55 protein-coding genes and 1 riboswitch (1 of these 56 cut by a window edge) are annotated in these 54,775 nt (G+C 74.5%); of the genes, 27 read left to right on the forward strand and 28 right to left on the reverse strand.

Annotated features, from left to right (window positions below; all coding sequences use genetic code 11):
- Window positions 1-116: 116 nt before the first annotated feature.
- Window positions 117-515, forward strand: coding sequence for a hypothetical protein (locus tag ABD324_RS14175; protein WP_344416519.1), 399 nt, complete (start codon window positions 117-119; stop codon window positions 513-515).
- 108 nt (window positions 516-623) lie between these two features.
- Window positions 624-1,139 carry a DoxX family protein gene (locus tag ABD324_RS14180; protein WP_344416521.1) on the forward strand — a complete coding sequence of 172 codons (516 nt, stop codon included), beginning with the start codon at window positions 624-626 and terminating at the stop codon, window positions 1,137-1,139.
- Here ABD324_RS14180 and ABD324_RS14185 read toward each other — a convergent pair.
- The gene (locus ABD324_RS14185) at window positions 1,136-1,873 is read right to left on the reverse strand and encodes an SDR family oxidoreductase (protein ID WP_344416523.1); all 738 of its coding nucleotides are present in this window, start codon (window positions 1,871-1,873) and stop codon (window positions 1,136-1,138) included. The genes ABD324_RS14180 and ABD324_RS14185 overlap by 4 nt on opposite strands.
- Window positions 1,874-2,005: 132 nt before the next feature.
- On the opposite strand from ABD324_RS14185, the gene ABD324_RS14190 reads away from it, so the two are divergent.
- Window positions 2,006-2,404, forward strand: coding sequence for a DUF6194 family protein (locus ABD324_RS14190; RefSeq protein WP_344416525.1), 399 nt, complete (start codon window positions 2,006-2,008; stop codon window positions 2,402-2,404).
- A 56-nt stretch (window positions 2,405-2,460) separates the two neighbouring features.
- On the opposite strand, the gene pntB is transcribed toward ABD324_RS14190, so the two are convergent.
- The 3 genes from pntB to ABD324_RS14205 form a co-directional block, all read right to left on the reverse strand.
- Window positions 2,461-3,873 (reverse strand): Re/Si-specific NAD(P)(+) transhydrogenase subunit beta, encoded by a 1,413-nt coding sequence (pntB, locus tag ABD324_RS14195; protein ID WP_344416526.1) that lies wholly within the window; start codon window positions 3,871-3,873, stop codon window positions 2,461-2,463.
- 3 nt (window positions 3,874-3,876) lie between these two features.
- Window positions 3,877-5,460: a Re/Si-specific NAD(P)(+) transhydrogenase subunit alpha gene (locus ABD324_RS14200; RefSeq protein ID WP_344416528.1), complete on the reverse strand. Its 1,584-nt coding sequence runs from the start codon at window positions 5,458-5,460 to the stop codon at window positions 3,877-3,879.
- 268 nt (window positions 5,461-5,728) lie between these two features.
- Window positions 5,729-6,307: a DUF4232 domain-containing protein gene (locus ABD324_RS14205; protein WP_344416530.1), complete on the reverse strand. Its 579-nt coding sequence runs from the start codon at window positions 6,305-6,307 to the stop codon at window positions 5,729-5,731.
- A 94-nt stretch (window positions 6,308-6,401) separates the two neighbouring features.
- On the opposite strand from ABD324_RS14205, the gene ABD324_RS14210 reads away from it, so the two are divergent.
- Window positions 6,402-7,442, forward strand: a complete 1,041-nt coding sequence (locus ABD324_RS14210; RefSeq protein ID WP_344416532.1) for an NAD(P)H-dependent flavin oxidoreductase — start codon at window positions 6,402-6,404, stop codon at window positions 7,440-7,442.
- Window position 7,443: 1 nt separating this feature from the next.
- Here the strand turns inward: ABD324_RS14210 and ABD324_RS14215 are convergent, their stop codons facing one another.
- The gene (locus tag ABD324_RS14215) at window positions 7,444-8,901 is read right to left on the reverse strand and encodes an MFS transporter (protein ID WP_344416534.1); all 1,458 of its coding nucleotides are present in this window, start codon (window positions 8,899-8,901) and stop codon (window positions 7,444-7,446) included.
- A 193-nt stretch (window positions 8,902-9,094) separates the two neighbouring features.
- Entirely contained in the window at window positions 9,095-10,528 is a 1,434-nt protein-coding gene (locus tag ABD324_RS14220) for an FAD-dependent monooxygenase (RefSeq protein ID WP_344416536.1), read from the reverse strand.
- A gap of 34 nt (window positions 10,529-10,562) precedes the next feature.
- Here ABD324_RS14220 and ABD324_RS14225 point away from each other — a divergent pair, with 34 nt between their 5' ends.
- On the forward strand, window positions 10,563-11,144 hold the full coding sequence (locus ABD324_RS14225) for a TetR/AcrR family transcriptional regulator (protein WP_344416539.1): 582 nt from the start codon (window positions 10,563-10,565) through the stop codon (window positions 11,142-11,144).
- A 123-nt stretch (window positions 11,145-11,267) separates the two neighbouring features.
- Here ABD324_RS14225 and ABD324_RS14230 read toward each other — a convergent pair whose 3' ends face one another.
- From ABD324_RS14230 to ABD324_RS14270, 9 genes are all read right to left on the reverse strand, one after another.
- Complete coding sequence (locus ABD324_RS14230; RefSeq protein ID WP_344416541.1) at window positions 11,268-12,368, reverse strand: LLM class flavin-dependent oxidoreductase; 1,101 nt, start codon at window positions 12,366-12,368, stop codon at window positions 11,268-11,270.
- Entirely contained in the window at window positions 12,365-13,453 is a 1,089-nt protein-coding gene (locus ABD324_RS14235; protein ID WP_344416543.1) for an LLM class flavin-dependent oxidoreductase, read from the reverse strand. The genes ABD324_RS14230 and ABD324_RS14235 overlap by 4 nt, the downstream gene beginning before the upstream one ends.
- 1 nt (window position 13,454) lies before the next feature.
- A complete protein-coding gene (locus ABD324_RS14240) occupies window positions 13,455-13,985 on the reverse strand; it encodes an OsmC family protein (RefSeq protein WP_344416546.1) in 531 nt (176 codons plus the stop codon).
- Window positions 13,982-15,640 carry a dipeptide ABC transporter ATP-binding protein gene (locus ABD324_RS14245; protein WP_344416549.1) on the reverse strand — a complete coding sequence of 553 codons (1,659 nt, stop codon included), beginning with the start codon at window positions 15,638-15,640 and terminating at the stop codon, window positions 13,982-13,984. The genes ABD324_RS14240 and ABD324_RS14245 overlap by 4 nt, the downstream gene beginning before the upstream one ends.
- The gene (locus ABD324_RS14250; RefSeq protein ID WP_344416552.1) at window positions 15,637-16,548 is read right to left on the reverse strand and encodes an ABC transporter permease; all 912 of its coding nucleotides are present in this window, start codon (window positions 16,546-16,548) and stop codon (window positions 15,637-15,639) included. The genes ABD324_RS14245 and ABD324_RS14250 overlap by 4 nt, the downstream gene beginning before the upstream one ends.
- Complete coding sequence (locus tag ABD324_RS14255) at window positions 16,545-17,495, reverse strand: ABC transporter permease (protein ID WP_344416555.1); 951 nt, start codon at window positions 17,493-17,495, stop codon at window positions 16,545-16,547. The genes ABD324_RS14250 and ABD324_RS14255 overlap by 4 nt, the downstream gene beginning before the upstream one ends.
- Window positions 17,492-18,859 carry an NtaA/DmoA family FMN-dependent monooxygenase gene (locus ABD324_RS14260; protein WP_344416557.1) on the reverse strand — a complete coding sequence of 456 codons (1,368 nt, stop codon included), beginning with the start codon at window positions 18,857-18,859 and terminating at the stop codon, window positions 17,492-17,494. The genes ABD324_RS14255 and ABD324_RS14260 overlap by 4 nt, the downstream gene beginning before the upstream one ends.
- Window positions 18,856-20,052: an LLM class flavin-dependent oxidoreductase gene (locus ABD324_RS14265; protein ID WP_344416559.1), complete on the reverse strand. Its 1,197-nt coding sequence runs from the start codon at window positions 20,050-20,052 to the stop codon at window positions 18,856-18,858. The genes ABD324_RS14260 and ABD324_RS14265 overlap by 4 nt, the downstream gene beginning before the upstream one ends.
- A 118-nt stretch (window positions 20,053-20,170) precedes the next feature.
- Window positions 20,171-20,263: riboswitch (SAM riboswitch) on the reverse strand.
- A gap of 161 nt (window positions 20,264-20,424) precedes the next feature.
- Window positions 20,425-21,075 (reverse strand): GntR family transcriptional regulator, encoded by a 651-nt coding sequence (locus ABD324_RS14270; protein ID WP_344416560.1) that lies wholly within the window; start codon window positions 21,073-21,075, stop codon window positions 20,425-20,427.
- A 410-nt stretch (window positions 21,076-21,485) separates the two neighbouring features.
- Between ABD324_RS14270 and ABD324_RS14275 the strand changes: the two genes are divergently transcribed.
- From ABD324_RS14275 to ABD324_RS14305, 7 genes are all read left to right on the forward strand, one after another.
- The gene (locus ABD324_RS14275; RefSeq protein ID WP_344416561.1) at window positions 21,486-22,406 is read left to right on the forward strand and encodes a dihydrodipicolinate synthase family protein; all 921 of its coding nucleotides are present in this window, start codon (window positions 21,486-21,488) and stop codon (window positions 22,404-22,406) included.
- A complete protein-coding gene (locus tag ABD324_RS14280; protein WP_344416562.1) occupies window positions 22,403-23,053 on the forward strand; it encodes a cyclase family protein in 651 nt (216 codons plus the stop codon). The genes ABD324_RS14275 and ABD324_RS14280 overlap by 4 nt, the downstream gene beginning before the upstream one ends.
- A 2-nt stretch (window positions 23,054-23,055) precedes the next feature.
- On the forward strand, window positions 23,056-24,210 hold the full coding sequence (locus ABD324_RS14285) for an LLM class flavin-dependent oxidoreductase (protein ID WP_344416564.1): 1,155 nt from the start codon (window positions 23,056-23,058) through the stop codon (window positions 24,208-24,210).
- Window positions 24,207-25,490, forward strand: coding sequence for an LLM class flavin-dependent oxidoreductase (locus ABD324_RS14290; RefSeq protein WP_344416566.1), 1,284 nt, complete (start codon window positions 24,207-24,209; stop codon window positions 25,488-25,490). Before ABD324_RS14285 ends, ABD324_RS14290 begins: the two co-directional genes overlap by 4 nt.
- Window positions 25,487-26,221, forward strand: a complete 735-nt coding sequence (locus tag ABD324_RS14295) for an enoyl-CoA hydratase/isomerase family protein (RefSeq protein WP_344416568.1) — start codon at window positions 25,487-25,489, stop codon at window positions 26,219-26,221. The genes ABD324_RS14290 and ABD324_RS14295 overlap by 4 nt, the downstream gene beginning before the upstream one ends.
- The gene (locus ABD324_RS14300; RefSeq protein ID WP_344416570.1) at window positions 26,218-27,534 is read left to right on the forward strand and encodes an MFS transporter; all 1,317 of its coding nucleotides are present in this window, start codon (window positions 26,218-26,220) and stop codon (window positions 27,532-27,534) included. Before ABD324_RS14295 ends, ABD324_RS14300 begins: the two co-directional genes overlap by 4 nt.
- Window positions 27,535-27,745: 211 nt before the next feature.
- Entirely contained in the window at window positions 27,746-28,234 is a 489-nt protein-coding gene (locus ABD324_RS14305; RefSeq protein WP_344416572.1) for a beta-class carbonic anhydrase, read from the forward strand.
- Window positions 28,235-28,396: 162 nt separating this feature from the next.
- Here the strand turns inward: ABD324_RS14305 and ABD324_RS14310 are convergent, their stop codons facing one another.
- Both ABD324_RS14310 and ABD324_RS14315 read right to left on the reverse strand, forming a co-directional pair.
- Window positions 28,397-29,623, reverse strand: coding sequence for a glycosyltransferase family 4 protein (locus ABD324_RS14310; RefSeq protein WP_344416574.1), 1,227 nt, complete (start codon window positions 29,621-29,623; stop codon window positions 28,397-28,399).
- Between the two features lie 221 nt (window positions 29,624-29,844).
- On the reverse strand, window positions 29,845-31,350 hold the full coding sequence (locus ABD324_RS14315; RefSeq protein WP_344416576.1) for a class I adenylate-forming enzyme family protein: 1,506 nt from the start codon (window positions 31,348-31,350) through the stop codon (window positions 29,845-29,847).
- Window positions 31,351-31,468: 118 nt separating this feature from the next.
- Here ABD324_RS14315 and ABD324_RS14320 point away from each other — a divergent pair, with 118 nt between their 5' ends.
- The 4 genes from ABD324_RS14320 to ABD324_RS14335 all read left to right on the forward strand — a co-directional run bounded on the left by ABD324_RS14320 (window position 31,469) and on the right by ABD324_RS14335 (window position 34,639).
- Entirely contained in the window at window positions 31,469-31,999 is a 531-nt protein-coding gene (locus tag ABD324_RS14320; RefSeq protein ID WP_344416579.1) for a pyridoxamine 5'-phosphate oxidase family protein, read from the forward strand.
- 17 nt (window positions 32,000-32,016) lie between these two features.
- Window positions 32,017-33,180 carry a PucR family transcriptional regulator gene (locus ABD324_RS14325; RefSeq protein WP_344416581.1) on the forward strand — a complete coding sequence of 388 codons (1,164 nt, stop codon included), beginning with the start codon at window positions 32,017-32,019 and terminating at the stop codon, window positions 33,178-33,180.
- Between the two features lie 80 nt (window positions 33,181-33,260).
- The gene (locus ABD324_RS14330) at window positions 33,261-34,352 is read left to right on the forward strand and encodes an LLM class flavin-dependent oxidoreductase (RefSeq protein ID WP_344416583.1); all 1,092 of its coding nucleotides are present in this window, start codon (window positions 33,261-33,263) and stop codon (window positions 34,350-34,352) included.
- Window positions 34,349-34,639, forward strand: coding sequence for a DUF1330 domain-containing protein (locus ABD324_RS14335; RefSeq protein ID WP_344416584.1), 291 nt, complete (start codon window positions 34,349-34,351; stop codon window positions 34,637-34,639). Before ABD324_RS14330 ends, ABD324_RS14335 begins: the two co-directional genes overlap by 4 nt.
- Here the strand turns inward: ABD324_RS14335 and ABD324_RS14340 are convergent.
- The 4 genes from ABD324_RS14340 to iolG are packed head-to-tail and all read right to left on the reverse strand — an operon-like array spanning window position 34,636 to window position 38,895.
- Window positions 34,636-35,574, reverse strand: a complete 939-nt coding sequence (locus tag ABD324_RS14340; protein WP_344416586.1) for a sugar phosphate isomerase/epimerase family protein — start codon at window positions 35,572-35,574, stop codon at window positions 34,636-34,638. The genes ABD324_RS14335 and ABD324_RS14340 overlap by 4 nt on opposite strands.
- Window positions 35,574-36,887 carry a Gfo/Idh/MocA family protein gene (locus ABD324_RS14345; protein WP_344416589.1) on the reverse strand — a complete coding sequence of 438 codons (1,314 nt, stop codon included), beginning with the start codon at window positions 36,885-36,887 and terminating at the stop codon, window positions 35,574-35,576. The genes ABD324_RS14340 and ABD324_RS14345 overlap by 1 nt, the downstream gene beginning before the upstream one ends.
- Entirely contained in the window at window positions 36,884-37,903 is a 1,020-nt protein-coding gene (locus ABD324_RS14350; RefSeq protein WP_344416591.1) for a Gfo/Idh/MocA family protein, read from the reverse strand. The genes ABD324_RS14345 and ABD324_RS14350 overlap by 4 nt, the downstream gene beginning before the upstream one ends.
- A complete protein-coding gene (iolG, locus tag ABD324_RS14355; RefSeq protein WP_344416593.1) occupies window positions 37,900-38,895 on the reverse strand; it encodes an inositol 2-dehydrogenase in 996 nt (331 codons plus the stop codon). The genes ABD324_RS14350 and iolG overlap by 4 nt, the downstream gene beginning before the upstream one ends.
- 124 nt (window positions 38,896-39,019) lie before the next feature.
- On the opposite strand from iolG, the gene ABD324_RS14360 reads away from it, so the two are divergent.
- The 3 genes from ABD324_RS14360 (at window position 39,020) to ABD324_RS14370 (ending at window position 42,308) form a co-directional block, all read left to right on the forward strand.
- A complete protein-coding gene (locus ABD324_RS14360; RefSeq protein ID WP_344416595.1) occupies window positions 39,020-40,045 on the forward strand; it encodes a LacI family DNA-binding transcriptional regulator in 1,026 nt (341 codons plus the stop codon).
- Between the two features lie 175 nt (window positions 40,046-40,220).
- Window positions 40,221-41,690, forward strand: coding sequence for a CYTH and CHAD domain-containing protein (locus ABD324_RS14365; RefSeq protein WP_344416597.1), 1,470 nt, complete (start codon window positions 40,221-40,223; stop codon window positions 41,688-41,690).
- 114 nt (window positions 41,691-41,804) lie between these two features.
- Complete coding sequence (locus ABD324_RS14370; RefSeq protein WP_344416599.1) at window positions 41,805-42,308, forward strand: CcdC protein domain-containing protein; 504 nt, start codon at window positions 41,805-41,807, stop codon at window positions 42,306-42,308.
- Between the two features lie 31 nt (window positions 42,309-42,339).
- Here the strand turns inward: ABD324_RS14370 and ABD324_RS14375 are convergent, their stop codons facing one another.
- Window positions 42,340-42,852, reverse strand: a complete 513-nt coding sequence (locus ABD324_RS14375) for a pyridoxamine 5'-phosphate oxidase family protein (protein WP_344416601.1) — start codon at window positions 42,850-42,852, stop codon at window positions 42,340-42,342.
- A gap of 49 nt (window positions 42,853-42,901) precedes the next feature.
- Between ABD324_RS14375 and ABD324_RS14380 the strand changes: the two genes are divergently transcribed.
- The gene (locus ABD324_RS14380) at window positions 42,902-43,363 is read left to right on the forward strand and encodes a MarR family winged helix-turn-helix transcriptional regulator (RefSeq protein ID WP_344416603.1); all 462 of its coding nucleotides are present in this window, start codon (window positions 42,902-42,904) and stop codon (window positions 43,361-43,363) included.
- Window positions 43,364-43,507: 144 nt separating this feature from the next.
- Here the strand turns inward: ABD324_RS14380 and ABD324_RS14385 are convergent, their stop codons facing one another.
- Window positions 43,508-43,906: a hypothetical protein gene (locus ABD324_RS14385; RefSeq protein WP_344416605.1), complete on the reverse strand. Its 399-nt coding sequence runs from the start codon at window positions 43,904-43,906 to the stop codon at window positions 43,508-43,510.
- A 455-nt stretch (window positions 43,907-44,361) separates the two neighbouring features.
- Here ABD324_RS14385 and ABD324_RS14390 point away from each other — a divergent pair, with 455 nt between their 5' ends.
- Window positions 44,362-44,565, forward strand: a complete 204-nt coding sequence (locus ABD324_RS14390) for a cold-shock protein (RefSeq protein ID WP_344416607.1) — start codon at window positions 44,362-44,364, stop codon at window positions 44,563-44,565.
- 96 nt (window positions 44,566-44,661) lie between these two features.
- On the opposite strand, the gene ABD324_RS14395 is transcribed toward ABD324_RS14390, so the two are convergent.
- Window positions 44,662-45,087 carry a MaoC family dehydratase gene (locus ABD324_RS14395; RefSeq protein ID WP_344416609.1) on the reverse strand — a complete coding sequence of 142 codons (426 nt, stop codon included), beginning with the start codon at window positions 45,085-45,087 and terminating at the stop codon, window positions 44,662-44,664.
- Window positions 45,088-45,237: 150 nt separating this feature from the next.
- Between ABD324_RS14395 and ABD324_RS14400 the strand changes: the two genes are divergently transcribed.
- A complete protein-coding gene (locus ABD324_RS14400; RefSeq protein WP_344416611.1) occupies window positions 45,238-46,437 on the forward strand; it encodes an NAD(P)-binding domain-containing protein in 1,200 nt (399 codons plus the stop codon).
- Between the two features lie 109 nt (window positions 46,438-46,546).
- Here the strand turns inward: ABD324_RS14400 and ABD324_RS14405 are convergent, their stop codons facing one another.
- The 3 genes from ABD324_RS14405 to ABD324_RS14415 form a co-directional block, all read right to left on the reverse strand.
- Window positions 46,547-46,894, reverse strand: coding sequence for a hypothetical protein (locus tag ABD324_RS14405; RefSeq protein WP_344416612.1), 348 nt, complete (start codon window positions 46,892-46,894; stop codon window positions 46,547-46,549).
- The gene (locus ABD324_RS14410; protein ID WP_344416615.1) at window positions 46,891-47,994 is read right to left on the reverse strand and encodes an NAD(P)/FAD-dependent oxidoreductase; all 1,104 of its coding nucleotides are present in this window, start codon (window positions 47,992-47,994) and stop codon (window positions 46,891-46,893) included. Before ABD324_RS14410 ends, ABD324_RS14405 begins: the two co-directional genes overlap by 4 nt.
- A 79-nt stretch (window positions 47,995-48,073) precedes the next feature.
- A complete protein-coding gene (locus tag ABD324_RS14415; RefSeq protein ID WP_344416618.1) occupies window positions 48,074-48,643 on the reverse strand; it encodes an OsmC family protein in 570 nt (189 codons plus the stop codon).
- 245 nt (window positions 48,644-48,888) lie between these two features.
- On the opposite strand from ABD324_RS14415, the gene ABD324_RS14420 reads away from it, so the two are divergent.
- Genes ABD324_RS14420 through ABD324_RS14430 form a run of 3 tightly spaced genes read left to right on the forward strand, consistent with a single transcriptional unit; the run spans window position 48,889 to window position 50,731 of the window.
- Window positions 48,889-49,743, forward strand: coding sequence for a GNAT family N-acetyltransferase (locus ABD324_RS14420; RefSeq protein WP_344416620.1), 855 nt, complete (start codon window positions 48,889-48,891; stop codon window positions 49,741-49,743).
- Window positions 49,740-50,435, forward strand: a complete 696-nt coding sequence (locus tag ABD324_RS14425; protein WP_344416622.1) for an AzlC family ABC transporter permease — start codon at window positions 49,740-49,742, stop codon at window positions 50,433-50,435. The genes ABD324_RS14420 and ABD324_RS14425 overlap by 4 nt, the downstream gene beginning before the upstream one ends.
- On the forward strand, window positions 50,432-50,731 hold the full coding sequence (locus ABD324_RS14430; protein ID WP_344416625.1) for an AzlD domain-containing protein: 300 nt from the start codon (window positions 50,432-50,434) through the stop codon (window positions 50,729-50,731). Before ABD324_RS14425 ends, ABD324_RS14430 begins: the two co-directional genes overlap by 4 nt.
- Before the next feature lie 8 nt (window positions 50,732-50,739).
- Here the strand turns inward: ABD324_RS14430 and ABD324_RS14435 are convergent, their stop codons facing one another.
- A complete protein-coding gene (locus ABD324_RS14435; RefSeq protein ID WP_344416627.1) occupies window positions 50,740-53,280 on the reverse strand; it encodes an ATP-binding protein in 2,541 nt (846 codons plus the stop codon).
- A 96-nt stretch (window positions 53,281-53,376) separates the two neighbouring features.
- On the opposite strand from ABD324_RS14435, the gene ABD324_RS14440 reads away from it, so the two are divergent.
- The gene (locus ABD324_RS14440; RefSeq protein ID WP_344416629.1) at window positions 53,377-53,790 is read left to right on the forward strand and encodes an ester cyclase; all 414 of its coding nucleotides are present in this window, start codon (window positions 53,377-53,379) and stop codon (window positions 53,788-53,790) included.
- A 98-nt stretch (window positions 53,791-53,888) separates the two neighbouring features.
- Window positions 53,889-54,775, forward strand: partial view of an ATP-binding protein gene (locus ABD324_RS14445; RefSeq protein WP_344416631.1) — the start only. Its footprint extends 1,666 nt past the window's final position; only the first 887 of its 2,553 coding nucleotides appear in the window; it begins with the start codon at window positions 53,889-53,891; its stop codon lies off the right edge, out of view.

The raw sequence follows: 54,775 nt of genomic DNA on the forward strand, positions 1-54,775 counted from the left end.
CGTCACACATCGTGCGCGCTCCGTGAGCGCGCATCGGGCTCCCGCCCGCGGTACTCTCCGTCGAACGGGTGAAGAAGCCGCCCGCCCTGATCGTTCGCATAGGGAGGCGGCCACCGATGACGCTCGCCCGGCCCGGCACGCTGGCCATCGAGGTCCCGGATCCACGGTTCTACGTGGTCCGGATCTCCGGGGAGGTGGACCGGCTGCTCGTCGCCCGGCTCCTCCGCCTGATCGAGACGCGGCTGTGGGTCGCCGCCGGTGGGCACGTCGCCACCGCGCACGTCCTGCTCGACCTGTCGGACGTCCACGAGGTCCGCGGCGGCGCGCTGGGTGGGCTGCGGCACGCCGCCCACGTCGCCCGGATCCGCGGGGCGACCCTGCACCTCACGGGGTGCGGCGCGCTCGTCACCCACCTCGACCTGCGGGAACGGCAGGCCTTGCGCGCCTTCACGATCCTGCCGTCGGTCGAGGCGGCGCTCACCGAGCTCGGCGGGGCCGCGGTCCAGCCGTCGTAGCCGGGCCCCGCGCACACCCGGAGATCGTCACCTCGTCCGCGGCGCCGTTGCCGGAACTATGCTCCGAATCGACGCGCGGCAGGACTGCCGCCGGGAAGAGGGTGGTCGATGGGACGCGGACGCGGGCGCACGAGCGGGCGGGCCGGACGGGACGTGGCGGCGCTGCTGCTGCGCACGGCGATCGGTGGAACGATGATCGCCCACGGTGTCAAGCACGGCCGGAGCCTCAAGGGCACAGCCGGCTGGTTCGGCTCCATCGGGTTCCGGCAGCCCGAGCTGCAGGCCAAGGCGAGCGCCGTGGTCGAGATCGGGTCCGGGGCGGCCCTGATCGCCGGCGTGGGCACGCCGCTCGCGGCGGCCTCCGTGGTCGGCACGATGGCCGTCGCCGCGCGCTCGGTGCACGTCCCGAACGGCTTCTTCATCACCGCCGAGGGCTGGGAGTACGTCACGAACCTGGCCGCCGCGTCCGTCGCGCTGGCCGCGATCGGACCGGGCCGCTTCAGCGTGGACCGGGCCCTCGGGGTCGACCGGAAGCTGAAGGGCCCGGCCGCCGCGGCCGTCGCCGCCGGCGTGGGCCTCGCCGGCGCCGCCGCGCAGCTGGGCATGTTCTGGCGGAAGCCCTAACCCCTGCCGACGAACGGCATCGCGGTCGCGGTGATCGTCAGGGAGCCGACGTTCGCGCCGAGGGGCAGGTTCGCCATGTGGCGCACCGCCTCGCCCACGTGGCGGGCGTCGAACGTCGGCTCCGGGCGCACCGACCCGTCTGCTTGCCGGGCCCCGGCTGCGATGCCGGCCGTCATGTCAGTGGCGGCGTTGCCGATGTCGATCTGCCCGCAGGCGATGCCGAAGGCCCGCCCGTCCAGGGAGATCGACTTCGTCAGGCCCGTGATCGCGTGCTTGGTGGTCGTGTAGGCGATGCTGCCGGGCCGCGGGGCGTGCGCGGAGATCGACCCGTTGTTGATGATCCGCCCGCCCTGCGGTTCCTGCGCGCGCATCGCGGCGAACGCGGCACGGGCGCAGAGGAACGAGCCCGTGAGGTTGACGTCCACGGTGGCCCGCCAGGCGTCGACGTCGATCTCGTCGGGGGTGCCGGCGGGGCCGAAGCCGCCGGCGTTGTTGAAGAGCAGGTCCACCCGGCCCCAGCGCTCCCGGACCGCTGCGAACAGCGCGTCCACCGCGGCCGGATCGGCGACGTCCGTGGGCACGGCGAGCGCCTCCGGGTGCCCGTCCGCGGTGTCCCGCAGGGGCTCCGGCCGCCGCCCCGCGAGCGCGACGGACCACCCGTCGTCGAGCAGGGTCCGGGCGACCACCCGCCCGATCCCACTGCCTGCCCCCGTCACCACAGCCACTCTCGTCACGGCCCGCACGCTAGCGGTCCGCCCGTTCCGCCCCCACCGGTGCGGTCTGCACCGATCCCCAGCCCGCCATCCAGTGTGATCTGAGTCACTTGGCCTGGGCGCCGACCGGCCGAATCATGGCGAACTGCAGGCATGGATACCGACGACCTGCGCCCCCTCGTCCGCCCCGGCACCCGCGTGGTCGACGCCGGCGGGGACGTCTTCGCCCTCCACGATCCCCGCGGCGACCTCCCGCCGGAGCGGCAGATCCCGTGGGCCACGATCGTCACCTCGGCCGCCTGGGACACGGCGTCCGACCTGGGCCGCCCGGGCGTGATCCGGCTGAACCTGGGCCTCACCCGGGCCCGCTACCGCGAGCTGGACCTGGGCACCGACCTCACCGCCCTCGACGTGCTCCTGCCCCACCCCGAGTACGCGGGCCGGAACTGGGTCTGCGTCCTCAACCCGGACACCACCCTGCCCCTGGTCCGGGAGCTCGCCGACGTCGCCCACGCCTTCGCCGTCCGCAAACACGGAGACGCCGCACCGTGACGGACGACCGGGACCCGTCGGGCCGTGTCCGGCGCCGACGGGTCCCGGGAGTCGGGCTAGGCGTTGGCCGGGACCTTCATGGCCGCGACGATGTCCTGCACGCGGTCCTTGGCGTCGCCGAACAGCATCTGGGTGTTCTCCCGGAAGAAGAGCGGGTTCTGCACCCCCGCGTAGCCGGTGGCCATGGACCGCTTGAACACGATCACGTTCTTGGCCTCCCACACCGTCAGCACCGGCATGCCGGCGATCGGGCTGCCGGGGTCGTCCGTGGCGGCCGGGTTGACCGTGTCGTTGGCCCCGATCACCAGCACGACGTCCGTCTCCGGGAAGTCGTCGTTGATCTCGTCCATCTCCAGCACGATGTCGTAGGGCACCTGGGCCTCGGCCAGCAGCACGTTCATGTGCCCCGGCAGCCGGCCCGCCACCGGGTGCACCCCGAACCGCACCTCCACGCCCCGCTCACGCAGCGTGCGGGTCAGGTCCGCCACCGGGTACTGCGCCTGCGCCACCGCCATCCCGTAGCCCGGGGTGATGATCACCGAGCCGGCGTCCGCCAGCAGCTCCGCCACCCCCGCGGCGTCGATCTCGCGGTGCTCGCCCTCCACGGCCGCCGCCGAGCCGGTCGGCGCCCCGAACCCGCCCGCGATGACGGAGATGAAGGAGCGGTTCATCGCCTTGCACATCACGTACGACAGGTACGCACCCGAGGAGCCGACGAGCGCCCCGGTGATGATCAGCAGGTCGTTGCCCAGCAGGAAGCCCGACGCCGCCGCGGCCCAGCCCGAGTACGAGTTGAGCATCGACACCACGACCGGCATGTCCCCGCCGCCGATCGACGCCACCAGGTGCAGACCCAGCAGCAGCGCCAGCACCGTGACCGCCACGAGCAGCCACAGGTTCGGCGTGATCACGAAGACCACCGTGAGCACCACGAACGCCACCAGGGCGCCCAGGTTCAGCACGTTCTTGCCCGGCAGCTGCAGCGGGTTCGACTTCACCCGCCCCGACAGCTTCCCGAAGGCGATGATCGACCCGGTGAACGTCACCGCGCCGATGAAGACGCCGATGACCACCTCGGCGTGATGGATGCCCAGCAGGGCCCCGGCGAGCGCGGTGTTCCCGGACTCCACCTCCAGGAACCCGTTCCAGCCCACGAGCACCGCGGCGAGGCCCACGAAGCTGTGCATCAGCGCGATGAGCTCGGGCATGCCGGTCATCTCGACCACCCGCGCCCGCCACAGCCCGATGACGGCGCCGATGACCAGGGCGACCACCAGCAGGATGACGCCGAGCGCGCCCGGCCCGCCGCCGGTGAACAGGGCCACCACGGTCGCCACCACGGCGACGGCCATCCCGGAGACGCCGAACACGACACCGGATCGGGAGGTCTCGTGCTTCGACAGCCCCGCGAGGCTGACCACGAACAGCAGGGCGGCGATCAGGTACGCCGCAGTCGTCCACGTGTCCATCGGTCAGCGCCCCCCAGGGCTACGAGAGAACATGCTCAGCATGCGGCGGGTCACCGCGAATCCACCCACGATGTTGATCGACGCCAGCAGGGTCGCCACCGCGGCCAGCACCGTGACCAGCGTGCCGCTGCTCCCCAGCTGCAGGACGGCGCCGACGACGATGATCCCGGAGATCGCGTTCGTCACCGACATCAACGGCGTGTGCAGCGCGTGGTGCACGTTCCCGATCACGTAGAAGCCGATCACGATGGCCAGCAGGAACACCGTCAGGTGCCCGGCCAGCTCCGCCGGCGCGAACGCCGTGACGAGGAACAGGGCGAGCGCGCCCAGCACCCCCACCGACGCCCGGGCGGCCGGCGAGGCCTTCTTCTTCGGCTCCGGCTTCTCGACCGGGGCGGCGGCCTGCGGGGACGCGGGCGCCGCACTCACCGACACCGGCGGCGGCGGCCACTGCGCCTGCCCGTCGAGCACCACGGTCAGCCCGCGCTGCACCACGTCGTCCATGTCCATGGACAGCCGGCCGTCCTTCTCCGGCGTGAGGAGCTTGAGCAGGTTCAGCACGTTCGTGCCGTAGAGCTGCGAGGCCTGCGCCGGCAGCCGCGCCGGGAGGTCCGTGTAGCCGATCAGCGTCACCCCGCCGTCGGTCGTCACCACCTCGCCCGCGACGGTGCCCTCGACGTTGCCGCCCTGCGCCGCGGCCATGTCCACGACCACGCTGCCCGGCCGCATCGACGCGACCTGCTCGGCGGTGACCAGCCGCGGCGCCGCCCGCCCGGGGATCAACGCCGTGGTGATGATGATGTCGACGTCCGCGGCCTGCTCGGAGTAGATCTCCGCCGCGCGCTCGTTGTAGGCGTCCGAGGTGGCCTTCGCGTAGCCGTCGGTGCTGCGCTCCTGCTCCACCTCGACGGCCAGGTACTCCCCGCCGAGCGACTTCACCTGGTCCGCGACCTCGGGCCGCGGGTCCGTCGCCCGCACCACCGCGCCCAGGCTGTTCGCCGCCGCGATCGCGGCCAGCCCGGCCACCCCCGCGCCCGCGACCAGCACCTTCGCCGGCGGCACCTTGCCCGCCGCCGTCACCTGCCCGGTGAAGAAGCGGCCGAAGGCGTGCGCCGCCTCGATCACCGCCCGGTAGCCCGCGATGTTGGCCATCGACGACAGCACGTCCAGCGACTGCGCCCGCGAGATCCGCGGTACCGCGTCCATCGACAGGGCCGTGACCCCGCGCGCGGCCAGGGCCTCCAGCCGCGCCGGCTCCAGCGCCGGGGCCAGCATCGAGATGAGCGTCGTGCCCGCGGCCAGGCGCTCGATGTCCTCCGGGGCCGGCGCGTTGATCGTGACGACCACGTCCGCGTCCCACGGCGCGGTCGCCGACACCTCGGCACCGGCCTCGGTGTAGGCGCCGTCCTCGAACCCGGCCTGCACCCCGGCACCGGCCTCGACCGTGACCGAGTAGCCGAGCGCGACGACCTTGCGGACGACCTCGGGCGTCAGCGCCACCCGGGTCTCGGCCTTGGCGGACTCCGCGACCACACCGATCCGCTGCCCCGCCGGGGGCGCCACAGGGCTCTCACTGCCCTCACTCATCCGTACTCCTCATTGCCCTGGCGACCCGGACACCGGGTCCGGGCCCGTCACCGGGTCTGCACCCAGTAGACGACACGGACATTCCGGACCGGCCCACGATCGCATCACACCCGGCGCACTCTCCCACGCCGGAGCTCCCGGCCGGCGTGACGCGCGGCACGTCCGGGACCTGCGTCGATCGTACGATCGCGATGGCCGTCGGCGCCCCTCCGGACGACCCGGCACGCGCGGGTCACCCGGACAGGACCGCGCGAACCGGTCGGCCGGGTCAGCCTTGCGCGCCCGCCTGCACCGGGGCGATGAACGTGCCGGGCCGCGTGGCCCCGTCCTGGCGCAGCACGGCACCGCCCGGCCACGGGACGGTCGCGGAGCGGGTCTCGTCCGGCGGGGTCACGTGCATCCCGGTGGGGGTCCAGCCCGGGCCGTCCTGCGGCGGCAGCCAGGTGATGGTGGTGTGGGCGGAGGCGCCGGGCTCGAGGCGGACCGTCGCCGGCGTGGCCGACGAGCGGGGCAGCGAGTACGTCGCCCCCATCGGGTCGGCCGGCCCGACCAGGTCCACCCCGCCGAAGCCGGTCATCGTGCAGGCCTTCGTCGACGTGTTCCTCCAGACGACGGCGGTGTGCCGCTGCCCGGCATCCCCCGTCGTCTGCCCGGTGGTGGCGGTCAGCTGGTCGAGCGTGCACCTGCCGGCCGCGACGGGGGCGGCCGAGGTGGCGGGCGCCGCGGAGCTCGTGGCCACCGGGGTGGTGGTCGCGGCCGCGCCGCCCGAGGCCGGGGAGGAACAGCCGGCGAGGGCGGCGGCCCCCGCCACGGCGACAGCGACGAGCCCGAGACGGTTGATCGACATGGCCGCCATGCTGGTCCCGGGCCCACCGGGCCGCCCACCGGAGCACACCGCCGGAACCCGATCCCACCCGATCGGGCGGCGGTACGGTGATCCGGTGCTGCAGCGGGTGGACGAGTTCTGCGAGCGGTACGGGCTGACCGTGCCGGTCCTCGAGGCGCCGATGGCGGGGGCCTGTCCCCCGGAGCTGGCGGTCGCCGTCGCGCAGGCGGGCGGGATGGGCGCCAACGGTGTCGTCCTCGACCGGCCCGACGCCATCGCGGCCTGGGTCGCGCGGTTCCGGGCCGCGGGCGGCGGGCCCCTGCAGCTCAACGTCTGGGTACCGGACGAGCCGGTCGACGACCCGGCCCGGGTCGAGGCCGCCTCGGCGTTCCTGCAGCGCTTCGGCTCCCCCGCCGACCCGGCCGGCGCCGGTCCCGTCTACGACGAGCAGTGCGAGGCCATGCTCGCGGCCCGGCCCACCGCCGTCTCCACGATCATGGGGCTGTTCGAGCCGGACCTCGTGCGCCGGCTCCGCGAGCAGGGCGTCGCGTGGTTCGCCGCCGCCACCACGCTCGACGAGGCGCTGGCCGCCCAGGAGGCCGGGGCGGACGCGGTCGTCGCGCAGGGCATGGAGGCCGGCGGCCACCGCGGCACGTTCGATCCCGCGGCGGCCGAGCGCACCGACATCAGCCTGATGGCGCTGGTGCCGCGCCTGGCGGACCATCTCGACGTCCCGGTGATCGCCGCCGGCGGGATCGCCGACGGCCGTGGGGTGGCCGCCGCGCTCGCCCTCGGCGCGTCGGCGGTGCAGGTCGGGACGGCGTTCCTGCGCACCCCCGAGGCCGGGATCGACCCGAGCTGGGCCGCCGCGCTGGCGGACCTGCCGCCGGAGGGCACCGTCCCCACCCGCGCCTACTCGGGCCGGCTGGGCCGGGCGGTCGCCACGCCGTACGTCACCGCGTGGCGGGAGCCCGGTGCCCCCGCCACCGCCCCCTACCCGCAGCAGCGGGCGCTGGTCGGGCGCTACCGGCGGGCCGGGGCGCAGGTGGACCGCGCCAACAACTGGGCGGGCCAGTCCGCCGCGCTCGCCCGGGAGGAACCGGCGGGCGAGGTCGTCCGGCGGCTGTGGGCCGGGGCGCTCGAGCTGCTGGCCTGAGCTACCAGGCGCCGCGGTGGTCGGGCAGCCGGAGGATCACCGGGACCACGACGAGCGCCAGCAGGCCGAACACCACGAACGTCCAGGCCTGTGTGAGGCCGGGGTTCGCGGCGACGGACACCACCGCCGTCGTGATCGAGATGCCGGCGATCCCGCCGGTCTGCCGGAACATCGCCCGCAGGCCCGCGATCGCCGAGATCTCCTCCTTCGCCAGGTGCATGGAGGCGTTGTTGCTCGACGGGCCCGCCATGCCCATGCCCAGCCCCGTGATGCCCGCGGTGATCGAGAGCCAGACCTCCGGCGAGAGCCCACCGGGCGGCGGGGTGGCCAGCAGGCCCGTGCCCAGCGCCAGGGTCGCGAAGCCGGCGATCATCAGCTTGCGCGTGCCGACGGTCCGCAGCACCGCGACCGAGCCGGACGACGTCGCGATCATCGCGATGGCCCGCACGGACAGCAGGCTGCCGGCGACGAGCGGGCCGATGCCGTAGCGGTGCTCGGCGTAGAGCGGCACCATCGCCGAGAAGCCGATCGCGACGACGCCGAACACGATGTTGACGAGGTTGAGCGGGCCGAACGTGCGGCCGCGCAGCAGCCGGATCGGGACGACCGGGTTGGCCGCGGTGCGGGCGTGACGCAGGAAGCGGCGCGCCGCGAGGACCGCGACCACCGCGGCGGCGACCGTGACCACGAGCCGCACCGGCAGCGCACCCGTGCTGCTGAGGACGGTGATCGCCGTCATCGCGCCCAGCAGGAACAGGACCAGCAGGGCGATGCCGGGGACGTCGACCGCCGGCCCGTCGAACTCCTTGCGCCCCTGGCGGCGCACCCCGATCAGCAGCAGCCCGCCGATCAGGATGACCACTCCGAGGGGCAGGTTGACGAAGAAGATCGAGCGCCACGACGTGTAGCTGACGAGCACCCCGCCGACCACCGGCCCGATGATCGCGCCGATGGGGAAGATGCTGGTGAACATGCCGATGGCCCGGTCGCGGTTGCGCCCGAACCGCTCCGCGACGATGCCGGTGGCGGAGGGCATGATCGCCCCTGCCGCGATGCCCTGCAGCGCCCGGACCGCGATGAGCACCGCGATGTCCTGCGTGAGCCCCGCCGCCAGCGACGTCAGCGTGAAGGCCGCGACGGCGAGGAGGAAGATCCGGTTGCGGCCGAACTGGTCGGACAGGCGCCCCGCGATCGGCAGGGCGACGATCTGTCCCAGCGAGTAGATCGTGATGGTCCAGCCGATCCACCCCAGGGAGCCGCCGAGATCGGTCTGCATCGCCGGCAGGGCCGTGGCCACGGACGTCGCGTCGATGGAGCCGAGCAGGAGGGCCAGCCCGACCACGACGAACACCAGCCGCCGGCCCGGGAGCGGCTCGTCGCCCTCGAGAAGCGTCCCGACCGCCGCGCCCCGGGTGCTCTCGGTACGGGAGGGACCGGAACTCGGGGAGCGAAGCAGCATGCCCCCAATATACTTGCTTGCCGCTAAGCAACATAGACCGGTTCGCTCACATGTCCGGGAGCTCGGCCGGCGGTCGGGCCGCCACGTCCCCGGCGGAGCCGGCCGGTCGATCGCCCCGGCCTGGTCGGCGCTCACTCAAGACGGCCCCGTCCGGCCCGGTCACGGCGGCGGCCGGGCGGCTGCTCCTCGCCGATCACCGCGACGTCCCGTCGCCGAACCACCGGGCCAGGGCTCCGTCGAGGCCGTCGAGGTCGCCGCGATCCGTGCCGCCCCAGGCCACGACCCCGTCCGGCCTGATCAACAGGTTCTCCGGTCCGGTGACGACCGGCACCCGGCCCGCCGCGATCTGCCCCGCCGCACCGTCCGGGGTGGCGTCGAGCAGGACGCCACCCGGGGTCCGCAGCACCTCGTAGAGCCGCCGCTGCCCCACCGGGCGGTCCGCGGCGATCCGCCCGGCCTCCGGATGACCGCTCTCCACCGGGTACCGCGCGATCCCGGCCATCATGGCGCTGACGTGGGCGTTCGTGTCGTCCAGACCCATGAGCTCGACGAACAGCTCCCGGAGCGCGGAGGTCTGCGGATCGGGGCGCATCAGCGCCACCTGCGCCCGCGTGTTCGCCAGCACCGCGGCGGCGACCGGGCGGCGCTCCGCGTCGTAGGTGTCGAGGAGGTCCGCCCGAGCCCGGCCGCGGACCGTCGCGGCGAGCTTCCAGCCCAGGTTGGCGGCGTCGGAGAAACCGAGGTCGAGACCCTGGCCGCCGAAGGGCGGATGCACGTGTGCGGCGTCGCCGGCGAGCAGCACGCGACCGCGCCGGTAGGTGTCGGCCTGGCGCGTGTTGTCGGTCCAGCGGGTACCCCTGTGCAGCCGCGTGACCGTGACGTCCGCGCCGGACACCCTCCGCAACGAGCCCTCGATCTCCTCCCGGGCCAGCGGCGAGACCCGGTCGGCGGGCGGCCCGTCGAACTCCACGGTCAGCACGCGCCGCGGGTCCGGGCCGTACACCAGCATCCCGTGGTCGGTGCGGTTCCACCCGCGCGGCAACGGGTTCGGGTCGGCGATGTCGACGAGGGCCTGCCGGCCGGTGATCGTCGCCGGGGTGCCGTCGAAGCCGAAGCCGGCGAGCCTGCGGACGGTGCTGCGCCCGCCGTCGCACCCCACGACGTACCCGGCCGCGATCTCGGCCGGGCCGGACCCGACCCGGACCCGCCCGCCGTCGTCCTCCAGCGCGGTGACCTCGTGCTCCCACAGGATCGGGACGCCGAGACCGGTCGCGTACTCCACGAGCGCCCGCTCGACGTCGTACTGCGCGGCGAAGATCGGTGACGTCCTGATCCCGGGTGCGCCGCGCAGCATCCAGAGGCCGGCGAAGTGCCCGACCGGGCGCGGTCCCCCAGCGCCGCCGAACGCGCTCAGGTCCGGCTGCGGGAAGAGCCCGGCGAGGCCCCGCTGGTCGAACAGCTCCGCCGACGACGGTCCGACGGATCCCGCCTTGATCTGCGGGACGGGCGCCGGCGCGCGCTCGGCCACGGCCACGTCCACCCCGCCGCGGCGGAGCTCGGCGGCCAGGAACAGGCCGACCGGTCCCCCGCCCACCACCAGCACGTCGTATGATTCTTTGAGTTGCACAAAACTTAGAGTAACACCAAGAATAGGGGCGGGGATGGGTCTCCGGGAGGAGAAGAAGGCGCGGGCGCGGGCGGCGATGGCCCTCGCGGCGGCCGACCTGTTCGGCCGCCACGGCTACGCGGAGGTGGCGATGTCGCAGATCGCGAAGGCCGCCGGCGTCTCCGACCAGACCCTCTACAACTACTTCCCCACCAAGGAGAGCCTGGTCTTCGACCGGGCGGAGCAGTTCGAGCACACGCTGCGGGCGCGGGTCGCGCACCGGCCGGCGGGCGAGGAGGTCGTGCCCGCCTTCCGCCGCTGGTTCGACGAGTTCGTCTTCGGCCCGGCGGCCGAACGCGCCCTCACCCGGCCCGGCGGCATGGTGCGGCTCGTCGCCGGGAGCGAGGCGCTGCACCGGGCGCTGCTGGACCTCGCGCACCGCGCCGCGGGGACGCTCGCCGCGGAGCTGGCCGACCGCCCACCCGCCCGCGCCACGGTGCTGGCGGACGCCCTGGTCGCCGTCTACCTCCGGGCGGTCGAGGAGCTGGGCACCGCGCCCGGCCCCGAGGCGATCCCGGGGATCGCGGAGCGGGGACATGCCCGGCTCGACGTCCTGGCGGACCTGGACCGCGCCTGACAGTCCGCGCCGCCCGGGCACATCGCCGAGGTGTGTTTCGGCCACCGGCTCTGGCTGACGGAGGGCTCCGCCCGCGGGCCGGCTCGCGGCGGAGGGCGCGGCCCACGGGCCGGTCCGCGGGTCCTACGCGGCCCACTCCCGGGCGAGCAGGGTCTGGGAGGCGACCCGGTCGGAGTGGCGGTGGGTGATGGTGGTGACCAGCAGCTCGTCCGCACCCGTGACCCGTTGCAGGTCCTTCAGCCGGCCGACGACGGTCGCGGGCGAGCCGACGAACTGGGTGTCCACCCGGTCCGCGACGAGCTCCTGTGCCTCCTGCGGCCACGGGTACTCCGCGGCGCCCGCGGCGTCGGGGAAGGGGATCGCCCCGGCGCCGGAGCGGATGCTGTGCACCCACGGCCCGTACCCGGCCGCCAGCTCGCGGGCGGTCGCGTCGTCCGGCCCGACGACGACGTCCGCCGACACCATCACGTACGGCTTCGCGCGCTGCGCCGAAGGCCGGAACGCCGCCCGGTACGCCGCCACCGCGTCGAGCACCGTCCCCGGGCTGACGTGGTAGTTCGCGGCGAACGGGAGCCCGCGCTCCGCCGCCACGACGGCGCTGTCGCCACCGCTGCTGCCGAGCACCCACGGCTCGACGGCCGCGCCCTCGCCCGGCATCGCGTGCACCTCCACGCCCTCGCCGGACTTGTGGTCGCCCGCGATCAGCCCCAGCACGTCGTCGACGATCCGGTCGTAGGCCGGGGTCGTGGCCTCCGGCTGGCGCAGCAGCTCGAGCTGCGCGCGGATCCGCGGCGAGCGCAGCAACCCCGCCGGCGAGTACCCCTCCGGGATGAGGACGCCGCCGACGACCCGCCGCCCGGCCGCGGGCGGTTCGCGCCGGATGCGCGGTCCGCCCGACCGGCCCAGACCCAGGTCGATCCGCCCGGGGTGCAGCGCGTCGAGGATCCCGAACTCCTCCACCACCGACAGCGGCGTGCGGTGCCCGGTCTGCACCGCCCCGGACCCCACCCGGATCGTCGCGGTGGCCTGCGCGACCGCCCCGATCAGCAGCGGCGGCGACGCCCCCGCCACACCGGGGTTGAGGTGGTGCTCGGCCAGCCAGAACCGCCGGTAGCCCGCGCGCTCGGCGTGCCGGGCGAGGTCGAGGGTGTTGCGCAGCGCCTCGGCCGGGGTGGACCCGGCGCTGATCGGGACCAGGTCCAGGACCGACAGCGGGAGCGTCATGCCGTGAAACCGGCCGCGCGGCCGGGGTCCTCTGGGCCCCACAGCGTGGTCGTGACCTCGCGGCGCACCAGCGGGATCACCTCCTCGGCGAACCGGGTCAGCACCTCCTGCTGCCGCTCGTGCGGCAGCGCCGGATTGACCGACACCGACTGGACGTCGTGGCGGAAGGCCTTGTGGTAGTCGAGGATCTTGGCCGCGACCCGCTCCGGGGTGCCGACGAGCGCGGGCCCGTGGGCCACGGCCTCCTCGATCGTCTCGAACGTGAGCCGCTTGCCCTTGCGGGTGTCCCCGGCGTGCGCGGCGTTCAGCTTCGCCACCTGCGCCTCGTACAGCGGCCGGTACTCCGCGATCGCCTCCTCGTCGGTGTCGGCCAGGAACAGCCCGCCCGATCCGGAGCCGACGTAGCCGGGCTCGCGGCCGTGCAGCGCGCACTGTTCCCGGTAGCGCTCGATCAGGACGAGGTAGTTCTCCCTGGGCTGCAACGCGTTCGCGGTGAAGATCGGGTCGCCCCACTTCGCCGCGAGGTCCACCGCGTCGGTCGAGGTCGCCGAGCCGTGCCAGATCCGGAACGGGCCGGCGAACGGGCGGGGATGGGTCGTCACCCCGTGCAGGTCGTGGTGGTGGATCCCCGCCCAGTCGACGTTCTCCTCGCGGAGCAGCCGGCGCAGCAGCTCGTAGTTCTCGGTGAGGTACTCGTACTGCCGGGCGAGCTCGAGGCCGAACAGCGGGAAGTGCTTGTCCTCGTTGCCCTTCCCGATCACGATCTCCAGCCGGCCGCCGGAGAGCTGGTCCACGGTGGCGTAGTCCTCGGCGACGCGCACCGGGTCGAGCAGCGACAGCACCGTGACGCCCGTGCTGAGCAGGATGCGCGAGGTCGCCTGCGCGAGCGCGCCGAGCAGCACCGTCGGCGCCGACGACACGAACTCCCCCGCGTGCCGCTCCCCCACGGCGTAGGAGTCGAAGCCCAGCCGCTCGGCCAGCACCGCGGTCTCCACGACCCGACGCAGCCGCTCGTGCACCGAGACGATCTCGCCGGTGACGGGGTGCGGCGCGTGCGGGACGATGTCCAGGACCTGGAACCTCACGTCAGGCCTTCCGGGTGGTGACGGGCGTCGGGTTGCGGAACAGGTCGAGCACCGGGCAGTGCGCGTCGACCGTCTCCCGCAGCCGCGCGTACTCGGCGTCAGAGGCGGGGCCCTTCAGGTCGACGACGAGCCGTACCTCGCCGAACCCCGGCCGGACGGCCTCGTCGAAGCCGAAGAAGCCCCGCACGTCGAGGTCGCCCTCGGCCTCCACCCGCACGTCGTCGAGCGGGATGCCGAGCTGCGCGGCCCAGAACCGGTAGGTGACGACCTGGCAGGAGATCAGCGAGGCCAGCGCGTACTCGACGGGGTTGGGCGCCGCGTCGTCGCCACCCAGTGCCGGGGGCTCGTCGACGAGGGCCTCGTGCCGCCCGATCCGCAGCGCGGTGCGGACGCCCTCGCCGCCGGAGCCGGTGGCGCGGAACAGCGCCAGCGCCTTGTCCGGGTCCTCGCCGACGGCGGCGCGGGTGGCGCCGACGATCCCGGTCAGCGCGGTGCTGCGGGTCTCGGTGCTGTGGGTCTCGGTGCTGGTCATGCGGTCCTCCCGACCGATGTGCGACGGCTCCCGGCGATGGCCGCGAGCAGCTCGCGCGTGTAGTCCTGGGCGGGGTCGGTGAACAGCTCCTCGGTCGGGCGCAGCTCCACGAGCCGGCCCTCCCGCATGACCCCCACGCGGTGCGCGATCCGCCGGACGACGGCGAGATCGTGCGAGATGAACAGGTACGTGAGCCCCTGCTCGGCCTGCAGCTCCTCGAGCAGCTCGAGGACCTGGGCCTGTACCGAGACGTCCAGTGCGGACACCGGCTCGTCGCACACGACGAGGTCCGGCGAGAGTGCCAGCGCCCGGGCGATGGCGATGCGCTGCCGCTGCCCCCCGGAGAGCTCGACGGGCTTGCGCTCCAGCAGGGCGGCCGGCAGCGCCACCCGCTCGACCAGCTCCGCGGCCCGGGCCCGCTGCTCGGCCCGGCCGCCGATCCCGAAGGCGCGCAACGGCTCCGTGACGACGTCCTCGACCGAGAAGCGGGGATCCAGGGACGCGTAGGGGTTCTGGTAGATCAGCTGCGCCCGCCGGCGCAGGTCCCGCCAGGCCCCGCCCTTGGCGCGGGTGATGTCCGTGCCGTCGAACCGCACCTCGCCGGAGGTGGGGTCGGCCAGCCGCAGCACCAGCCGCGCGGTGGTGGACTTGCCGGAGCCGGACTCCCCGACCAGGGCGAGGGTCTCGCCCCGCCCGATCTCGAACGACACGCCGTCGACCGCCCGCAGGGTGCGGCGACCCGGCAGCGGGAACTCCTTGACCAGGTCGCTGACCTGCACGATCGGCGAGCCCGAGGGCACCGGAGCGACCCGCGGACGGGCCGGCGCCGAGAGGCCGGGTGCTGCCGCGACGAGCCGGCGGGTGTAGGCGTCCGCGGGATCGTCGAGGATCCGGCGGACCGGCCCCTGCTCCACGATCCGCCCGCCGGACATCACGACGACCCGGTCCGCCCGGTCCGCCGCGACCCCGAGGTCATGGGTGATCAGCAGCATCGCGGTCCCCTGCTCGCGCAGGGTGTCCAGGTGGTCGAGGATGCGCCGCTGCACGGTCGCGTCCAGGGCGCTGGTGGGCTCGTCGGCGATGATCAGCCGGGGGTTCGCGGCCGTCGCGATCGCGATCAGCACCCGCTGGCGCATGCCGCCGGACAGCTCGTGCGGGAACTGGCCCGCGCGGATCTCCGGGTCCGGCAGGCCGGCCTTGCCCAGCAGCTCCACGGCCCGGATCGCGGCGGTGCGCCGGTCCGCCAGGCCATGGACCCGCAGCACCTCGCCGACCTGCTTGCCGATCTTGTGCACGGGATTGAGGGACACGGTCGGGTCCTGCGGGACGAGCCCGATCCGCCTGCCGCGCACCGCCCGGAAGGCCTTCTCCCCCAGGCCGGACAGCTCGGTGACCCCCGAGGCCCCGCCGAGGCGCACGCTGCCCCCGGTGACGGTCCCGTTGGCGGGCAGCAGCCCGATCACGGCCTGCGCCAGCGTGGACTTGCCCGAGCCGGACTCACCGACGATCGCGACGACCTCGCCCTCGGCGACGGTCAGCGACGCGCCCTGCACCGCGTCGATCCGGCCCCCGGCGATCCGGTACGCCACGTCCAGGTCCTCGATCTCCAGCAGCGGAGGACGCAGGTCCGATGGTTCGCTCGCACGCTCGCTCACGCGGCCCGCCTCCATTCCCCGTCGAGCGCCCGCGAGATCCGGTTCACGGACAGCACGGTCGCGGCGATCGTCAGGCCCGGCATGGCGCACAGCCACCACGACGTCGCCAGGTAGTTGCGGCCCTCGGCGATCAGCGAGCCCCACTCCGGGGCCGGCGGCGGGGCGCCGTAGCCGAGGAACGACAGCGACGAGATCGCGAGGATGGCCAGGCCGAACTCCAGCACCGCGAGCACCAGGACGGGGCCGGCGGCGTTGGGCAGCACGTGCCGCCACAGCGTGACGTACCAGCGGGTGCCGACGGAGCGGGCGGCCTCGACGTAGGTCGACTGCCGGATCCGCAGCGTCTCGGCCCGCATGACGCGCGCGAAGTTCGCGACGCTGGCGATGCCGACCGCGATGGCGACCTTGACGGTGCCGTAGCCCAGCGCCGTGATCAGCGCGAGCGACAGCAGGATCGCCGGGATGGACAGCAGCACGTCGACGACGCGCATCAGCGACTCGTCCACCCACCGCCCCACGAACCCGGCGAGCAGCCCGATCAGGCCGCCGACCACCAGCGCCACGGCGACGGCGATCAGCGTGGCCTGCAACGATAGCGACGCCCCGTGGACCACCCGGGAGTACACGTCCCGGCCCAGGTAGTCGGTGCCGAACCACTGGGCCCCGCTCGGCGCGCGCAGCTTGTCGGCGACCACGCCGAGGTTCGGGTCCCCGGGCGCCAGCACGGCGGGGAAGAACGCCGCCACCAGCACCAGCAGCACCACGACGGCGGAGACGACCAGGCCCGGCCGTCGACCGAGGAAGCGCAGCAGCCGGCGCAGGCGCTCGCCCCGGCCCGGTGGTTCGGCCAGGACGACCGAGGAGGACACGGGTTCCGCGGACTCGGCGCGGATCAGCAGTTCGGTCATGCGGTCGCCGGCACCCCCTTCGCGATCCTCGGGTCGAGGACCGGGTAGATCAGGTCGACCACGAGGTTGACCAGGACGAACACGAACGACGCGAAGATCACGATCCCCTGCACCAGCGGGATGTCCTGCACCCCGACGGCCTGCACGGTGAGCCGGCCCAGCCCGGGGCGGGTGAACACCGTCTCCACCACGACGGTGCCGGCCAGCAGGTTGCCGGCCACGTAGCCCAGCACCGTGAGCGCCGGGATCGCCGCGTTCTGCAGCGCGTGCCGCAGGTGAATCGCGGCCCGCCCCACGCCCTTGGCCCGGGCGGTGGTGACGTACGGCTCGTCGAGCGCGGTGTCCAGGCTCTTCGCCAGCACCTGCGCCACGAGCGCGCCCATCGGCAGCCCGAGCGTGAGCGAGGGCAGCACCAGCGCCTTGAACCCGTTGGCCCCCACGGACGGCAGCAGGTGCAGCCCGAACGCGAAGATCTGCACGAGCATCAGCCCGACCCAGAACACCGGGAGCGACACCGCCAGCGACGGCAGCGCCATCAGCACCTGCCGCAGCCAGCGGAAGCGGGTGTAAGTCGCCGCGAGCGCCAGGCCGGTGCCCAGCACGACCGCGACCAGCAGGCCGCCGACCGCGATCTGCAGGGTCGGCGGCAGGGCGTCGAGGATCGCCCCGCGCACGTCCTGCCCGGTCTGGATGGACGTGCCGAGGTCGCCGTGCAGCGCGTCCCACAGCCGGGTGCCGTACTGGGCGATCAGCGGCTTGTCGAAGCCGTAGCGCGCCTTGAGCGCCTCGATCGCCGCGGGGGTGAGCGGCTCCCCGTCGAGGCCGCCGCTCGCCATCGTGGTGATCGGGTCGCCGGGCAGCAGCCACAGCACGACGAAGCTGACGGTGTAGGCGGCCCACAGCACCGCGACGGCGGTGCCGATGCGGCGCAGCAGGTAGCGGGTCATGAGGCGGCCGCGGTCCGGCGGGGCTCGCCGAGTCCGGTCGAGGGCCGCAGCCCGAGGTTCTCCCGCAGCGTCGCGCCGGTGTACGCCGTGCGGAACACCCCGCGGTCGCGCAGCTCGGGGACGACCTTCGCGACGACCTCGTCGAGGCCGTAGGGGCTCACGTGGGAGCCGAGGATGAACCCGTCGACGGCGCGTTCCTGCACGTAGCGGTCGATCTCGGCGGCCACCCCCGCGGGCGTCCCGACGAACACCGCCCGGTCGAACACGTGAGTCACGACCTCGCGCAGCGACCAGCCGTGCTCGCGGCCCAGCGCCCGCCAGGCCTCGGCCGTGGCCTGCGGGTCCTGGCTCAGCGGGGCCCGCCCGCGGATCCACGCCGGCGCCCCGGGCGTGGGCTCGAGCTCCGGGACGGGGCCGTCCGGGTCGAGCTGCGAGAGGTCCCGGTTCCACACCATCTCGGCCAGCACGATCGCGGTGAACGGGTCCACCTGCCGGCTGCGCACGTCCCGGTGCCGGTCGCGCGCCTCGGCCTCGGTGTCCCCCAGCAGGACCGCGGCCGACGGCAGGATCTTGACCTGGTCGGGATCGCGGCCGAACTTCGCCACCCGCGCCTTGACGTCGGTGTAGAAGGCCTTCGCCTCGTCGAACTTCTGGTAGCGGGAGAAGATCGCGTCCGAGCGGGAGGCGGCGAAGTCCCGCCCCGCCGGTGACTCCCCGGCCTGCAGCACGACCGGGTGCCCCTGCGGGCTCCGCGGTGTGGTGAACCGGCCGGCGATGTCGAACTGCCTGCCGCGGAAGGAGAACTCCCCCACCCGCTCGTCGCGCAGGAAGCGGCCGGAGGCCGGATCGGCCACCACCGCGTCCGATCCCCACGAGTCCCAGAGCGCCCGGACCGCGTCCAGGGTCTCCCCGGCACGCTCGTAGCGCTGCGACCTGTCCAGGAACCCGCCGCGCCGGAAGTTCTCCCCGGTGTCCGCGTCCGAGCTCGTCACGACGTTCCAGGCGGCCCGGCCGCCGGAGAGGATGTCCAGGGTCGCGAACTTGCGGGCGAGCTCGTAGGGCTCGTTGAAGGTCGCGTTGATCGTGCCCGCGAGCCCGATGTGGTCGGTGACCGCCGCCAGCGACGCCAGCACGGTGAACGTGTCCGGCCGGCCGACGACGTCCTGGTCGAACACCTGCCCGCCGCGGGTCCGCAGCCGCAGTCCTTCCGCGAGGAACAGCAGGTCGAGGGTGCCGCGCTCGGCGGTACGGGCCCAGTGCTCGAAGGAGCTGAAGTCGATGTGGCTGCCCGAGGCCGGGTCGCTCCACACGGTGTCGTGGTTGACGCCCGGGAAGTAGGCCCCGAGGATGACCTGCCGCTTCACGCCGCCACCCCCGCGTACCGCGACGCCGGGCGCCCCAGCCCGAACCGCTCCCGCAACGTCCCCGCCTCGTACTCCGTGCGGAACAGCCCGCGCCGCGCGAGCTCCGGCACCAGGTCGTCGACGATCGCGTCGAGGTCGGCTGGTAGCACCGCGGGCCGCAGCCGGAACCCGTCGAGCCCCTCGTCCGCCCAGGACTCCAGCAGGTCGGCGAGCGCGGTCGGGGTACCCGCGAGCACCGCGGCGTCCGAGCGCAGCGGCGTGATCGCGTCGAGGCGGCGGAGCCGCTCGTGCGCGGCGTCCGCGTCCCGGTCGAGGACGACCACCAGGTCCGCGAGCACCGTCAGCGGCGGGCCCGTCCGCGCGACCGCGTGCTGGGCGGCGCGGATCTCGCCGAGGACCGCGGCGATGTCCGAGGACCCCCGCGGCGTCACGAACACGACGTCCGCGGCGCGGGCGGCCAGCTCGTAGGCGGTGCGGGCGTGCGCGAGCGCGACGACCAGCGGCTGGCCCTGCGGCGGGCGCGGCACGATGCCCGGCCCCTTCACCGCGAAGTGCGGGCCCTCGAAGTCGATCGCGTGGACCTTGTCGCGGTCCAGGAAGCGGTGGGTGGCGGCGTCCCGGATCTCCGCGCCGTCCTCCCAGCTGTCCCAGAGCCGGCGGACGACCTCCACGGCGTCCGCGGCCTCGTCGAACAGCTCCTGCACCGCGGCGGCCGTCTCGGGGGTGTTCAGGCTCTCGCGGCGGATCTCCGGCAGGGTCCGGCGGCCGAAGTGCGCCGCCTCGTCCGCCCGGGCCGAGGTCTGCACGCGCCATCCCGCGCGGCCGCGGCTGTCGTGGTCGAGCGTCGAGATCGCCGAGGCGATGTGGAAGGGCTCGGTGTGGGTGGTGGTGACGGTCGGGACGAGACCGACGTGCTGCGTCAGGGGCGCGAGGAACGCCGCGACCAGCGACGCGTCGAGCCGGCCCTGCACCAGGTCGGTGCGGCGGGCGCCCTCGGCGAGGTGGTCACCGGACTGCAGGCCCAGGCCGTCCTCGATGGTGAGCAGGTCGAGGCGGCCCCGCTCGGCGGCCCGGGCGAGCGCCGCCCAGTAGCGGGCGGTGAACAGCGACTCCGGGCGGGCGCCCGGTTCGCGCCAGGCGGCGGGATGCCAGCCGGCGCCGTCGAGGGCGACGGCGAGATGGAACGGTGCCATGAGGGCAGACCTCTCCTGCGGGAGGGCGGACGGGAGTCGGGCGCGTCAGCCCCGACAGGCCGCGCTGGCCGTGCGCAGGAGGTCCACGTGACGGCGCCGCACCCCGAGAAACATCCGTCCTCCATCGCTCCCGGCTTTAGCACCCGCACCCGAGGACGGGGGGTTGCTGCGGCGTCGTCGAGCCAGGTCTCTCAGCCGCTCTGGATGGTGTGGCCCGTGAGGGCCCCTGCCACTGTACGTACGCGTGACCGGGCCGCGTCAATCCCTCGGGTGACGCTGTGACCCACACCGCTCGCCTTGCGGCACAAGGTGTCCGGACAGGATCCCGGTCCTCGGGAACCCCGTCCCGTCCGCGGGCGATCGACCGGACATTCAGCCGGCGGTGGTCTCCTCGCGCACCAACGCGGCGATGCGGACGTCCCGGGTCCGCTCGAGGTGGGTGCGCAGCAGCGAGCGAGCGGTGTCCTGGTCCCCGGCGGTGATCGCGTCGAGGACCGCCGTGTGCTCGTCGTCGGACGAGTCGAGGTTCGGGTTGCGGGACATGTCGACGCTGTCGTAGAGCGCGAGCTGCAGGGCCAGGCGCTCGAGGATCCCGGTGATCGTCGGGTTGTGGCAGGCCTGGCGCAGCACCGAGTGCCAGCGCCCGTGCAGCATCCGGATCTGGTCCGGGTCGGTCGCCTGCCGGGCCTCCTCGTGGACGTGCCGCAGCCGGGCGAGGTCGAGCGCGGAGCGGTGGGCGGCGGCGGAGGCGGCCGCCTCGGCCTCCAGGGCGATGCGGGCCTGGTAGATCTCGACGACCTCGGTGGCGGTCAGGGTGCGGACCTGCGGGCCGCGGCTCCCCCGGACCACCAGCCCGTCGCACTCCAGCCGCAGGATCGCCTCGCGCACCGGGGCCCGGCCGACGCCGAGCCGCGCGGCCAGCGCCGTCTCCAGCAGCGTCGTCCCGGACGGGAGGGCGCCGCCGACGATCTCGTCCCGCAGCACCAGGTACTGCGCCTCACCAGCGCCCGCCTGCCCTGCCACCTGGCCTGTCGAGCCTGCTGCCACCGCGTTCCTCCGGACCGTTGCGTGGCCGTCACTGTACGACACGTGTCCGCACATTCGGCCATCCGCGTCATTCAGTGTTCACACGTGGAGACACATGGCGACACACGCTTGCGCTCGTTCCGGGCCCGGCTTACTGTCGCCGTGTCCGGTTCCGAACTCGCGCCCCCGGGGAGGTCAGACGTGCCGAGCGCCCAGCGCGACGTGCTGTCCCACCCCCGTGACACGCGCGGGGACCGGGGCTGCCGCAGCTGTCGCCCCTGCCCGCGCGGCTGATCCCGCGCCGATCCCGGTCAGCCGGACCCCGGCCGCCCGTGCCCGGGCGGCCGGTCCGCACCCGTGCCGCGCCCGGCGCGGTGCTGTCGATTCCGCTCTCGAGAGGTTCTCCCATGACGTCCGACGTCGTGCTGCGCCGCGGCCTGGTCGTGGCCGCGCTGACCCCGTTCGTGCGGGACACCGTGCGCGTGGACAAGGGCCGCTTCGCCGCCCAGCTGCAGGCGCTCGGCCGCGAGAAGCCCGTCGCCGTGACCGTCGGCGCGGTGGAGAGCCAGGAGTTCCAGGTCCTGACGCGCGCGGCCCGGCTCGGGCTGGTCGACGCGGCCCGCGAGGAGCTCCCCGCCGGGGTGCCGGTGATCTCCGGGGTCTCCAGCGCGTCGATCCGGGAGTCGATCGCGCTCGCCGGCGAGATCGCGAAGCGCGGCGCGACGGTGGCCGCGGCGGTGGCGAGCCCGAAGCCGTGGGGTGCCGCGCCGACGGCGGAGGAGGCCTACCGCTGGTTCGCCACCCTGGCGGACGCGAGCCCGATCCCGGTGCTGCTCTACAACAATCCGCGCCTCGGCGTGGACCTCTCGGTCGACACGATGGCCCGGATCTGCAGCCACCCCAACGTCGCCGCGATCAAGGAGACCTCTCGCGACGAGGCGAAGCTGCTCGGCCTGGTCAACCGGATCCAGGGCCACGCGCACGTCTACACGAACATGGAGCTGCTGTTCTCCACGCTCGCCCTCGGCGGCTCCGGCGCCATGCTGCCCACCTCGGGCCTGCCGCTGGCCGCTCGCCTGGTCGAGGCGTTCGAGGCCGGTGACCCCGCCGAGGCCGCCCGCCTGGCGCTGTTCTTCGCCGAGTTCCCCAGCCGCTGGACGAACCTCGGTTTCCTGCCCGCGGTCAAGGCCGCCGCCGGCCTGATGGGCCTGGAGCTCGGCCCGCCCGTCCATCCCTGGTCCGGGCTGTCGGAGGAACAACTCGCCGAGATGCGCGAGTTCCTCGCCAAGTGGGAGCTGCTGGACTACTACGCGGAGGCGGCCAAGTGACGCTCGTCGACCTGTCCCACCCGCTCTGGGCCGGGATGCCGAAGATCCCGATCCTCCCCGAGGTGGAGCGCCACCAGATCGCCGCGATCGCGGACGGGGCGCCGATGAACATCTCGTCGATCACGCTGGCGCTGCACGTGGGCACCCACGTCGACGCCCCCTCGCACATCGTGGAGGGCGGCACCCCGATCGACGAGCTGCCGGTCGAGCGCTTCCACGGCACCGCCGTGGTGTCGCGGGTGGACCGCAAGCCCGGCGAGGAGATCACCGTCGAGGACGTGCTCGCCGGCGGGCCCGAGCCCGAGCGCGGCGAGTTCCTCCTGGTCGCGACGGGGTGGAGCACGAAGTTCACCTCGCCCGAGTACGGCGACCACCCGAGCCTCTCCCCCGCGCTCGCCGAGTGGTGCGTGGAGCGCGGGATCCCGTTCGTGGGCGTCGACATGATCACGCCCGACCTGCCCGTGCACCGCCGCCCGCAGGGATTCGACTTCCCGGTGCACCGCACGCTGCTCGGCAACGACGTGCTGATCGCCGAGAACCTGACCCACCTCGACGGGCTGGCCGGCCGCCGGGTGCGCCTGCTCGCCTTCCCCCTCGCCATCCGCGGCGGAGACGCCGGCCCGGCCCGCATCCTGGCGGAGATCTAGACATGCGCTCGCTCGACCGTGGAACCTCGCCCCTCGACGACCCGGAGTCGCCGCTGTCGCGGGCGGCCCGGCAGCCCCTGATGCTGGGCCTTTTCCTGCCCCTGCAGACCGGCGCGTTCTCCCAGTCCACGCTGCCGCGCGGCACCCGCTGGGACTTCGAGTACAACCGCCACCTCACCCAGCTCGCCGAGAACGCGGGCTTCGAGTTCGTGTTCGGCCTGCAGCAATGGATCGGGCAGGGCGGCTTCGGCGGCGAGCAGCACTACCGCGAGAACTTCCTGGACCCCTTCATCTCCACGGTCGCGCTGTCGACCACGACCACCTCGATCCTGTCGATCTCCACCGTGCATGTGCTCTACGGCAACTGGCACCCGCTGCACCTGGCCCGCTTCGCCGCGACGGCGGACCACATCGCGGGCGGGCGCTACGGCCTCAACATCGTGACGGGCTACGCCACCGGCGAGCCCCCGATGTTCGGCATGGACCGCATCGACCACGACCGGCGCTACGACATGGCGGACGAGTTCACGTCCATCATGGAGGACCTCTGGGCGGGCCGGGAGAACCTCACCTACGAGGGCGAGTTCTACAAGCTGACGGACGCGTTCGTCTCCCCGCGCCCGCAGTACGGCCGCCCGATCCTGGTGGCCGCCAGCGGTTCCCAGGCCGGCTACGACTTCGCCGGCAAGCACGTGGACATCGTGTTCACGGCCAGCCCGGCCGGCGCCGCGTTCGACGGGGCGATCGACGCGATGCCCGCGCACGTCGCCCAGATCAAGGCGGCCGCGCGGGCGCAGGGCCGCGAGGTCAAGGTCATCATCTTCCCACTCGTCATCTGCCGGGACACCGATGCCGAGGCGGAGGCCTACCGGGACGAGATCGTGGCCCACGCCGACCACGAGTCCCTGGTCACCTACCACGCCCGACACACCACCGGGGACTCCAAGGCCTGGCCGCAGCACGTGCTCGCGGACCGGGCCCTCGGTGGGCACCTGCAGATCGTCGGCGGCCCGGAGAAGGTCGCCGAGAGCCTGGACCGGCTGCACGCCGCCGGGTTCGACGGGGTGCAGCTGGGCTTCTACGACTACGAGCCGGAGCTCGCCTACTTCACCGAGGCCGTGGTCCCCCTGCTGAAGGCCCGCGGACTCCGATCATGATTCTGACCGCCACGGTGATGGGCCTGGGCATGCACCACGGCGCCTGGCGCTACCGAGACGGCGACCCGTTCGACCAGACGGATCCCGCCTACTACGTGCAGATCGCCACGACCGCCGAGCGCGGCGGCCTGCACGCGATCTTCCTGGCCGACACCCTCGACGTCAGCGAGGAGCGGTTCGCCCGCCCCAACCTCGGCGCCCTGGACCCGGCCGTCGTGCTGTCCGTGATGGCCGCGCACACCGAGCGGATCGGGCTGGTCGGCACCTCGTCGACCACGTTCAACGAGCCCTACAACCTGGCGCGGCGCTTCGCGAGCCTGGACGCGATGAGCCGCGGCCGGGCGGGCTGGAACGCCGTCACCACCTTCGTGCCCGCCGTCGCCGGCAACTTCGGTGGCCTGCCGCTGCCCGCCCACGACGAGCGCTACGCCCGCGCCGCCGAGTTCCTCGACGTCGTGATCGGGCTGTGGGAGAGCTGGGAGCCCGGCGCGACCGTGGGCGACAAGGCGGGCAACGTCTACGTCGATCCCTCCCGGGTGCACGCCCTCGACCACGTCGGCCCGCACTTCGCCGTCCGCGGCCCCTCGACTCTGCCGCGCTCCCCGCAGGGCAGGCCGGTGATCTTCCAGGCCGGGGCCTCGGAGGGCGGGCGCGAGCTCGCCGCGCAGTACGCCGACGTCGTGTTCACCGCGCAGAACACCCTGGCCGGGGCGGTCGAGTTCCGGTCCGACGTCCGGCGCCGGGCCGTCGCGCACGGCCGCCCCGCCGACTCGATCAAGGTCCTGCCCGGCCTGCTCCCCGTGCTGGGCAGCACGACCGCGGAAGCCCAGCGGCGCAAGGACACCCTCGACGAGCTGCGCGGCATCGGGCCCGAGCTGGAGAAGCTCGCCCTGCGCGTCGGGGTGCCCGTCGCGGAGCTGGATCTCGACCGCCCGCTGCCGGTGGACAAGATCCGTGCCAACGCCGGCTTCCGCGGCTCGCACGGCTTCCGGGACGCCGCGGTCGGCCTGGCCGAGCGCGAGCAGCTCACCGTCCGGGAGCTGTTGTACGCCAACGGCGGCGGCCACCTCCAGGTCGTCGGCACCCCCGAGGAGCTGGCGGACACCGCACAGACCTGGCTCGAGGCCGGGGCCGCGGACGGCTTCAACCTCATGATCGACGCGTTCCCCAGCGGCCTCGACACGGTCGTCGACCACGTGGTCCCGCTGCTGCGCAGGCGATGTCTGTTCCCCCAGGACTACGCCGGCACCACCCTCCGCGCCCACCTAGGACTCACATGAGCGACTCCGTGGCCAGTCCCGTTCTCGTCGACCTGACGGAATCCATCACCACGATCACGCTGAACCGCCCCGACCAGGGCAACACGATCACCTACGCCACCATGCAGGCGCTGCTCGCCGCCCTGGAGCAGGCGCACGCCGCCGGCACCCCGGTGCTGCTGCTCCGCGGCGCCGGCGCGGACCTCACCCCCGGCCGCGACAAGGGCGAGAAGGTGCCGGGCGTGAGCCGCGCGGACAACCTCTCGCTCATCCTGCGCGCCAACGAGTTGCTGGGCTCGTTCCCCGGCATCTCGGTGACCGCGGTGCGCGGCCGGGCCCTGGGCTTCGGCACCGGCCTGGCGCTGCACAGCGACATCGCGATCGCGGCGGACACCGCGGTTCTCGGGTTCGACGAGCTGGCGGCGGGGCTGCCGCCGCTCGTCGTCCTCACCTACCTGTACCGGCACGTCCACCCCAAGGTGGCGGACGATCTGGTGCTCACCGGGCGCCGGGTCGGCGCGGCCGAGGCCCGGTCGCTGGGCCTGGTGTCGCGGGTGGTGGCCGAGGCGGACCTCGACGCCGTGGTCGACCGGACCGTCGCGGAGCTGGCCGGGCGCGATCCCTCCGCGCTGCGGCTGCTCAAGGAGTTCGCCCGGGAGGCGAAGTCGGCCGATCCCCGGCCGCAGAAGGACTTCGGCGGGTACGCGGTGGAGCGTCTCGTCCGCTGGATCGAAACGGAGAAGGGCGCATGACCGCCACAGTTCCCGCGGCCGTCGCCGCCGCACCGGCGAAGGTCCGCCGGGCCAACTTCGCCTCCGCCTGGCTCGGCTGGATGCTCGACGGGTTCGAGACCTACTCGATCGTCCTCGTCGGCAGCCTCGTCGTCGCCGACCTGATCGGGCAGGGTGCCTCGCCGCTCTACTTCGGCACGATCCTCGCCGTGCAGCTGGTCGCCTGGGCGATCGGCGGGCTCACGTCCGGCGTCCTGATCGACTACTTCGGACGCCGCCGCGTCCTCATGGTCTCGATCCTCACCTACGCGATCGCGACCGGCCTCGCCGCGCTCTCCCCCAACTTCACGATCTTCCTGATCCTGCGGATCATCGCCGGGCTGGGCATGGGCGCCGAGTGGGGTCCCGGCAGCGCGCTGGTGGCCGAGACCTGGTCGGACCGCACCCGCGGGCGCGGGATCGCGTTGCTGCAGTGCGCCTTCGGCGTCGGCTTCCTGGTGGCGACCGGCGTGTTCTGGCTGCTCGGCCCCACGGACCCGGGCACCTGGCGCTGGCTGCTGGCGATCGGGGCGCTGCCCGCGCTCGTCGTGCTGTTCGTGCGGCGGCGGGTCGGCGAGTCCCCGCTGTGGCAGGAGTCCGACAAGCGCCGCCGCGAGGCGAACGCCCGGGCGCAGCGCGGCGAGGCCCGCGAGGGCGACCGCGCACTCACCACGTTCACCCTGCGCGCGATCTTCGCGGACCGGGTCAGCCGCGGGCGGATGCTGAAGCTGCTGGCGCTGTCCACCGCGAGCCTGGTGGGCTGGTGGGCGGTGTCGACCTGGGTGCCGCAGTACGCCGGGGCCGCGGTGAAGGCGGCCGGTGCCGCACCCACCACGACCACGCTCATCGTCGTCGCCTACAACGCGGGCGGCGTCGTCGGCTGGCTGGTCTGGGGGCTGCTCGCGGACACCATCGGCCGGCGGTGGGCGTTGTTCGGCTACTTCGCCGGAGCGCTCGTGCTGACCTGGGTGCTGTTCGGGTTCCACTGGGGCTCGCTCGGCCTGCTCACCCTCGTCGTGGCCGTCAACGGGTTCTTCACCCTCGGGCAGATGGGCTGGATGGCCACCTACCCGGGCGAGCTCTTCCCCACGCACCTGCGGGGCAGCGCGATCACCGTCGTGTTCAACGCCAGCCGGATCTTCGCCGCCGCCGGCGCCCTGCTGTCCGGCGCGATCGTCGGCGGCCTGGGCGGGATCGCCACCGCGGCCCTGGTCATCGGCTCCATCTACGTCCTCGGCATCGTGTTCTCGCTGATAGCGGGCCCGGAGACGAAGGGACTTCCCCTCCCGAAGTGAGCAGCCCACCCGGGCGGCCCCTCTCGACGGGGCCGTCCGGGTGCGGTTGACTGATGCCATGTTGCGCATGCGGCTCCAGTTCTTCTGGCCGAGCCGCCGCGTGTGCGAGTTCGACGAGTTCTGTCTCCCGGCCGCGCAGTAGCCGCGGTCCTTCCTGCGCGTCTGCGCGGCCGTTCCCGATCCCATCGGAACGACACCAGGAGACACAGCCATGTCCGTCACGGACGACCTGCTCGCCAACAACGCCCGCTACGCCGAGAGCTTCTCCGGCCCGCTCCCCCTCCCGCCCGCCAAGCACCTTGCCGTCGTGGCCTGCATGGACGCCCGGCTCGACGTCTACCGCATCCTCGGCCTCAACGAGGGCGAGGCCCACGTCATCCGCAACGCCGGCGGCGTGGTCACCGACGACGAGATCCGCTCGCTCGCGATCAGCCAGCGTCTGCTCGGCACGCAGGAGATCATCCTCATCCACCACACGGACTGCGGGATGCTCACCTTCACCGACGACGGCTTCAAGAAGTCCATCCAGGACGACACCGGCATCAAGCCCCAGTGGTCCGCCGAGGCCTTCCCCGATCTCGACGAGGACGTCCGCCAGTCGATCGGGCGGATCAAGGCGAACCCCTTCGTCCCGAACAAGGACTCGGTGCGCGGCTTCGTCTTCGACGTAGCGACCGGAAAGCTGAACGAGGTCGTCTGACCCGCGCCCGTTCCGCCCGCTCGCACACCACTCCGGGCCCTCGCACACCTGCAGGACCACGTGTGCGGAGGACCGGGACGGTGTGCGAGCGGTTCGCCGGGGGACGCACGCCGGCCCGGGCGCCCCCGTGGGGCGTCCGGGCCGGGTCCGTCAGGCGGCTCTTCAGGCGGCGAGGGCCATGGCCGGGGCGGTGACCGGGGCAACCGTGCCGCGGGCCTCGATCGCGGTGAACAGGGCGTCCTCGTAGCGGGCCACGCAGGAGTCCCAGGTCAGGGTCTCGGCCTTGGCCCGGGCCTGGGCGGAACGGGTGGCCAGCAGCTCGCGGTCATCAGCCAGCTCCCGCAGCGCCGCCCGGAGGGTGTCGACGTCGCGGGCCGGGACGATCGTGCCGGGGCCGGCGGCCAGGTCGCGGACACCGGGCAGGTCGGACACGACCGGGACAGCACCGGCCATCATGCCCTCCAGCACGACCAGGCCGAACGCCTCGGCCTGCGTCACGGACGGGAGGGTGACCACGTCGGCCTGGTCGTAGGCGGCGGCGAGCTCCTCATCGGAAACCCGGCCGGCGAAGCGAATGTTCGTGGCGCCGGCGGCGAGGCGCTGGTAGTCGGCGCGGTGCGGGCCGTCCCCGATCAGGGTCAGCTCCATGCCGTCCTGGCCGGCGACGGCGGGGATGAGCCACTCGAGGCCCTTGTAGGGGCGCATCTGCCCGACGAACAGCACCCGCAGCGGGCCGTCGGTCTTCTTCTCCGCGAGGGGGCGGAGGTCGGTGCCCCACTCGATGACCTTCACCGGCGGCCGGCCCGAGCCGCGGGACTCGCTGTCGGCGTAGAACTGCGAGGTGGTCAGGGTCATGTCGGCGCGGCCGGAGAGGATGCGGTGGAGGCGGTTGTAGACGCCGGAGAGGGTCTCGGCGCCGCGGACGGCGAGGGCGGAGTGGTGGGTGTAGACGACCGGGGTGCCGCGGCGGGCGCCGGCGAGGAGGAGGAAGACGTCGGACATGGTGGGGACCGGGCCGTGGAGGTTGATGACGTCGTAGTCGCGGGTCATGGCCGAGATGTGGCGCCAGTAGGCCAGCATCGCCGAGAAGCGGTACTCGCCGAAGGACAGCCGGGGGATCTGCACCGAGGACAGGACGTCGACGCGGTGTCCGCGGCCGCGGAGCCCGGTGGTGAGGCGGTCGACGCAGCGGGAGATCCCGGACACGATCGGCGGGGCCTCCGAGGTGACGATGAGGACGTTGAGGCCCTCGGCGTGGGCCGAGACGGCCGGGCGCAGGGTGCCGGTGGTGGGGGTGATGGTGCGCTGGGTGCGGAGGTGGGTGAGGAAGCGGCGGGCCTCGCGCACCATCGGGAACCGGCCGGTGGTGGCGGTGGTGGTGTTCGACATCGGGGGCTCCTCGTCCGTTCCTGCTGACGAGGACAACTCTGCTGCTCAGAGCCCCGGCAAACGATCGTGTGCACCCGCCGACCGGCAGGGCTCCACCCCCGAACCCGGGTAGGGTTCACCCCCCACCCGACCCTCGTGAGGGGCAATAGTCGCTATAGCGACTCCGCTCACCCACCCCACCGGCTCCGCCGGCTGCCGTCCCCCGGCCGCCATTCACAGCGTCAGGTACCTGCCGCGGCTCGGAGGGCGGGGCGGTTGGGTTTGCCCTGCTCCGTGAGCGGCATCGTGTCGACGGGGAGGAAGCGCAGGGCCTCGGCCAGCTCGGTGCCGTACGCCTCGGCGACCGCGGCCCGGCAGTCGTCGACGTCGACCTTCCCGTCCGGCCATGCCTCGACGGCGGCGACCGGGTGCTCCCCCGCCACCATCACCGCGTAGCGCACGGAGGCCCGGCGACACAGCGTGTCCTGGATCGCGACCGGGCTGACCTCCCGGAAGGCGTCGACGTCCGACTCGCGGCCGACGAAGCAGAGCATGTCCTCCGCGTCGAGCTCGCCCAGGTCGCCGGTGCGGTACCAGCCGTCGACGAAGTGCTCGGCCTCCTCCACCGGGCGGTGCCGGTAGCCCTGCGCCATCGCGGGCGAGCGCACCTCGATCGCGCCGGCCCGCGGGTCGAGGGTGCCGTCGGCCCGCCGGAACCGCACCTCGACACCGGGCGCGATGTGCCCCGCGCACCAGAACCGGGAGGGCCGGTCGTGCTCGGCCGGCGTCAGCGCGCTGACGATCCCGATCTCGCTGGCGCCGTACGTGTGCATGACGACGGGGCCGATCTTCGCGCGCGCCCGCTCGCGCAGCACCGGCGCGGCCATGGCCCCGATGTGCGTGAGCGCCCTGAGCGAGGAGAGATCGTGCGAGGCGACGGCGGGGTGGTCCATCAACCCGAAGAGCTGCGGCTCCACCAGGAACAGGTGGGTGATCCGCTCCCGCTCGACCGTCTCCAGGGTCGCGAGCGGCTCGTAGCGGTCCGCGAACACGACCAGGCCGCCACCCATGATCGTCTGGTCGACCAGGATCTGGGTGAGGTAGGCGAGCTTGCCGTTGGCGAGCTGGCGACGCCCCGGATCCCGCACGACCGGCAGGCAGGCGGTGTAGGCGGCGAAGTCGCGCCGGCTGCCCTTCGGCACGCCGGTCGTCCCACCCGAGGAGATCACGACGGCGAGGTCCTCCGGCCGGGCCCGGACCTCCAGCGGGGCGTCGGACTCCTCGGCGGCCCGCAGGTCCAGCCGCAGGTCCACGCCCTCGACCTCTCCGACAGCGGCGAGCGGCACGGTGACGCCGGGCGGCAGCAGGTGCGCCGTCTGCGGGAACAGCACCAGCAACGCCGGGTCGAACTGCGCGATCGTGCGCGCCCGGCGCTCGGGATCCGGTGGCACGGACAGGTACACCGCCGCCGCCCCGATCACGTGCGCCGCGTACCGCACGGCCAGCGCCTCGGGGGCGTTCGGCGCGATCAGGGCGACGAGATCCCCGCGGCCCACCCCCAGGCCGTCGAGCACCCGGGCGTAGCGGCGGACCGCGCCGAGCAGCGCCGTGCCACTGGTGTCGCGCAGCTCCGTGCCACTCGTGTCGCGCAGCTCCGTGCCGGTCGTGTCGCGCAGCTCCGTGCGGGTCACGGACCGGTCCCCGGCCGCCTCCAGCGCCGCCACCAGGTCCTCGATGTACACGCCCACGTCGTCCTCCTCGCTCGCCTCCCGCACAGGCTCCCCGAGGTCGCTCCATTTCCGCTCCAACTCCGTTACCCGGGACGGGAGCCCGATGAGTTCCGCGCCGCCGGGCGGTCCACCCTCCATGGACACCGTCAACCTCGCGACCCTGTACGACCTGCCGGCCATGGACTGGGCGGCCGTGGGCGCCGGCCTCGAGGCCGGGTTCGCCCAGGCCCCGGGCCAGGGCGGGCCGGACCGGCACACCTGCTGGCTCACCACCCTCAACGCCGACGGCAGCCCACACGTCACCGCCCTCGGCGCGCTCTGGGTGGACGGCGCGTTCTGGTTCGAGACCGGCGAGACCACCCGCAAGGGCCGCAACCTCGCCCGCGACCCGCGCTGCGCGCTGAGCCTGGCCACCCACGACTTCGACCTGACGGTCAACGGGAGCGCCGTGCACGTCACGGATCCCGAGACCGTCGCCCGCCTGGCCGCGGCCTGGGCCGAGGGCGGCTGGCCCTGCCGGGTCGACGACAGCGGCACCGCGCTGACCGCGGAGTTCAGCGCGCCGTCGGCCGGGACGCCGCCGTGGGCGATCTACCGGATCGACGCCACGAGCGCGACCGCGCTGGGCACCGTCGAGCCCGGCGGCGCCACCCGCTGGACCTTCTGAACGGTTAGGTTCCCTGGATGGCCGACGATCTCGCCCCCTGGGTGCGGGAGCTCGCGGCCGGGTTCGACGTCGCGGCGACCACCGAGGCCGTCGTCGCCGCCGACCTGGCCGCCGTCTGGCCCGAACGGATCGGTGACGACGGGTTCGCCGGGATGCTGCGGGCCAGCGTCGAGGAGAACGTCACCACCCTGCGCGACCTGCTCGCCGGCCGGATCCCACCCGGCCTCCCCGACCTGAAGCGCCCCACCGAGTTCGCCCGTGCCCAGGCCGAGCTGCGGCTCCCGCAGACTGCGCTGCAGCACTCCTACCGCGTCGGTTTCCTCGCGATCTGGGAGCGCTGGGCCGAGCACCTCACGGCGGGCGCGGGCCCCGGGGACGACCTGAGCACCGCCCTGCGCGACTCCACCCGGATGGTCTTCGCCTACCAGGACCGGGCGATGCGCACGGTCGCCCGCGCCTACGCCCGCGTCGACGAGGCCCTCCGCGACTCCCGGGAGCACCTGCGGCACGGGATCGTCCGGCAGCTGCTGGCGGATCCGGCCGCGCCCCCGCCCGACCGGGACCTGCGGCTCACACTGGGCTACGACGTCGGCGCCACCCACGTCGCGGTGCTCCTGACCGGCGGCGACACCCTGGGCTCCCCCGTCGCGGCGCAGCAGCTGCGGTACCGCCTCGACGAGCATCGGACGGTCCTGTGGTTCGGCCGCCCGACCTGGGCCGACACCGAGGACCTGGCCGAGGCGCTCGACGGCACCACCGCCTCCGTCGGTTCTCCCGCACCGGGTCTCGCCGGCTTCCGCGCCACGTTCGCCGAGGCCGAGCAGGTGGAGCGGGTGCGCGCCCGGCTGGGCACCCCGGGCGTGGTGACGATCGCGGACGTCCGCCTCGAGGCCCTGCTCGGCGGCGGTGACCCCGGGAAGCCGGACCGGGCCGCCCGGTTCGTGGCCGACGAGCTCCGCGGGCTCGCCGACGACGGCCCCGAGGGCGAGCGGCTGCGCGAGACCCTGCGGACGTGGTTCGCGACCGGCAGCCACGTCGGCACCGCGAAGGCCCTGGGCCTGCACGAACACACCGTCCGCAACCGGCTGCGCCGCGCCGAGGAACTGCTCGGCCGTCCCGTCACCGAGCGCCGCACCGAGATCCAGGTGGCCCTGCGCCTGCTCCCCCTCACCCGCGGCTGACGGTTCCGGTGAGGCACGGGCCCGGGAACTCACGGGTTCGGCCAGTGCGCCGCACCGCCCGGGCCTTGTGGGATGGTCCGATGAGACTCGGGTACTTCTCGATGCCGATGCACCCGGCCGACCGCCCCTGGCAGGAGACCCTGGCCGAGGACCGGGCCGCGGTGATCCTCGCCGACCGCCTCGGCTTCCACGACGCCTTCATCGGCGAGCACCTCACGGACCGGATGGAGACGATCACCAGCAGCATGGTCTTCCTGGCCACGCTGATCTCCGACACCAGCCGGATCAAGCTCGCCACCGGCACCAGCAACCTGTCCCACCAGCATCCGGTGGTCGTGGCCGCGCAGGCCGCGATGTTCGACCACCTCGCCGGCGGCCGGTTCATCCTCGGCGTCAGCCCCGGCGCGCTGCAGACGGACGCCGAGGCGCTGGGCATCCTCGGCGAGGACCGCGCGGCGATCTTCGCCGAGGCCATGGACGTGATCACCGGGATCTGGGCCGGCGAGGCCCCCTACGACCTGCCCGGCGCGCGGTTCCCGGTGTCCACCCGCCGCACCATGAACCCGGATCTGAACATCGGCTACCTGCCGAAGCCGCTGCAGTCGCCCCGCCCGGAGATGGTCGGCACCGTCCTCGCGCCCTACTCGAACACGGCCACGGTGCTGGGCCGCCGGGACGTCCACATGCTGTCGGGCAACTTCCTGCTCCCGCAGTGGGTCGCCACGCACTGGCCCAAGTACGCTGCGGGACAGGAGGAATCCGGACTGCGGGCCGATCCGGCGGACTGGCGGATCGCCAGGACGATCTTCGTCGCCGACACCCACGAGGACGCCGTCGAGTACGCGCTGCGCAACCCGGCCAGCCCGTACCGCGCCTACTACGCGCAGATGATGGACAAGATGCGGCCGCTGGGGCGGATGGAGCTGTTCAAGACGGACCGCTCGATGCCCGACGAGGCCGTGACCCTCGACGGGGCCGTCGACGAGCTCGTCATCGCCGGGACGCCGGACGAGGTGGCCGAGCGGATCCTCACCTTCCGCGAGGAGGTCGGGGACTTCGGCGAGCTGGTGTACGCCGGCATGGACTGGGTGGACGAACGGCTGGCCCGGCGGTCGCTGGAGCTGATGGCCGAGAAGGTCATGCCCGCCGTGAACGGAGCACTCCCGTCGTGACCGCCTACTGGATCGCCCGCGCCGCCGTCCTCGATCCCGAGCAGTACGGCCGCTACGCCGAGCGGGTGCCCGCGATCCTCGCCGAGCACGGCGGCCGCATCCTCGCCCGCGGCGGCGCGTACCGGACCCTGGAGGGCCCGGAGGAGTTCGAACGCTTCGTGGTCGTCGAGTTCCCGTCGATGGACGATGCGGTGCGCTGCTTCGAGTCCCCCGCCTACGTCGAGGCCGCCGCCTTCCGCCGCGGCGGCGCCGGGCGCAACGAGCTCACGATCGTGGAGGGCTTCTAGGCCCGGACCGTGAGCGACTCCCGCAGGGTCTCGACGGCGATCGCGACGGACTCGCGCTGGCCCAGCGTGTAGTCCTCGTTCTCGATGGAGAGCGGGCCGTCGTAGCCGGCGGCGCGCAGGGCGGCGGCGAACCCCGCCCAGAACTCCGTGTCGTGGCCGGTGCCGACCGCGACGTAGTTCCAGGCCCGCTCGTCGGTGCGCGGGTTGGGGATCGTCTCGAGGCGGGAGGCGACGGCGGCGCGGGCCTCGATGCGGGTGTCCTTGGCGTGCACGTGGTGGATCGCGCCGGCCAGGGCGTCGGTCGCCGCGAGCGGGTCGGCGCCCATCCACCACAGGTGGCTCGGGTCGAGGTTGACGCCGACGACCTCGCCCACGGCCGCGCGGAGCCTCAGCAGCCCGGGGACGCTGTAGACGAGCTGGTTGGCGTGCATCTCGACGGCGATCCGCACGCCGCGGCGGCGGGCCTCCTCCGCGAGGCCGCCCCAGTGGTCGACCGCGATGCTCCACTGCTGCTCCAGGAGCCGCAGGTTCTCCTCCGGCCAGACCGTGGTGATCCAGGCCGGGAAGGTGTCGCCGGGCTTGGCCGGCAGCCCGGACATGGTGACCACGGTGTCGACGCCGAACTCCTCGGCGAGCTGCAGGGCGCCGCGCAGGACCCGGTCGTCGGCCGGGCCCTCGACGGGGTGCAGCGGGTTGCCCGAGGCGTTGAACGCCTCGAGCCGAAGGCCGCGGTCGGCGACGTCCTTCTGGAGCGCGGCGCGGGCGGCGGCGCTGCCCAGGAGCTCCTCGACGTCCGCGTGCGGGGCGGGCGACCAGCCGCCGTGGGGTCCGCCGAGTCCGATCTCGACGGTCTCGACGCCCAGCTCGGCGGCCGTGTCGAGCGCCTCGGCGCGGGTGAGGGTGGACAGGCTGTCGGTGAGCAGACCGATCTGCATCAGAGGGCTCCGAGACGGGGGTCGGCAGCCGGCGGAGCCGGCAGGGTGGGTAGGGCCGAGCGGTCGGCAGCCGGCGGAGCCGGCAGGGTGGGTAGGGCCGAGCGGTCGGCAGCCGGCGGAGCCGGCGGGGTGGGTAGGGCCGAGCGGTCGGCAGCCGGCGGAGCCGGCGGGGTGGGGAAGAGACCGAAGAGTCCGCGTTCGCGGACGAGGGAGGTGGGGAGGTCGAGCTCCTGCAGGCCGAGGACTCCGGCCCGGTGGAGCGGTCCGTCGAGCGGGAGGGGCACGGTGCGCCCCAGGGCGGCGGAGGCGTAGGCGGCGACGACGGTCTCGAGGGTGCGCAGCGCGGCGGCACCGTCGGCGGCCGGGGGGCCTTCCTTCTCGATCGCGTCCGCGAGGTCGGCGACGGTGTCCCGCATCGCGTCGGCGATGAGCGGTCCGAGCTCTTGTCCCGCAGGCAGATCGGCCCTGCGGGTGCCCTCGGCGGTGCTGATCTCGAGCCGTTCGAAGGGGGCCCACGGCAGGGTGCCGTCGGCGCGGTAGTGGGCCACCGCGCGTCCCGCCGTGCCGTGGACGGCGATGCCGCCCTGGCCCTCGCCCCAGCCGATGTCGACCAGCCCGACCCGGCGGCCGGCCTCGAGCCGGCAGAGCGCCAGGCCCTCGACCGCGCCGCCGTCGACCGCACTGTCCACATAGGCCGATACTCGCGCGATCGGCGTGCCGAGCAGGTGTTCGGCCAGGTAGACCCCGTGCAGCATGTCCATCAGCACGCCCCCGCCCGCGGCGGCGGGCTCGTGGCGCCACTGCGGCCGGTAGCCCGCGGCCCCCGGCGAGTCGACGACGCCGAGCATCGTCACGCTGACGGTGCGGACTTCGCCGAGCTCGCCGGACCCGATCACCGCCTTCAGCGCGACGACCTCCGGGAAGAAGAGGTAGTTGTGCATCACCCCGAGCACGATCCCGGCCTGCCGGGCCGCCTCGACCATGGCCGCGGCGTCCGCCGGCCGGGCCGCGATCGGCTTCTCGCACAGCACGTGCTTGCCCGCGGCGGCCGCGGCCACCACGAGATCGCGGTGCAGGTGCTGCGGGGTGCAGACGTCGATCACGTCGACGTCGTCGCGGGCCAGCAGCGCCGCCGCGTCGGGATGGACCTGGTCCGCGGCGAGTCCCGCGGCCTCCCGGCCGAGCTCCAGGCGCTCCGGCGTGGGATCGGCGAGCCCGACGATCGCGAACCGCCCCGGCAGGGCCCGGTAGGCGGGGACGTGGAAGTTCAGCGCGACGTTGCCGCAGCCGACGATGCCGACGCGAAGCGTCACCGCGGCCCTCGGAGGTGGACGGGGGTCCCGGTGACGGCCGCGGTGCGGACCGCCTCGAGTGCGGTCGCCTGGGCGATCGCGTCGGCGCGGCCGAACAGCGGGGTGGCGCGAGAGGAGATCGCCAGGGACGCGTTCTCGAACTCGATCCGGTAGGCGTCGTCGTTGTCGTCGCCGGGCTCGGTCAGGCCGGGGGCGTCGACCGTGAGGTGTTCCACGGCACCGTCGCGGTGCAGCTCCAGGTGGCCGCGCCGGCACAGCCACGGGTCCGTCACGACGATCTTCCCGCCGGTCCCGACGATCTCCAGCTCGTCGCGGCGCGGGTGGTCCAGCGCGACGTCGAACTGGCCGAGGGCGCCACCCGGCAGGGTGAGGGTGGCCGCCAGGCGGAGGTCCCCGCCGTCGGCACCCGGGGCGGTGTCGACGACCTGCGCCGCGGAGACCGACACGGGCTCGCCGCCGAACAGCCGGACGGCGCTGACGCAGTAGCAGCCCAGGTCGAGCACCGCGCCGCCGCCGAGCGCGCCGGTGCGGCGGATGTCGCCCGGGTCGACGCTCACGGCGAGGGTGGCCCGCACGAGCGCGACGGAGCCGATCGCGCCGTCGGCGACCAGCCGCTGCGCGAGCCGGGTCTGCGGGTGCTGGCGCCACATCAGGCCCTCGATGCACAGCCGGTCCGCGGCCTCGGCGGCGTCGAAACAGGCGACGACCTCGGCGGCGGTGGGCGCGAAGGGCTTCTCGCACAGCACGTGCTTGCCCGCCCGCAGCGCCTTGACCACCCACTCCGAGTGCAGTGCGATGGGCAGGGGCACGTAGACGGCGTCGATCTCGTCGGACGCGAGCAGCTCGTCGTAGCTGCCGAAGCTGTGCGGCAGACCCAGCTCCGCCGCGTAGGCGGCGGCCTTGCCGCCGTCGCGGCCCGCGACGGCGACCAGCGAGGCCTCCGTGGACCCGGCGAGGGCGGTCGCGACGACCCGGCCGATCGCCGAGGTCGACACCATCCCCCAGCGGACGGTCACGAGCCGACCTTCACCGTCGCGCCGGTGCGCAGGCTCTCGACCGCGGCGTCGGCGAGCGCGAGGGCGGCGCGGCCGTCGGCGAAACCGGGCGAGGGCCGCGTGCCGGTCTCGATCGAGGCGACGAAGTGGTCCATCTCGGCGCGGTAGGCCGGCGTGTACCGGTCGAGGAAGAAGTGGTGGTACGGCGGGGCGACCTCGGTCGCGGTGGCACCCGAGAAGCGGGCGCTGGTGGGCAGCTGGTTCGCCGCGGTGAGCATGCCGAGCTCGCCGAACGCCTCCAGGCGCTGGTCGTAGCCGAAGGCGCAGCGCCGCGAGTTGGTGACGGTGGCCAGCGCGCCGCTCGCGCCGCGCAGCACCACCACGGCGCCGTCGATGTCGCCCGCGGCGGCGATCTCCGGCGAGACCAGGTTCGAGCCGGTGGCCGTGACCTCGACGACCTCGCCCAGGAAGAACCGGGCCATGTCGAAGTCGTGGATCGTCATGTCGCGGAACAGGCCGCCGGACGTCGCCACGTAGGCGGCGGGCGGCGGCGACGGGTCCCGGCTGATGATCACGAGCTGCTCCAGCCCGCCGATCTCGCCCGCCGCCACGCGGTCGCGGATGTCCCGGAACGTCGGGTCGAAGCGGCGGTTGAAGCCGACCATCACCCCGTCGGCGGCCGCGCCGAGCTCGGCGCGGCACTCGTCGACCCGGGCGAGGTCGAGGTCGATCGGCTTCTCGCAGAGCACCGCCTTGCCGGCGCGCACCGCACGCGTCAGCAGGTCGACGTGGGTGGGCGTCGGGGAGGCGACCACGACCGCGTCGATCGCCGGGTCGGCGAGGACCGCGTCGACGTCAGTGACCCAGCGGGTGCCGAAGCCCTCGCCGACCTCGCGGGCCGACTGCTCGATCGGGTCGTAGACCACCGCGAGCTCGGCGCGCGGATGCACCGCCACCGCGTCCGCGTGCACCCTGCCGATCCGGCCGCACCCGATCACACCCAGCCGCACCATGCCTGCTCCTTCGCCGACGCCGCTCGCTTGGAACGGTCCAAGCACCGCGGTGGAGTGTGCGGGCGGCCGAGCCGCCCCGTCAAGGGTCTTCTTGGAACGGTCCAACCCGCGCTACGATCCGGCTGTGCTCCCCACCGACGACCCCGCCGGGCGTACCGGCGCGCGGCGCGCCACGCTCGTCGAGGTCGCGGCGCGGGCCGGCGTCTCCAAGTCGTTGGCCTCCTTGGTGATCCGCGGTGCGCCCGGTCCCGGCGCCGCGTCCCGGGACGCCGTGCTCCGGGCCGCCGCCGAGCTGGACTACCGGCCCGATCCGGCGGCGAAGCGGCTGCGCGAGCACCGGTCCCGCATGCTCGGCGTGGTGTTCGACGCCGGCGACCCCTTCCACGCCGACCTCCTGGAGGCCGTCTATCCCGCCGCCGAGCAGCGGGGCTACGAGGTCGTGCTCGGCGCGCGGGTGCCCAGCCACTCCGAGCAGCGCGTGGTCGAGGCGCTGGTCCGCTCGCGGTGCGAGGGGCTGATGCTGATCAGCGCCACGGCCGCGCCCGCGGACCTGCAGGCGCTCGGTGCGCGACTGCCCGTCATCGTCGTGGCGCATCGCGGCGAGGGCGTCGACGGCGTGCGGGTCGCGGACACGCGGGGGGCGGCAGCGGCGGTGGACCTGCTGGTGTCGTTGGGCCACAGACGGATCCGGCACGTCGACGGCGGCACCCATCCCGGTGCCGCGGAGCGCAGGCGCGGCTACCGGGCGGCCATGCGGCGGCACGGCCTCGAACCCGACGTGGTCCGCGGGGACCAGACCGAGGAGTCCGGTGTCCGGGCCGCGCGGGAGCTGCTGCACAGCCGCGACGGGGTCACCGCGGTGTTCGCCGGCAACGACCGCTGCGCCGTCGGTGTCCTGGACACGCTGCGGCGCGCCGGGGTGGAGGTGCCCGGTGAGCTGTCGATCGTCGGCTACGACGACTCGCGGCTGGCCCGCCTGACCCACGTCGACCTGACGACGATCGCGCAGGACGCCCGGGAGATGGCTCGCCTTGCCGTGGAGGCCCTGGTCGCGCGGCTCGACGGGGAGGACCCGGACGGCCCGCCCCGCGATCTGCTGCTCACCCCGCACCTGGTCGAGCGGGGCACCACCGGGCCCGCGGTGTCCTGACCTGCCGGTCGCGGACTCGCCGGGACCTGGGCCTCGGCCCGGACCCGCATCATCGCCCTGCCGACGAACCTCCGGTGACCGCTCCGGCGGCGTCCCGCGCGGGCCCGCCGCATTGCGTGATCGGCGGGCGGGTGACACCGTTTCCGTTCCGGTCAGGACGGGTAGGCGGTTGCTCATGGGCACGGCGGCGAACGGCACGACGGAGACCGAGCGGAAGTTCGAGGTCCCCGAGGACCTCGAGCTGTCCGATCCCTCGACGATCCTGGGCATCGAGGCACGGCCACGGGACGAGGTCGAGCTCGACGCGACCTACTACGACACCGCCGACCTGCGGCTCGCCCGCGCCGGTGTGACGCTGCGGCGGCGGATCGGGGGCGACGACGCCGGGTGGCACCTGAAGCTGCCGATCGATGCCGACTCCCGGCAGGAGATCCGGCGCCCGGCCGGTCGCGGTGTGCGCCCGCCGGCCGAGCTCACCGCCCTGGCCCGCGTGTTCAGCCGCGGGCAGCGCCTCGATCCGGTCGCCAAGCTCGTCACCCGCCGGCGCCGCTGGACCCTGGCCGACGAGACCGGGGCCGAGCTGGCGGAGCTCGCGGAGGACCGGGTGCAGGGGTTCCCGCTGAACCCCGCGGCGGCCGAGGTGTCCTGGCGCGAGCTGGAGATCGAGCTGACCGGCGACGGCGACGCCGGGCTCCTCGACACCCTGGGGCGCACCCTCCGCCGGGCCGGGGTCCGCCGCTCGCCCGCGCCGTCGAAGCTGAGCCGGGTGCTGGGCGACCGGCTGCCGGCCGCGCCGACGCGCAGGAAGGCGGGCGCCGTCGTCGGCTACCTCGCCGAGCAGACCGAGATCCTGCGCGCCCACGATCCGCTCGTCCGGCTCGACGCCCCCGACGCCGTGCACACGATGCGCACGACCTCGCGGCGGCTGCGCAGCGCGATGCAGGGCTTCCGCGGCGTCCTCGACCGCGAGGCGACCGCGCAGCTCGTCGAGGACCTGCGCTGGCTCGGGGGCGAGCTCGGCCCCGCCCGGGACGCGGAGGTCACCGCCGCCCGGTTCGACGCGGCCGTCCACACCCTGCCCCCCGAGGATGTCCTCGGGCCGGTGGCGCAGGAGATCGCCCGCCGCTTCGCCCGCGAGCAGCAGCAGGGCCGCGAGCGCGCCCTCGCCGCCCTCAAGAGCCGCCGCTACCTGGCGCTGCAGGGCCGCCTCGACGCCCTGCTCGCCGAGCCACCCCTCACCGGCGCGAAGCCGAAGCGCGCACTGGAGCGTGGGGTCCGCAAGGCGCACAAGCGGACCGCCGACCGCCTCGAGGCCGCCCTGGCCACCGACACGGACCGCGACGAGGCCCTGCACGAGGCGCGCAAGGCCGCGAAGCGGCTCCGCTACGTGCTCGAGGTCGTCGAGCCCGACGGCGGCGGGAAGGTGGCCCGGCGGCGCAGGCGGGTCAAGGCGCTGGCCGGTCTGCTCGGCGACCACCACGACACCGTCACCGCGCGGCCGGTCCTGCGCGAGCTGGCCGCGATCGCCCACCAGGAGGGCGGCAACGGCTACACCTTCGGGATCCTGTACGCCCGGGAGCAGGCGGAGGCCGAGCGGCTCGAGGGCCTGCTGCCCGCCGCCCGGAAGCGGGCCGGCCTGCGGTAGCACCTCCGTCTCCGGGCGGGATCTCTGCGAGATGGCGGATGTTCCGGTGCCCGTCCGGGCGCACGCTTCCTTCATCGGGCCGACGCCGAGCCGGCCGCCGGAAAGGAGCACGAGATGTCCCCGCTCGAGATCGTCATCCTGGTCGCGATGGTCGGCTACGCCATCTACCGCCAGACCCAGCGCCACGAGGTCGTCGGCGGCAGCCGCTACAAGATGGCGATCATCTACGCGGTCGTCGGCCTCGCCGTGGGCGGCTTCTCCCGCCCCGACACCGCCGCTGAATGGGGCCTGCTGGCCGCGGGGCTGGTGCTGAGCATCGTGGTCGGCCTGGCCCGTGGGCGTCTCACCCGGATCTGGGCGGAGGACACCGACGAGGGCCACCGCGTGTACTCGCAGGGCACCGCGCTGACCGTCGGCCTGTTCCTGGCCCTGGTGCTCGCCAAGTTCGGCCTGGGCACCTACGCCTACTTCGCCCACATCAGCGACGACGGCGGGTTCGGCGAGGTCCTGATCATGATCGCCGTGATGGTGGCCTTCCAGGCCGAGCTGATCTGGCACCGGGCCCGCGCGCTGGGCGCCCGCACCTCGTCGAAGGAGCTCACCACCGCCGGCCGGTGACACTTCCCTCCGCGACCCCGTGACCCACCGGTCACGGGGTCGCGGTGCTGTGTGCGGCGCTGTGTGCGGCGCCGTGTGCGGTCCACACGATTGGCCTACCGCCGGCCGCGAGGTCGGCGGCCAGGCCCCACCGCAGCCGCCAGGGCCGGAGCACGACGATCCCGGCGTCCGGGGACTCCAGGCCGCCGGCGAACATCGCGGCCGGATCGAAGCCCAGCGGCGGGGCGGGCTCGGCGAACAGGTGCCAGGAGCGCGCGGGCTCGGGATCCCACTCGGCATGACACTCGGCCACCGCCACGTCGTGGCGGGAGTCCCAGTAGGAGCAGGACGCGTACGGGGTCCGGCCCAGGTGCCGGGCCTTCGGCGAGCCCCGGCGCGAGCTGACCCGGCCGGTCAGGGTGCCGTCCGGCTCCTGCGTCCACACCGGGTGGACGAGACGCGAGCGCGGCCGGCCCGCCCCGTCGACGGTGGACAGGGTGCACCAGACGACCCGGTGGGCGATCGCGAGGAAGGCGGCCGGATCGGGAGAGGAAGTCTGCGACATGCCCCTCACGGTAGATGCACAACCAGAGTTGCACAACTATGATTGTGGAATGGACGTGGACATCGTGACCGCCGTGCACCTCGCGGGACTCGCCCTCAACGAGGAGGTCGTGCGACGACTGGCCGCCGCCGGGTTCGGCGACGCCCGGGTGTCCCACGGGTTCCTGATCCAGCACCTCGTGGACGGGCCGCGGCCGGTCGGCGAGATCGCCGAGCGGATGGAGGTGACCCAGCAGGCCGTGTCCAAGGCGGCCGCGGAGCTCGTCGGGCTCGGGTACCTGGAGCGCACGCCCCATCCCGCGGACGCCCGGGTGCGCCTGCTCGGGCTGAGCCCCCGCGGCGAGGACCTGGTCTCCCGCAGCCGGAGCATCCGGGCCGAGATCACCGCGGAGCTGACCGCGCACCTCGGTGAGGACGCGACCGAACGCCTGCGCGCCGCGGCGCTGGCGGCGCTCGACTGGGCCGGTGGGGGTGAAGGGTTGCGGGGGCGGCGGGTCCGCCCGCCCCGCTGACCCTGCCGGGGAGCGCCCGTCCTCCACCGAACCGCTCCGCAGGTGATCATCGGGACCGGAGGATCCGGGAGGTCGGCGGACGGCGCGCGAGGCGTCGGCGGGCGCGGCTCCCGGTAGCGGTCACCACCGACCGAACCGGTGGGGTCAGGCCCGGCGGCGGTTGCGACGCAGGCGGCGGAGGATCGGGATGGCGCTGATCCCGGTGCCGCCCGCCGCGACCACACCGACGCCGAGGTCGACGGAGACCCGGCCCTCCTTCGCCCAGTAGACGTCCTTCAGATCGAGCAGCAGGGCGAACTCGTCGACGATCAGCGCCAGGCCGGTGCCGTAGGCCGTCGCCACCGCCGGATGACTTCCGGTGCGGCCGTCGCCGCGGACGGCGACCGCCCCGACCCCGGCGAGCAGCCCGATGCCCCACATGTAGTGGTGCAGGTGCCGGCCGCCGACGGAGAGGTTGCCGAACGGCCCGATGCCGCGCCGGATGCTGTAGGTGATCGCGCGGACGGCGGCGAAGGTCGCGGTGAAGCCCAGCCAGAGGACCACAGCACCGCGCGCTCCCGCGGGTCCAGCTCGTCCTGGTAGGCGCCGTACACCTCGCGCGGGCGCGGGACGAGGCCCGGGGCGGGATCGGTACTCATGTCCGCAGTCTGCGCCGCAGCACCGTCCGGCGGCGACCGCGCGGCCCGCAGCGGCGTGTCGGCGCAGGTACGGCGCCCCCGGCCCCGTGCCTGGTCCGGCTTCTCGCGAGGCCGGGCGGAGGCGGGTGCAGGCCCCCGTCGGGCCCGATCGGGCACTTCCGACCGACGCGCCGTGGCCCGCCGGAACGTCACGCACTAGTCTCCACTCGGTCGTCGATTTTCGAGGTTCGTGTCATTCACGGTCGCGGAAACCGCAAGCGATGGTGATGGCCCGCCGGCACAGAGTCGGCGGACGCACCATCCGGGGTCGACCGGGCCCCCGCACAGTGCGGGAGCTCAGGACCTGCGAGGAGCAGTGACATGGCACAGGGCACCGTGAAGTGGTTCAACGGCGAGAAGGGCTTCGGCTTCATCGAGCAGGACGGTGGCGGCGCCGACGTCTTCGTCCACTACTCGGAGATCGACAGCACCGGCTTCCGCAGCCTGGACGAGGGCCAGCGGGTGGAGTTCGAGGTGGGCCAGGGCAAGAAGGGCCCGCAGGCCACCGGCGTCCGCGTCATCTGACGACGAGGCAGCACTGAGGCAACACTGAGGCCCGAACGGGGCCTCGACACGGCGGGACCCATCCCTCGGGGTGGGTCCCGCCGGCGTTTCCGGGGTCTACCGGAGCGGCTCGGTCCAGCAGACCGCGGTGCCGGCCACCGCGACCACACCGTCGTCGCGGGTCACGCGGACGTCGAGCCCGGTGACCGGTTTGTCCTCCCTCGCCGAGGTGACCTCCACCGTGCCCGTGATGACGTCCCCGGGCCGGACGGGCGCGAGGAACCGCAGGTCGAGCTGGAGGAACACCGAGCCGGGGCCCGGCAGGTCCTCCGCCACGACGGCGTTGAGCACCGCCGTCGTCACCCCGCCCTGGACCACGATGCCGCCGAACCGGCTCGCGGCGGCCAGGCCCTCGTCGTAGTGCAGCGGATTGCGGTCCCCCGAGATCTCGGTGAACAGCGCGATGTCGCGCCGGGTCACGAGCCGGGAGCGGCTCGCGGCCGCCCCGACCCGCGGGGCCGTTCGCAGGGGGTTGGTGTCCATGACCCGGGACGCTACGAGCGCGGCGGCGGGCCGGGCATCGGTAGCGGTTGCCCATCTCGGGCGGCGCCCGAGTTGGGCAGCGGTCACCGATGGCGGCGCGCCCCGCGGTTCCTAGCGTCGGTTCCGACACAGAAACCCCTGGGAGGAAACATGATGGAGACGTTCGGGACGGTCGTCGTCGGCGCCGGGCAGGCCGGCCTCGCGATGAGCCGCTGCCTCACCGACCGCGGGCTCGAGCACGTCGTGCTGGAACGCGCGGACATCGCCGACGCCTGGTCGAGCCGGCGCTGGGACTCGTTCACGCTGCTGAGTCCCAACTGGCAGACCCGCCTGCCCGGGTGGGGGTACGCCGGGCCGGATCCGGGCGGCTTCATGACGGGCGCCGAGGTGCGCGGCTACCTGCGGGACTACGCGCGCTCGTTCGGCGCGCCGGTGCGCACGGGCGTGGAGGTCCGGCAGCTCCACCGGGTCGCCGGGGGCTGGCGGCTCACGACGAACCGCGGCCCGATCACCGCCGGGACGGTCGTCGTGGCCACCGGGGACCTGGCGCGCCCGCGGGTCCCGGCGCTACCCCTGCCCCCGGGGACGCACGCGCTGCACACCGCGGACTACCGCAATCCCGCGCAGGTGCCCGAGGGTGCGGTGCTCGTCGTGGGCGCCGGGCCCTCGGGCCAGCAGATCGCGCTGGAGCTCGCCGGGGCCGGCCGGGAGGTGCACCTCGCCGTGGGCCGGCACAAGGCGCTGCCGCGGCGCTACCGCGGGCACGACGCCTACGACTGGATGGACCTGCTCGGCATGCACGACCGCACCGTCGACACCCTGCCCGGACCGCCCGTCGGGATGCCGAACGCGGTGCTGGCCGGCGGCACCCGGGACCTCGACGTGCCGCGGCTGGTGGCGGCGGGGGTGCGCGCGCACGGCCGGCTCCTCGGGTTCGACGGGGATCTCCCGCGCTTCGCCGACGACCTCGCCGCCACCGTGGCCACCGCCGCCGCGAACGCCGACCACTTCCGCGCGGCGGTCGACGAGTACGTGGCCCGGACCGGCATGGACGTGCCGGCCGAGCCCGCGCCCGCGCCGCCCGTGGTCCCGGAGTCACCGGCGGCCCCGGTGCGGACGGTCGTGTGGGCCACCGGGTTCGGCCGCGACCACGACTGGATCGAGGCACCGGTGCGGGGACTCGACGGCGAGATCGTGCACCGGCGGGGCGTGACCCCGGCGGCCGGGCTCTACCTGCTGGGCCTTCGCTGGCTGTACCGGCGGTCGTCGGCCTCGCTGGACGGGGTGGGCAGGGACGCCGAGTACCTCGCCGGCGTGATCGCCTCGCAGCACCAGCTGCTCGCGGCCTGATCAGGGCAGGACCGAGGGGCCCCGGGGTTCGCCCCCGGGGCCCTTCCCGTGCCGGGTCCGGGCACGGCGAAGGGCCGCACCGCGGGATCCCGCGGTGCGGCCGAGGGTTTCAGGGCCGGACGACGAGCAGGCAGCCGTCGCCCGGGAGCACGCCGAAACCGTTGCGGTGCAGGACGAACTCCGCCGCTCCCACCGCGTCCCCGCTCACGAACAGCGGCAGGGCGGCCCGCAGGCCACCCGCCGGATCGAAGCTCGCCTCGTCGGCCCGCGTCCAGAACGCGTAGGAGCCGAGCGCTCCCGGGGCCCGGGTCCACAGCCTCACCAGCAGCTCCTCGCGGGCCCGGTCCGGGGAGCCGGGGAGCCCTTCCCCGGCGGCCACGCCGTAGGACGCGAGCTCGGCCAGGACGAGCAGCAGGCGGTCGCGATCCGCCGCGACCGCCGGCGCCTCCCGGGTCATGCCGCCACCGCTGCCGGGGCGTCGAGCCCCCGCAGCAGGCTCACCTCGGCCCGCATCACCGCGCTCTCGGCGAGCAGCAGCGCGCGCAGCTCCGGGAGGTCCCAGCGGTAGCCCGCGATCTCCTCGGCGACCGAGAACAGCATGCGGGACAGGCGGTCCCGGGCACCGCTGCGGTCCTCCCCGGACACCACGGACCGGGCGAGGAGCTCGGCGTCCCGCAGGGCGTCGGTGATGCCGTGGGCGGTCAGCGGGTCCTTGAAGAACCCTGCGTCGCCCACCAGCGCCCAGCCGGGCCCGCGCGTCTCGCGCAGGACGGCCGGGACACCGGGGAAGCCGCGCAGGCGCTCCCGCTGCGGGCCCACGCGCACCCCGACGCGATCGAGTACGCCGCCGAACAGCGCCTCGGTGTCACGGTGGAACGACGCGGCGGGCACGCCCGCCCACACGCAGGCCAGGCCGTCGTTGGTCGGGATGACCCCGGCGCTCGCGCCCGGCACGTAGCTCCACTCGTAGCCGGAGCCGGTGGCGGGCACGGCGAAGTAGCCGTACACGATCGCCCCCGCGGCGCGGCCCCGGCGCACGGTCCGGGCGCCGGCGAGCCGCGCGACCGCCGAGCGCACGCCGTCGGCACCGACGGTCAGCGGCGCGGACGCCCGCAGGGGCCCGCCGCCGCGGACGCGCGCGTCGATGCCGGTCACCCGGTTCCCGCTGCGGAGCAGGTCGGTGACGTCGACGCCGATCCGGACGGTGGCGCCGGCGCGGCGGGCGGCGTCGAGCAGCACGGTGTCCAGGACCGTGCGGCGCGGCGCGTAGAGGGGCTCGCGCATCTCGACGATCTCGACGTCCGGGTCGTAGGAGGCGCCGTAGCGGAACGTGGTCCGGTGGATCGGCGGGGTGCCGGCCGCGCGGATCGCGTCGAGCAGCCCCCACCGCTGCAGCTGCAGCACGCCGCCGCGCATCAGCGCGTGGGTGGAGAGGGTGTCGCGGGTCGGGTCCGCGCGGTCGACGAGCAGCACGTCGAGGCCGGCGCGGGCGAGCAGCATCGCGGTGGCGGAGCCGGCGCAGCGGGCGCCGACCACGATCGCGTCGTACGTGTCCATGGCGGACCTCTCGGGACGGACCCGGACAGGTGGCCGGGCGGGCGGTCCACGCCCGGCCACCTGCAGCCCGGGCGGGGACTCAGACGGTCACGACGGACAGGTCGATCGGCACGCCGTTCGAGATCGAGTCGAAGACCACGGACCGGTCGCGGCCGCGCTCGACGACCTGGCGCAGCTTCTCGGCCGGGGCGTCGCCGGAGATCGTGACGGTCATCCGGATCCGGGAGAACCCGTTGCGGAAGTCCTCGGTGTTGACACCCATGGCGCCCTGCACGTCGAGATCGCCCTCGAGCTCGGAGGTCACCGAGGTGAGCCGGACGCCGCGGGCGGCGGCAGAGTAGACGAGCGAGGTCGTCACGCACGCGGCGAGGGCGTGCAGCAGGTACTCGGCGGGGTTCGGGCCCTCGTCGGCACCCAGCAGGATCGCGGGCTCCCCGGCGTCGAGGGTCCAGCCGGCGGTGCGCGAGGAGTCCTCGGCGCACGCGGCGTAGAAGCCCTTGATCGCCGAGCGGTTGTGCGCGCCGCCCATCCAGGTGTTGCGGGCGCGGAACCGGAACTGCGCGATCTCGGGCTGGGCCTTGATGGCGTCGAGCGTCGCGAACATGGTCGCGGTGTCGACGCCGTTGCGGACGGTCTCGGTGCTGGTCATCGGGTTCTCCTCGGGTGGTCGTTCTGACGGGAGCCACCCTGCGCCGGGCCGGTGGCCCCGCCCATCGGCGACGGCCACCCATGTCGGGGACCTGCCTACCCAGGCGGCGCCGCGTGGGCATGGGCAGCCGGCCGACATGGGTGGTGCCCGCCGATGAGTAGGGACCCCGTCCGGCCGGACGCTCCGTGCGGTCCGGACGACCGGACCCCGCCGCCCTTTCCGATGGAGAACACAGGAGCCACACCATGTCCCCCCGCCCGTCCCCCCGCCCGTCCCCCCGCCCGTCGCCCCGCCCGTCGCCCCGCCCGTCCCGCACCCCGACCGTCACCGGCGCCGTCCGGGTCCGGCCGCTCGGCCCCGACGACGCCGACGTGCTCGACGCGGTCTTCGCCGGGCTGTCCCCGGCCAGCCGCTTCCGCCGCTTCCACTCCGGCGCACCGGGCATGACCGCGTCCACCCGCGCCGCCCTCGCCGCCGTCGACGGCCGCCGGCACGTCGCCGTCGCCGCGTTCGCGGGATCCGAGCCCCTCGGCATCGCCCGGCTCGTCGCGACCGGCACCGCCGGACCACACGGCCGCGGGACACGGGCCGAGCTGGCCGTGGAGGTCGTCGACGCCTGGCAGCGCCGCGGGGTGGGCCGGCGCCTGCTCCGCGCGGTCCTGGCGGAGGGCGGACGGGCCGGGATCACCGAGGTCGTCGCCGACATCCAGTCCGAGAACCTGCCGATGCTGCGGCTGTTCGCCCAGCTCCTGCCCCGGCACACCACGAACGCAGCCGGCCCGGAGACCCGCGTCGCGGCGCCCCTGAACCCCGCCCCACCGAGCCTCGCACCCCTGCCCCTCGCCACCTCGACCCTCGCCACCTCGACCCTCGCCACCTCGGACGGAGACCGCGCCATGTTCCTCGACACCCACGTCGACCAGCACCGCGCCGACCTGCTGGCGGACGCCCGGATCCGCAGGCTCGCCCGCACGGAGCCCACCGAGCGGACAGGGCGGACAGGGCGGACAGGGCGGACGGGGCGGACCGCCCGTCGCCGGACCCGCCGCGCGCCGGCCGCCGTCCCGGCCCGCCTCGTCCCGGGCGGGGACGCGGCATGAGCAGCACCCTGATCCCCCGCCCGCACCGCCGGATCGACCGGGACGCCGTGCGCGAGATGGCGCCGGTGCTGCTCGGCATCACGCCCTTCGGGCTGCTCATCGGCCTGACGATCAGCACCCACCCGGTCGGGGTGGCCGCCGGCCTGGGCTCCGCGGCGGTGTACTACGGCGGCACCGCGCACCTCGCGGCGCTGCAGATGATCGTCGCCGGTGCGGGTCCCCCGGCGGTGATCGCCGCCGTCGTCGCGATCAACGCGCGGCTGCTGCTCTACGGGGCAGCCCTCGCGCCCCGGTTCGCCGACCAGCCCCGCTGGTTCCGCTGGGCCGGGGCGGTCACGCTGATCGACCAGACCTACGCGCTCGCGTCGGCCCGGCCCGCCGGGGACCCCGCCGCCTTCCGGCGGTACTGGCTCACGCTCGGCACGACGTTGGGTCTCGGCTGGCTGGCCGGGCACGTCGTCGGTCTGGTGGCGGGGCCGGTGCTGCCGGCCTGGCTGCCGCTGGGCATCGCGGCCCCGGCCGTGCTGGTCGGGCTGCTGGTGCCGCACCTCACGCGGCGCACCGGCCGGGTCGCCGCCGTGGTCGGTGGGATCGGTGCCGCCGCGGCGGCACCCCTGCCGGCGGGCGTCGGGACGATCGTCGGGGCCGTGGCGGGGATCGTGGCCGCCACCGTGGTCGGGAGGACGTCGTGAGCGCCGCCGTCCTGGGGCTGTTCGGCGGGGCGGTCGCCACCTACCTGCTCCGCGTGGTGCTGCTCGCCGTCGTGCCCGCCGAGCGCCTGCCGGCGCGGGTGCGGGAGGCCCTGCCGCACGTCGGGCCGGCGGTGCTGGCCGCGCTGACCGTCGGCGCGGTCGCCCACGCGCCGAGTGTGGCCGCGGTGCTCGCCCTGCTGGCCGCCGGGCTCGTGGCCCGGCGCTTCCGCAACCTGGCCGCGCCGATGGCGGCCGCGCTGCTCGTCGTCCTCGCCGCCGGGCTGCTACCCACCTGAGTCCGGGGTCAGGCCGATTCCAGCTCGGCCAGGGCCGCCGCCGCGTCCCGCCTCGACGCCACACCCAGCTTCTGCAGCACCGCGGACACGTGATGGTCCACGGTCCGCACGGACAGCACGAGCCGGGCGGCGATGTCCGCGTTCGTCGCACCCGAGGCCACCAGCTGCAGGATCTCCAGCTGTCGCCCGGTCAGCCCAGCCGGGTTGGCCCGGGTGGTCTGCTGCGGCCCCCGCGGCACCCGTTCGACCCCCCGCTCCCGCAGCCGCGCCCGGGTGAGCGCGGCGGCGGGGCGGGCCCCCAGCTCGTCGAGGATCACGAGTCCGTCGAGCATCGCGGCCGGGTCCTGGGAGTCCACCAGCTCGCAGGCCCGTTCGTAGGGAGCGCCGATCCGCTCCCACGCCGCCGCGGCCCCCAGGTGGTCCCCGCGCAGACCCGCGGCGAACTCCTCCGGGCAGCCCGGGAAGTCCTCCACCGGCTCACCGAGGCGGTGCAACCAGCGGGCCAGCTCGCCGCGTTCCCGCTCCCGCCCCGGGCCCACGGTCCGGGGCAGCAGCGCCCGGGCGTGCGCCGCCAGGTCGGGGTTCCCGGTCAGCCAGGCCTGCTCGGCCTCGGCCGCCGCGACCTCGACCTGGGGCGGGAGCGCGCGGGACTCCTCGGCGTTCGTCCACGCCGTGGCCAGCAGGTCGACGGCCTCCTCGCTGCCGCGGCGCACCGCCAGCCGGGCGAGCGTCGGCAGCGCGTGCCGGCCGACCATCCCGCCGCCCTCCTGGCCGTCGAGACCCCAGCGCAGCTCGGCGTCCGCCTCCGCCCAGCGCCCCTCCTGGGCCTTGAGCCTCGACTCGAAGGACTCGACCACCCGCGCGTGGGTGGTGTACTCGGTGGCGTCGACGTACGCCCTCATCCGGGCGACGACCTCACGGAGCTCCTCGTACCGGGCGTACCGGGAGAACAGCGAGGCGAGGTTGAGGTAGCCGGTCATGATGTCGTCGGACCGGCCGAGCCGCTCGGCCAGCGCGATCGCCGCGTCGATGTCCTCGCGGCCAGCCGGGTCACCGAGCTGCCAGCGCGCCCGGCCCCGGTAGATCAGCGCGAGCGGGCGCAGCGACTCGACGCCGAGCTCCATGGCCACCTCGACGTCGGCGAGCCCCTCGGCCTCCCGGTCGAGGTTCACCAGGACCACGCCGCGGCAGTTCAGGGCGTAGGCCAACGGCTCGGGATCCGCGGCGCCGCGCAGGGCCTCCACCGCCCGGTCCGCCGAGACGAGCGCCTCGTCGATCGCGAGCGCGGCCCACAGCTGCAGGGCCAGCGTGCTCAGCGCCTGCCCCAGCCGGACCGGATCGCCCAGCTCCTCGCGCAGCCGCACGGCCTCCGCGCCGGCGGCCGTCGCGCCGGGCCGGTCGTTGCTGTGGAAGTGGGTCCAGGCCAGGTGTTCCTGCAGCTCCGCCCGCTCCTCGGCGGTGGGCACGGTGCGCAGGGCCTCCCGGAAGAGCGCGAGGGCCTGGCGGTGCGAACCGGCGGCGGCCGCGGCCTTCGCGGCGGTCGGGGCGTGCCGGGCCAGGGCGGCGTCGTCACCGGCACCGGCCGCGTGGTGGACGACGCGGGCCAGGTCGGGCTCGTCGTCCGTCAGCAGGGCGGCGAGGACGGCGGCGTGCAGCCCCATCCGGCGGGCCACCGGCAATGCGCCGTCGACGGCGCGGCGGGCGAGCTCGTGGCGGAAGGCGACGGCCCGCGGATGGATCTCGATCATCCCGGCGCGTTCGGCGTCGGCGAGCACGGACAGGTCCCCGAGCAGCGCGCGGGCCAGCGCCAGGTCCACCCCGGACGGGACGACGGCGAGCTGCTCGAGCGCCTCGCGCGCCGGCACCGGGAGGGCCCGGGCGCGGGCCAGCACGGCGTCGACCACGGTGGCCGGCACGGCCTCGGCCCCGGCGGCGACGGCTTCGGTGACGAAGAAGGGATTGCCGCCGGTGAGCCGGTAGAGGCCTGCCGACGTGGCGGTGGTGCCGCCGGCCAGCCGCGCGACGGCCTCGCGCGACAGCGCGGACGGGGCGAGCCGGCGGACCGCGGGCAGGGCACCGAGCACCGGGCGCAGCGGATGGTCCGGGCCCAGCTCGTCGTCCCGGTAGGTGAGGACGACGAGTGCGGGCAGGTCCGCGACCCGGCGCCCGACGTGGCGCAGCACGTCGAGGGTGGCGTCGTCCGCCCAGTGCACGTCCTCCACGACCAGCACGGACGGTTCGGCCAGCAGGTCCAGCACGGCGTCGTAGACCGCGTCCCGGTCGGTGCCGGCCAGCGCGGCCGCGAGGGGGCCGCCGCGCGGCGCGGCGTCGCGCAGCGGACCGAGGGTGCGCGGCGAGAGCAGGTCGTCGCAGGCCCCGAGGTGCAGCCGCGCCCGGCCGGCGACCCGGCGGCGGAACGCGCGGACCAGGCTCGTCTTGCCGATCCCCGCCTCACCGTGGACGAGCACGACCTCGCCCGCCCCGGTCGCCGCGGCGTCGAGCGCGGCGTCCAGGTCCGCCAGCTCACGCTCGCGTTCGAGCAGCTCCATGCCCCGATCGTGACAGCGGACGGGGGCGGGCGGATCGTCCGAACTGGGCATCTGTCACCGATCCGCCGGTGCCGTCGACGGCCGCACGATTGCGGTATGACCACCACCGTCGAGAACCTGCTCGCCCTCTGGGACGTCCCGCCGGACACCCGCGCCGATCCCGAGGCCGACTTCGCCGCCGTCTACACCGATCCGGTCCGCGTCAACGGGACCGCCCTGCGCCTCGCCGACATGGTCGATCGGGCCCGGGAGCTGCACGCCGCGTTCACCGGGCACGAGCGGGAGGTCCTGGAGGTGGTCGCGGCGCCCGGGAAGCTGGCCGTCGCCTTCCGGCTGACCGCGGACCACACGGGCCCCTGGACGTCGGCCGTCGGGGTGCTCGCCCCGACCGGGAGGCGGATCACCGCCACCGTGATCGACGTGCTGACCCTCGACGCGGCCGGCCGGGTCAGCGACATCGTCATGGTGGCCGACGAGCTCGGCAGGCTCCGCCAGGCGGGGGCGCTGTAGGCAGATCTGGGCATGCCCGCCCGCGATGTGGGCAGTCGCGAGCCTTGGGCGGCTCGTCCGGGTTCCCCTAGCGTCGGTGCCGACCGGGAGGAGCCCCGATGACCGTCCTGCTCGAACGCGAGACCGAGGCCACCGAGCTGCGCGAGGCCCTGGCCCGGGCCGGCACCGGGACGGGATCGGTCGTCCTCGTGACCGGGGAGGCGGGCATCGGCAAGACGAGCCTGGTCCGCGCGTTCCTGCGGCACGCGGCCGGACGTGTCCGGACCCTGTCCGGCGCCTGCGACGACCTCCTCACCCCGCGCACCCTCGGTCCGCTGCGCGACGCCGCGCGCGCCGCCGGGCCCGCGCTGGCCGAGGCGCTCGCCGACGGCGACCGCGACGCCGTCCTCACCGCGGTCCTGAACGAGCTCGCCTCGGCCCCGACCCTGGTCGTCCTGGAGGACGTGCACTGGGCGGACGACGCCACCCTCGACGTGCTCCGCTACGTCGGGCGGCGGATCGAGGACGTGCCCGCGCTGCTCGTGCTCACCTATCGGGACGAGGAGGTCGGCACCTCGTTGCGACGGGTGCTCGGCGGCCTGGGCGGCGCCCGCCGGCTCCCGTTGCGGCGGCTGTCCCGGGGCGCCGTGGCCCGGCTGGCCGGCGGGACCACCGCCACGTCCGCCTCCCTCTACCGCTCGACGGGCGGCAACCCGTTCTTCGTCACCGAGGTCCTGGCCGTGGGCGACGACGCGGTGCCCGCCACCGTCGTCGACACGGTGCTCGCGCGGATCCGCCGGCTGCCCGCGGAGACCCGGGGCGCGCTGGAGATGCTCTCCGTGGTGCCCGGCCGGGTCGAGCTGTCCCTGGCCCGCGCCGTGCTGGACCTCGAGGTGCTGGTCCCGGCGGAGCAGCTGGGCGTGCTGGAGGTGCGCCCGGACGCGGTGGCCTTCCGGCACGAGCTCGCCCGGCGCGCGGTGGCGGACTCGCTGCCCGCGAGCCTCGC

Origin of the sequence: Pseudonocardia ailaonensis, from assembly GCF_039531635.1 — a bacterium.
GTDB classification, from domain to species: Bacteria; Actinomycetota; Actinomycetes; order Mycobacteriales; family Pseudonocardiaceae; genus Pseudonocardia; species Pseudonocardia ailaonensis.

What these genes read in the sequence shown, in the direction of transcription:
- ABD324_RS14400 (WP_344416611.1), top strand. Translation starts at nt 45,238, where the DNA reads ATGATGGAGACGTTCGGGACGGTCGTCGTCGGCGCCGGGCAGGCCGGC.
- ABD324_RS14410 (WP_344416615.1), bottom strand. Translation starts at nt 47,994, where the DNA reads ATGGACACGTACGACGCGATCGTGGTCGGCGCCCGCTGCGCCGGCTCC.
- ABD324_RS14375 (WP_344416601.1), bottom strand. Translation starts at nt 42,852, where the DNA reads ATGTCGCAGACTTCCTCTCCCGATCCGGCCGCCTTCCTCGCGATCGCC.
- ABD324_RS14240 (WP_344416546.1), bottom strand. Translation starts at nt 13,985, where the DNA reads ATGACCAGCACCGAGACCCACAGCACCGAGACCCGCAGCACCGCGCTG.
- ABD324_RS14275 (WP_344416561.1), top strand. Translation starts at nt 21,486, where the DNA reads ATGACGTCCGACGTCGTGCTGCGCCGCGGCCTGGTCGTGGCCGCGCTG.
- ABD324_RS14395 (WP_344416609.1), bottom strand. Translation starts at nt 45,087, where the DNA reads ATGGACACCAACCCCCTGCGAACGGCCCCGCGGGTCGGGGCGGCCGCG.
- ABD324_RS14190 (WP_344416525.1), top strand. Translation starts at nt 2,006, where the DNA reads ATGGATACCGACGACCTGCGCCCCCTCGTCCGCCCCGGCACCCGCGTG.
- ABD324_RS14180 (WP_344416521.1), top strand. Translation starts at nt 624, where the DNA reads ATGGGACGCGGACGCGGGCGCACGAGCGGGCGGGCCGGACGGGACGTG.
- ABD324_RS14370 (WP_344416599.1), top strand. Translation starts at nt 41,805, where the DNA reads ATGTCCCCGCTCGAGATCGTCATCCTGGTCGCGATGGTCGGCTACGCC.
- ABD324_RS14405 (WP_344416612.1), bottom strand. Translation starts at nt 46,894, where the DNA reads ATGACCCGGGAGGCGCCGGCGGTCGCGGCGGATCGCGACCGCCTGCTG.
- pntB (WP_344416526.1), bottom strand. Translation starts at nt 3,873, where the DNA reads ATGGACACGTGGACGACTGCGGCGTACCTGATCGCCGCCCTGCTGTTC.
- ABD324_RS14305 (WP_344416572.1), top strand. Translation starts at nt 27,746, where the DNA reads ATGTCCGTCACGGACGACCTGCTCGCCAACAACGCCCGCTACGCCGAG.
- ABD324_RS14420 (WP_344416620.1), top strand. Translation starts at nt 48,889, where the DNA reads ATGTCCCCCCGCCCGTCCCCCCGCCCGTCCCCCCGCCCGTCGCCCCGC.
- ABD324_RS14415 (WP_344416618.1), bottom strand. Translation starts at nt 48,643, where the DNA reads ATGACCAGCACCGAGACCGTCCGCAACGGCGTCGACACCGCGACCATG.
- ABD324_RS14330 (WP_344416583.1), top strand. Translation starts at nt 33,261, where the DNA reads ATGAGACTCGGGTACTTCTCGATGCCGATGCACCCGGCCGACCGCCCC.
- iolG (WP_344416593.1), bottom strand. Translation starts at nt 38,895, where the DNA reads ATGGTGCGGCTGGGTGTGATCGGGTGCGGCCGGATCGGCAGGGTGCAC.
- ABD324_RS14295 (WP_344416568.1), top strand. Translation starts at nt 25,487, where the DNA reads ATGAGCGACTCCGTGGCCAGTCCCGTTCTCGTCGACCTGACGGAATCC.
- ABD324_RS14250 (WP_344416552.1), bottom strand. Translation starts at nt 16,548, where the DNA reads ATGACCGAACTGCTGATCCGCGCCGAGTCCGCGGAACCCGTGTCCTCC.
- ABD324_RS14205 (WP_344416530.1), bottom strand. Translation starts at nt 6,307, where the DNA reads ATGTCGATCAACCGTCTCGGGCTCGTCGCTGTCGCCGTGGCGGGGGCC.
- ABD324_RS14425 (WP_344416622.1), top strand. Translation starts at nt 49,740, where the DNA reads ATGAGCAGCACCCTGATCCCCCGCCCGCACCGCCGGATCGACCGGGAC.
- ABD324_RS14320 (WP_344416579.1), top strand. Translation starts at nt 31,469, where the DNA reads ATGGACACCGTCAACCTCGCGACCCTGTACGACCTGCCGGCCATGGAC.
- ABD324_RS14440 (WP_344416629.1), top strand. Translation starts at nt 53,377, where the DNA reads ATGACCACCACCGTCGAGAACCTGCTCGCCCTCTGGGACGTCCCGCCG.
- ABD324_RS14255 (WP_344416555.1), bottom strand. Translation starts at nt 17,495, where the DNA reads ATGACCCGCTACCTGCTGCGCCGCATCGGCACCGCCGTCGCGGTGCTG.
- ABD324_RS14285 (WP_344416564.1), top strand. Translation starts at nt 23,056, where the DNA reads ATGCGCTCGCTCGACCGTGGAACCTCGCCCCTCGACGACCCGGAGTCG.
- ABD324_RS14365 (WP_344416597.1), top strand. Translation starts at nt 40,221, where the DNA reads ATGGGCACGGCGGCGAACGGCACGACGGAGACCGAGCGGAAGTTCGAG.
- ABD324_RS14390 (WP_344416607.1), top strand. Translation starts at nt 44,362, where the DNA reads ATGGCACAGGGCACCGTGAAGTGGTTCAACGGCGAGAAGGGCTTCGGC.
- ABD324_RS14265 (WP_344416559.1), bottom strand. Translation starts at nt 20,052, where the DNA reads ATGGCACCGTTCCATCTCGCCGTCGCCCTCGACGGCGCCGGCTGGCAT.
- ABD324_RS14225 (WP_344416539.1), top strand. Translation starts at nt 10,563, where the DNA reads ATGGGTCTCCGGGAGGAGAAGAAGGCGCGGGCGCGGGCGGCGATGGCC.
- ABD324_RS14215 (WP_344416534.1), bottom strand. Translation starts at nt 8,901, where the DNA reads ATGCTGCTTCGCTCCCCGAGTTCCGGTCCCTCCCGTACCGAGAGCACC.
- ABD324_RS14200 (WP_344416528.1), bottom strand. Translation starts at nt 5,460, where the DNA reads ATGAGTGAGGGCAGTGAGAGCCCTGTGGCGCCCCCGGCGGGGCAGCGG.
- ABD324_RS14310 (WP_344416574.1), bottom strand. Translation starts at nt 29,623, where the DNA reads ATGTCGAACACCACCACCGCCACCACCGGCCGGTTCCCGATGGTGCGC.
- ABD324_RS14340 (WP_344416586.1), bottom strand. Translation starts at nt 35,574, where the DNA reads ATGCAGATCGGTCTGCTCACCGACAGCCTGTCCACCCTCACCCGCGCC.
- ABD324_RS14325 (WP_344416581.1), top strand. Translation starts at nt 32,017, where the DNA reads ATGGCCGACGATCTCGCCCCCTGGGTGCGGGAGCTCGCGGCCGGGTTC.
- ABD324_RS14435 (WP_344416627.1), bottom strand. Translation starts at nt 53,280, where the DNA reads ATGGAGCTGCTCGAACGCGAGCGTGAGCTGGCGGACCTGGACGCCGCG.
- ABD324_RS14175 (WP_344416519.1), top strand. Translation starts at nt 117, where the DNA reads ATGACGCTCGCCCGGCCCGGCACGCTGGCCATCGAGGTCCCGGATCCA.
- ABD324_RS14230 (WP_344416541.1), bottom strand. Translation starts at nt 12,368, where the DNA reads ATGACGCTCCCGCTGTCGGTCCTGGACCTGGTCCCGATCAGCGCCGGG.
- ABD324_RS14380 (WP_344416603.1), top strand. Translation starts at nt 42,902, where the DNA reads ATGGACGTGGACATCGTGACCGCCGTGCACCTCGCGGGACTCGCCCTC.
- ABD324_RS14300 (WP_344416570.1), top strand. Translation starts at nt 26,218, where the DNA reads ATGACCGCCACAGTTCCCGCGGCCGTCGCCGCCGCACCGGCGAAGGTC.
- ABD324_RS14290 (WP_344416566.1), top strand. Translation starts at nt 24,207, where the DNA reads ATGATTCTGACCGCCACGGTGATGGGCCTGGGCATGCACCACGGCGCC.